Origin of the sequence: Flavobacterium sp. FlaQc-49, from assembly GCF_044005985.1 — a bacterium.
Taxonomy (GTDB): domain Bacteria; phylum Bacteroidota; class Bacteroidia; order Flavobacteriales; family Flavobacteriaceae; genus Flavobacterium; species Flavobacterium cupriresistens.
In genome coordinates this window covers 115343-173013 of record NZ_JBIPCS010000010.1, presented here as the reverse complement: position 1 = coordinate 173013, position 57671 = coordinate 115343, and the positions used below count along the sequence as shown (strand labels likewise).

Below are 57671 nucleotides of genomic sequence, written 5' to 3'. Positions count from 1 at the left end.
TATATATAAAATAGATGTCTTTTTCATTTCTTTGTACTTTAAAATTTAACATTTAAACTTAAACCAAAACTTCTTGTTCTTGGCACTCCAAATTGTTCTACACCTTGAGCATTTCCGGCACTAAATACCGATTCCGGATCTACGTTTGGTGTTTTCTTGTAAAGGATGAATAAGTTTCTCGCGATAAAGGAAACAGAAACACCTTGAAGTCTGGAAAGGCTTTTGATCTTTTCGATTGGTAACTGATATCCGATGATTACTTGTCTTAATTTTACAAAACTGGCATCGTAAACAAAATAAGAAGAGATGTTTCTTAATCCGTCATAGTAAGTTCTTAAGTTTTCCGGTGAAATAACCATGTTAACCGGATTTCCACTAGGATCTACGCCCGAAATTGGCAATCCATTTTCACGACCTTCTAAAGTCATTTTGGTTAATCCCATACGAGTTCCGTACAAATCTGTACCGGAATATAAGTCTCCTCCAAATTTACCATCAATTAAAAAGCTGAATGATACTGATTTGTATTTGAATTCATTACTAATACCTGCTGCCCAAGGGTGAACTCCCTGACCTAATTCTTCCAGAGGACCTTGTGCTACTGTTGCAGTACCGGCACTAACATTGTATACTGTATTGCCGTTGGCATCTTTTAAAGGTTTGTATCCTTTTATAATACTGTAAGGACGACCAACATCACTTGCTATGGTAACGTATCCGTTTACAGAAGTTGCCATTGTGATGGAATTTAAGTGATCTGCAAGTGCTTCAACAGTATTTTTGTTGTAAGATCCATTGATACTGGCATCCCACGAGAAGTTTTCTGAGTTAATGATTTTTCCGCTTAATAAAACTTCAACTCCCTCATTTCTCATTTTTCCAAGATTCAATAAGGCAGTTCTGGCTCCTGATGCATTAGAGATGGTAGTTTCAACGATATCATTAGTGGTTACACGGTTGTACCAGGCTAAATCAAGATTCAAACGATTGTTGAAAAAACCGATATCTGTTCCTACTTCAAACGTTGTGGAAGTCAATGGACTCAAAGTAGAATTTGGAACTCTTGAACCCGTTGTGCCTTGTAATTGTTGACCGTTATGTCCTCCCTGAATGATAGAATACGACTGATTTAAGGCGTAAGGATCCGGAGTAGCGCCACCAACTTGTGCCCAGGAAGCTCTTAGTTTAGAGAACGAAATCCATTCCGGCATTTTTACAAGATCAGATAGGATAACACTGGTTCCAATTGAAGGGTAAAAGATCGTGTTGTTTTCTGATGAAAGAGTCGAGAACCAATCCTGACGTCCTGTAAAGTTTAAGAAAACGACATTTTTATAATCTAAATCGGCAGCTGCATAAACCGAGTTTGTTTTGGTTTTTCCATAAGGATAGCTGTAAGTTATAGTAGCTAAGTTTGTTAGTGAGTAGAAATTATCCAATACAAAGTTGGATCCGTCTATTCTGATTTCGTCTCTCAAAGAAGTACGGGAATTGACACCAATTAAAGCGTTTAAAGAAAAATCATTGTAAATGTTTTTCTTGGTATAATTAAGGATTGCTTCAGAATTGACATTAGACAACTTTACTTTTGAACCTTGTCCGTATCCAACCGGGTTGTTTAAACTTGTTTTTGGAATATAACCATAGAAATCATAATTGGTAAAATCTTGCCCGATACGCCCTTGAAGGAATAAGTTAGGGGTAAAATTTACTTTTACATTTAACATTCCGATGAAACGGTTTTTGGTATCGCTGTTTTTAATTTGATTTACTGCGAAGTAAGGATTGGTGGCCACGGCAACAGGGTTCCAAGGTGTTTCAATGCCATTTGGGCCATATCCCGGAGAAAGATTTCTGATATCTACGGTGTTGGCAATCATATAAGTTCCCCAGTTTGGGTTTGCCTCGGCATCAGAAACGGTTGTTCTGTTGTCTGTTTTGTCAATATTGTATTGCGCTACAACATCAAATTTTAGCCAATCTGTTAAATTCACATTCGTCGAAATGTTAACGCTTTTACGATTAAAGCTCGAATTGGGAACAATACCTTCATTGTCCATATTCATTAGTGAAAGACGTCCCGTTGCTTTTTCACTTCCTCCCGATAAAGCGATAGAGTTGATGAAGGTCGTTCCGGTTTTGTAGAAGTTTTTAATGTTGTCTTTTTGAGGGGAGTAAGGTCTTTTTACACCATCAAACTGAATAACATCTGATCCGTCCATTTTTGCTCCCCAGGACCAACGTCCGAATTCTATAGCTTCGGCTTTTGTTGTGGGTTTTTTGCCCAAAGCACCGGATCCGTATTCGTATTGCCAGTCCGGTTTAATAGACGGAGTTTCAAAAGTAAAAGAGCTATTGTATTCTACACCGATTCCTTTTTGTGCTGTTCCTCTTTTGGTTTGGATTAAAATAACACCATTTGCGGCATTTGCACCGTACAAAGCAGCAGCTGTTCCTCCTTTTAACACGGTAATACTTTTGATGTCATCCGGATTTATAACAGATGTTCCGTCTCCTCGGTCTACGTTAATTCTTGGAGATCCCGCTCCGTTACCGATTCCGGGCAAGTTCAGTTGGGTGTTGTCTATAGGTAAATCATTGACAACATACATTGGTTGGTTGTTTCCGTTTAAGGAACCATTTCCACGAATTACAACTCTCGTTGATCCCGTCGGGCCCGTGGCAGTGGCACTAACGTTTACACCGGCAATTTTTCCGGCCAAAGCATTCGTGATATTAGTTTCTTTTGCTTTCGTAAATTCGGTTCCCTTAAGTTCGGTTACCGCATAAGATATGGCTTTGCTACTTTTTTTAACTCCTAATGCAGTTACTAAAACTTGTTCCAGAACGTTTTCAGCTGGTTTTAGGCTTATAGTAATATTTGTAGTACGTTCCAGATTGTATTCGGTCGTTTCATAGCCCATGTATGAGATGATAATTGCGGTCTCATTTTCCGGAACATTTAGTTTAAAATTCCCGGATTCATCCGTGATGGTTACTATTTTGTTATTGCTTTTTGCCACGATGGTGGCTCCTGCAATTGGCATTCCGTCATCTTGGCCTTTTATCTGACCCGTAATTTCAATCTGACTGCTTTTTTGTTCAATAAGGTGCTTTTTAATTGCAACCTCGTTTGCATTTGCTGAGAGGATCATTCCTCCAACAAACACTAATGAAATTAGCTTTGTTTTCATAATACTTTGGTTTTCATGTTTTTTTTTGGTTTAGTCGGCAATCAAATATAGAAATTAATTTTACAAATTTGCATTTTTTTTGCACAAAATGCATTTTTTTTGCAGATTTTTTTTCTGAAGTATTTTTTTATTCCAAAAGAAGTGTTGTTTTTAGTGGTATTTTGAGAAATTTTTGCACAGAATGGTTTTCTGCGAAAAAAGTAATTTTGGCTGAAAAATCGTATTTTTTGATCGAAAGGGGTTCGATAGACGTTGGTTGAAACCAATGGTAATTCAAAAAAAGTACCACCCATAATTCGGTGTGAATTTCGAGTGGTACTAATAAAAAAAAAGGAAGTATGTGATTTTTATAAAGGCTTGTAAATTAATCTACATCCCACCAAACTTTGGCTAACCAACTATTGTTGTTGTATTTTGCACTTGCAGCTAAATAGTTGTCTCTGTTGCTTGTGGATTCTTCTATTGGGTATGGCATTCTTGTTGGCATAATTCCGTTGGTTCCGGAGGCTGGACGCGTAATTTTAATCAAAACTGGAAAGTCAGTTCGTCTGTAATTGGTATAGGCTTCTATTCCGTTTAAAAAGAATGTTAACCATTGTTGCGTCGCAATTTCTTCCAGTTCTTTTCCGGGGGTAAGATTTTTGGTTGCCAGAAAAGTGTTAATTGCCGCATTATCAATTATACTTTCGTCTTTAAATATAGACCATTGTCTGATTCCTGCTTCAATTCCTTTTTTGTAATAGTCTTTGGCGTCTCCGGTATACAGTCCTTTAAAAGAAGCTTCGGCTAGAAGAAGCATTACTTCAGAATAAGTAAAATGAAGGTACGGAGCGCTATTTTCATATAAATAAGGTTGAAGTTCTGACAGGTTGTTGCTCGATGGTTCGTGATCCCATCTGTATTGGTTCGGATTGATTCCTTCGTAAATCCCGTTAGGATTTAGTCGAAACCATATTTTTTTTCGGGGATCATTACCTAATAGGTTCAGGATGGTAGTGGTTGGGTGATCGTATACAGGACCGCTGCCTTTTAGTCCCTGTGATACTCCGTTACCGTTGTTCAAAGCACCTGCCGTTTCCGGAAGTGTTGCGTCATGTTTCATGTAGCAATTGTCGGCGTTGCTTGTAAACAGGCCATTTGCAACGGCTTTTAAGATTTGTTCTTTTGCCAAAGCGGGGTCTACTTTTGAGATTCTCATAGCACAACGAAGCCTTAATGCACTAATCATTTTCTTCCATTTGGCTGCATCGCCGGCATAAAACAGATCTCCTTTAGTAGGTACAGCTTGGGGTTGCATTTGATTTTGGGCTTCATCCAAAACTTTAAAAAAATCAGTATAAATGTCTTTTTGACTGTCGTATTTTGGATAGAAAATTTTCTTGTAATAACCTAAACCTGCTTCAGAATACGGAATGTCTCCATACAAATCGGTTAAGCGCTGAAAGGTCATGACTTTTAATACTTTTGCCATTCCGTTTAGATTGTTGAACTCTGGTTTTTCATTGGTTTTTTCCAGAACATCAACAAGGTTACGTACAAGTCCACCTCCATAATTTGAAATCCAAAGCGCTTCTTGGTATTCTCTGGATGCAATAAAAAAAGAACCATAATTGGCAACAGGCCAAGATCCGCCAAGATGTTGGATAAATCCTTCTCCGTAGATAAGATTTGCTCTCCATTGTTCAAACCAGCCACCCGACATTGCGGCTTGAATTCCGGTTAATTGTGTTGAAGGATCTACCGATACGAAAGTTTCCGGATTGGTATTGGTTTCTCTGAAAAGATCGTCGTCAGCACAATTAGTTGTGGTAAGTACCAGAATCATTCCCAGTACATATTTTGTTAACTGTTGTATATATTTTTTCATTTGGATCAAATTAGTGGATTAGAATGATAATTGTAAGTTAAAGCCATAAGATCTTCTGTAAGGAAGAGAACCATATTCAAAACCTTGACCGTTTCCGTTTGTATAAGTAGATTCCGGATCGATGTTTGGAACTTTAGAATAAACGGTCCATAGGTTTCTTCCAATTACTGAAAATTTAAATCGGTCAAATCCGGTTCCTTTTAGCCATTTTTTAGGAAGGTCATAACTAATAGAAGCTTCTCTCAGTTTAACATAGGATGCGTCATAGATGAAGGGTTCCGGGGTGGTATCATCTCCGTACAGATTTCTCCAATACGTTTGAGGATTCACCGGTGTAGTATTGTTTTGGTATCCGGTTACATTGCCGTTGATGTCTTTAATTTCGGTTACCCCGTTTACAATAAGTCCTGCGCCGGGAGCTAGTTGCCCGATTTCTGTTGGCGTTTTTCCTGCTGCAATTTGTTGGGCAACCCATGCATTGAATTCTTCTCTTCCTTCGATAGTTACATCAGATAGTCCTGTAGAAGCAGCAAGAGCATTGGTCATGGAATACATTTTGCCTCCAAATTTCATGTCAAAATTGGCTCTAAGACTTATTCCTTTATAAGAGAATTCATTAATAACCCCTCCAATCCAGTCGGGTGCAGTTTTTCCTAAGTTTTCAAGGGTTTGCGTTAATATAGGATTACCCTTGTCGTCTATCAGGATTTGACCGTCAGGTGATCTTTGAAATTTTTTCCCATAAATCTGCGTAGAGCTTTCTCCTACTTTTGCAACAATTTGTGCGCCTGCCCATCTTGCATTAGAGATTACTTGCAGATCTGTTTTGTCTGTTAATTCCAGTAATTTGTTTTCGTTTTTCGCAAAGTTAAGCGTGATATCCCAGTTGAATCCGTTTGGATCTCTGAAAATACCGGCCGTTACCAAGGCTTCAAAACCTTTGTTTTCAACCGTACCCGCATTCGCATTTGCTCCTACGAAACCGGATGTTTGTGAAGTGTTTAATACAATTAATTGATTTTTTGTTTTGGTGTAATAGTAGGATAGATCTAGTTGCAAACGGTTTTTAAAGAATCCTAAATCGATTCCCGCTTCATAACTGGTGGTGAATTCCGGTTTTAGAGCATTGTTTGGGACAATGTTGTTTACTACTGAGCCGATTGGGTTTCCTAATAAAGGTTTTGCTTGTATGTTATAGTTGAGGGCAGTTGAATAAGGTGCTTCCAGTGCTTTTGCAGTTCCTGCCCAAGAGGCTCTTATTTTTCCAAAGGTCAATACTTCGCTGGTAATGTTTAAACCATCAGTAAAAATAAAACTGGAAGATACAGACGGATAAAAGTACGAATAGTTATTGTTGCCGGAGGAGCTTACTGCTGAGGCAAGCGTTGAATTCCAGTCATTACGGCCTGTGAAATCTAAGAATAAATAGTTTTTGTAATTGGTTCTTAAGTAGGTGTATACGGAGCGCACCAGTATTTCATCATTGATTTTTGAGCTGGGAATGCCGGAAAGAAAATTCGATTGTTTGTTTATACCATTAGTAATCATATTTGTGAATACATTTCCTGTAATGACTCTTTGGGTATTTCGTTGATTGGCACCGGCACCTAAATTGATATTAAAATCACCGAATGATTTCTGAGCATTTAATAAAACCTCTGTGTTGTATTCCTGAAAGGTAGTGTTACTATTGGCCAGGTATCCTGATTGCCTTTGGGACCAGGTGGTTCCGGCATTAACAAAATCGGAGCTTTCAAATGTAAAACGGTCAATTCCTGCTCTTCCTGTAGCGTTTAGCCAGCTGTTAAGAGCATAAGTAGCGCTGAAATTACCCAGTATTCTGTTTTTCTGTGTTTCGTTTTTATTTTCATTTAAAACAAAATATGGGTTTAGTCGGTTTGGATCTGCATTCCATGGATAATAGGTACCGTTTTCATCCTCATAGTTTTTTAGCCAGGACTGGTCAATGTTCGGTGCTATAGCGGCTACTGATAATCCAAGGTTACCGGCATCGTCTGATAGGGAAGGTCTGTTGTCTGTGTTTTCTGTAATGTAGGTAAATTTGGCGTCTAGTGTAAGTTTGTCGATCTGCGAATTAAAACCTAATGTAAAAGTGTTTCTTTTTAAAGCACTTTTAGGGATTACATCAGTAGCATCAAGATTAGAGTAGTTCAATCTAAAGGCGGTGTTGTCTCCTCCTCCTGATAGACTAAAGCTATTGATTGCAGTTACTCCTGTTCTGAAGAAGTCTTTGATATTGTTGTTTACGTTTTGATAAGGTTTGTAGGATCCGTCAAAGATTCTTACTGTATTGTTGCCGGCTGATCCGAATTTTGGTCCCCAGGCACTGGTGGTGGCATTTCGTCCGTTTGCAATATCGTTGGTATTTGGAAGCAGACCGTTTGATCCTGTACCGTAGTCTCTTTGAAAATCTTTGTAGTTGGTGCTGATTTTGTCAAAAGTAGTAGTGCTGTTCCATTCTGCTTTTAAAGAGTTTCTTTTTCCTTTTTTGGTAGTAATAACAATGACTCCATTGGCGCCACGTTCTCCATAAAGCGCACTGGCAGCTCCTCCTTTTAGCACAGAAATATTTTCAATGTCATCCACGTTTAAGCTCGATAATCCATCTCCGTTATCAGCTCCTTCGGCATATCTTGCGGATTTAGAATCTGTTATTGAGGCTAATCCGGTATTCCCTAAAGTAACACCATCGACAACATAAAGTGGCTGGTTGTCTCCGCTAATCGATCGGTTTCCTCTTATGACGATGCGGGAACTGGCTCCGATACCTCCTGTGGTTTGAGAGATGTTTACCCCTGCTACTTTTCCGTATAGAGATTGTGCGACACTTATTGTCGGGTTGTCAGCCAGATCTTTTCCTTTTACATCCTGAAAGGAATAACCCAGTTCTTTTCTTTCTCTTTTTATGCCAAGTGCAGTAACTACAACTCCTGAAAGAACTGTTGCAGGAGCTTCTTTTAGTTGTACGTTAATGATAGCAGCGTTATCGATAAGAATAGCTGCGGTTTCCAGTCCTAAGAACGAAACGATAAGGGTTTGCCCTTTTTCTGCCTCAATAGAGAATTTACCGTCGAAGTCGGTGGTAACACCTTTTTTCTCATTTTTCAGGAGCACAGTGGCTCCGGGTAGTGTTATGCCATTAGAATCGGTAACAGTTCCTTTGACAGTTTTTACCTGTCCTGTTGCGATTTGCATAGTAAAAAATAGTATAAATATTGAAATAGTTTGTTTCATTATCTTGGTTTTAGTTAGTGGTGGGTTGTTGATTGATGTGTTTTGGTGTTAAAGCGTTTTTAATTCGTTTGATTTCGAGATTTTCTTACAAACAAAATGTAGTGTTTTCTCTATTGGTTTAATGCGGCCTGTGCTTTAATAGTACAGCACTCAAGACAGCAGTTCTACCTGTTAAATTTTTGTTTTATGCTTTTTTATTGCATAATATTTTGCAATTTTTCGTAAATGATTTTACGGGTGTATTGCCTGATAAACGGGGTGTTTTTTCTCATAATTGAATGTTTTTTAAGGGGTTACTTTTTTTATTCGCGGTCAAATATATATAATTTATATCCATTATAAGCGATATTTTTGCAAAAATAATGCAATATTTTTGCAATATTATTTTTGTTAATGTTGTTTTTCTCTTAAAAATCCGATGTTTACTGGGTTTGTTTCCTTTTGGGTTGGGGTTTTGTAAAACGGGAAGCAGGATTGGTTTTTTTATGCTTTAAAAAAAGGTATTTTTGTAAGATGAAAATTGTACTTATTCAATCAGACCTATATTGGGAACAGCCTGATAAAAATCGAAATCATTTTGAGCAAAAAATCAATGGAATTGCGCAAGCAGTTGACCTGATTGTACTTCCCGAAATGTTTTCGACAGGATTTACTATGAATGCGAAAGCAATCGCCGAAACGATGCAAGGCGAAACGGTGCACTGGATGCAAGCCTTAGCAAAGCAAAATAAATGTGCTATTACAGGAAGTTTGATTATTGAAGAAAATGGGCAGTACTATAATAGAATGTTGTTTGTTTTTCCGGATGGAGAAATGCAGCAATATGATAAACGCCATTTGTTTTCGCTGGCCGGAGAAAACAAATTTTATACCGGCGGAACCCAGAAAGTAATCGTAGAATATTTAGACTGGAAAATCTGTCTTCAGATTTGTTATGATTTGAGGTTTCCGGTTTTTGCTAGAAATGTAGAGAATTACGACCTGCTTTTATATGTTGCCAATTGGCCGAAAGTTCGTATAAATGCATGGGATGCTTTGCTGAAAGCGCGTGCAATCGAAAACTTAAGTTATGTAGTAGCGGTAAACAGAGTAGGGCTGGATGCTAATAAGTACGAGCATGTCGGACACTCCCAAGTGATAGATTTTCTCGGGAATCCTGTTTTAGATCCTCAGGAAAACGAAGGTGTTTTTGTGGTTGAAATCGATAAAAATACAATGCTGGAAACCCGTAAAAAACTCGATTTTTTAAGTGACAGAGATAATTTTACAGTTACGATTTAATGAAATAAAAATTTTAAGAATTAGTCCAAAACTTTGATTTCTTTCTTTGAATTTTTAATGCGAACTACAATTTTTGTGTATGCCCATCCTGTTCCTTTTTTGAAGGCTGTGATATCCAGTTTTCCTTTGGTTTTGGTGCCCTGTATTCTAACAGAAGAATGAACAGCATTATAGCCTGTAGAATACGAGGTGTTTCCTTCTAAAATGGCCAATTGGTCAAGAGGTGTTATAGTGCCAATAATTTTTAAAACTTCCTGATTCGAGTTGGCTTTTTGTATGGCGCCTTCAAAGAGAGAATTATCGGAATAGGCCTGAATAATATCAGTTGTACTCCCTGCAACATTTGACGATAGAATAAATCCAAAGCTTAGGATCGATAGTAGGGTTAGTGGTAAAAACCATTTCCAGTTTCTACTCCACCAGCTTTTTCTTAGAACTAATTCATTCTCGGTTTTTTCCATTTTTTAGTTTGTTGTTGAATTTAGTTTAAAATTAGTGAAGTTTTAAGTTGAAGAAGGAATAAAAACACCTTCAATAGGAAATGATATTGAGAGATTCTCTTCGAAAGATCCGGTTGATTCTAACGCAATTGCGATTTCTCTATAAAATAAAATAAGCTCTCGAAATCTTTATTTTGAGAGCTTATTTTATTTTGATCGAATACTTTTATTGAACTAAAACTTAGAAGGCGGTCTTTTTCTTTTTTGCTTCTTCTTTTTTCTTTTTATCGTCGACTTTTTTCTCCAGTTCAGGATTGTACTGAATGCTTAAGTCAAAATCCTGTGACCAATCCCAGTTGCTTCTCACGTCAAAAGCTTCCTGTAGATAATTGATTTCTTCAGGGTATTGTTTTTCCAGATAGTTTCCGGTGTCGTATATTTTATTTTTATTGTCATCATATATTACACGAATAGTAAATGAATCGGGCTCTATGTGATTAAACTCAAAATTGGTTTTGCTTTCAGAATATTCCGTCGCGATGATCTTATCTCCTTTTTTGTTTATCAATTCTACAATAATCGGAAAACGCTTTACATTTTGTAAATTCAATTTAAGATTGGCGTAATCTTCGTATTCTTTTGTGGTTAATTTATACGATAAAGTATCGTTCGTTTTTTCGTAAAAATCGGTCAAAGCTCCCGGGAAAAAGGTAAAATTGTACTTTTCCAGGGGTTCTCTCTTGAAATCTACATAGAGTTTCTGATCGAATTCATCGTATTCCGTAGTAAAATCAACTGCGACAGAATCCTTGTTGATTAATTTGATTTTAGATTTGTCAAATTTTACCAAGGGAGTTTCTGTTTCTAAGATAAATCGCTCTATGAAGTTGATTGTTCCGCTTTGTACCGCCTTTATGTTTAAGGTGTCTTTTTTCTGGTCTTTGATTTTAAAAGTGAATTTCTTCTTGTAATTTTCTCTTTCAATCTCCATCGATAAGGAGTCGGTTTTTATGGGTTTGTACCACACCTGTAAAGAATCCTTTTTAGGAAACTGTGTTACAATCGTCTCCAGAATTTCGGACTTGTTTTTAAGTACAATTTTTGGCTTTTTGTTTTTGAAATTCTGTTTTCCGTCGTAAGGGAGGTACAGTCTGTTTCCGGAAGCCTGTATCGGTTTTAAGGCTTTTAACGGAACGGTTTCTTTGAATAATTCCAGTTCAAAAACAGTATCGTTTGGTATTGTAATGTAATTTTTCAGAAACCCGATTTTATCTTCTTTAGGGTTGAATTTGTTGTTGTTCCCCTTGTCTTTTAAGGCTACCAAAAGATATTTTCCGGCTTTTAGATTTTCTAATTTAAAAGTTCTTAAACTGTCCAGTGTGTTCGTGATGTATCTCGGATTTTGCTTGTAAATTACAGAGTCTTTAAAAGTATCGTTGACTTCGTAAAGCATGACAGAAACAAAATTGTCAACGTTTTTCTCGTAGGCATCTTTGATTGTTCCGTTAATAGAAAGCGAATCGATATAACTGCCCGTAGAAAAAACGTACTTCAGCTGGTTGTATGGATTTCCTTCGTTATTGTCTGTTATACTCTGTCCGAAATTTAAACTGTACGTGGTATTAGGTTGTAAAGTGTCTCTAAATTTTATGTTTATAAATTTACTGGCATTAGAGGGTGTGATTATCGGCTCTTGTTTCATTGGTGGCGAGATAATCAGCTGTTTGTTGACGTTTTTAAGTTTTATGTATTCGTCAAAAGTCAGGGTGATTTCCTTTCCTGTAAAATTAGTCGTGAAATTTTTCGGTGAGCTGTATTTTAAAACGGGAGCCAGGGTGTCTTTTAATCCGCCCGTTATACTGCCTCTTTTGGCGCAACTCAACATTAAAAAGACTAATAAAAGTGAAATATATCTGAAGTTGTTTTTCAACATAACGTTTTTAAATTTGATTGCACAAAATAACGATTATATTTGCTTTAATTGAAATTTTTTATCCATTTATTAGGATTTCAGGCTTTTGTTTCCGCTGCTTTTTTATGCTTTCAAATAATGGATTTGATATAATTTCTTATTTTTGACATTAAATGTAATTTTTCCAAGTTTTGATAAAAAAAGTTTTTTGGGGTATGTTGGTTTTTTTACTCTTCTCCTGCAGTAAAAATGATAAGCCGGCAATTGCCTTTTATTATTGGAAAACAATCTTCAAATTGTCTGAAACCGAAAAAGAGATTCTGGAAGAAAATAAGGTAACGAAGCTTTATATCCGCTATTTTGATATTGGTTTACAACCTCAGACAAAGGAGCCAATTCCGATTAGTCCGATACGGTTTCAGGAAAATGTTTCTAATTTTAATGTTGTTCCGGTGATTTTTATTCAAAATAAAGTCATGTTGCAATCTAATTTAGATGTTGAAAACCTGGCTAAAAAAGCAGTTCAATTAGTAGAGGAGATCAGTGCTGTAAATAAAATTGCCTTCCGGGAAGTCCAAATTGACTGTGATTGGTCCCTAAACAGCAAGGATAATTATTTGAAATTTGTGGAGCGTTTTAAAAAGCTTTCACAGAAAAAACTTTCGGCAACGATTCGCTTGCATCAGGTTAAGTACTTCAAAAAGACCAAAATTCCAAATGTCGATTCCGGTGTTTTGATGTATTACAATATGGGATCCATTGCGCCCGATTCGTTAAATTCTATTTACGATCAGAAAATTGCAGCGCGATATCTTAAGAGTTTGAAAAAATATCCGTTGCATCTCGATTTTGCTTTACCTATATATTCGTGGGGAGTTCATATTAGAAATCAAAAAGTGATTGGTTTGCGTTCTAAATTGAGTTTTAGTGAACTTCAAAAGGATGAGAATTTTGTGCAAACAAGCGCCTTTTTTTTCAAAGTAAAACAATCAAACTATAAAAATGGAGTTTTTTATGAAGAAAATGACCTGCTGAAAATCGAGGCCATTACTCCCGAAGATTTGAAACAAATGGCGAAGGAGTTGGGTGAAAGTACGGCACAAGCGCCAAAAGAAATTATATTTTACGATTTAGACGAATTCAATTTAAAAAACTATGAAAAGAATATTTTTGAGCAAGTTGTTTCTTGTTTCTAGTGCCTCTTTGCTTTTTGCATACGGAATAATTTATGCCTGTGGAGGCGGAGACGATTGGGATTATTTTGGTTATAATTCGAATTTTACACCGGAGACGTTTGCAGATAAGTCCTATGCGCCGCTTTTTTTGTCGGGAGATTTCTTTTATGGAATCGGTTCTGATACCGAGCACAATTCGAGGTTTAATGACAATATTAAACTCGATTGGGAGAATTTTTTAAAGGGAAAGGCGGATGCTGCGACAGTGCGTTATTTTCTGATAGGTCCTGATGAAGAAAGGGCATATGAAGATCGAAATAAACCGTTAAAGAATAAAGTTGAAATTGAGCAGCTTCATGTTTTTTATAAAACAAAAAAAGAGAATAAGACTTCGCTGAAATGGGGAAAAGTAGTAAGTCTGAAAGAGGTTAAAATCAAAAGTTTTATTGAATTTTTGTATTTGGCACAAAAGATCGAAACGGTTTCTATCGGCGAGGATTATTGGAGTTATGACCCTGTTGTGGCTAAAACATTCAATGACAAGAAGATGATTCAGTCAATTGAAAATGTTTACAATATGACTTCAGATCCGTTTCTGAAAAACAGGTATTGGTTTCTTACTGTGAAAGCACGATTTTATAGTAATGACAAGCAAAAAGCAATTCAGTTTTTTAATAAAACTGAAGCTTCAGTTTCTAAAAATACCTTGTATTATAGGGCTCTTTCGTATGTTGCGGGAATAAATTATCAGCAAAAAAAATATGCGGTTTCAAATTATCTGTATGCGCAGGTTTTTGATAAATGTCCGGAGTTGCGAGTGGTTACGGCTTATTGTTTTCATCCGCAGAATGTTGCTGATTGGAATAAATCTTTAGCGATGGCTAAAAATAACAAAGAAAAAGCGGCACTTTGGGCAATTCACGGCTATTATAAAGATGAAAAACAGGCTATTGAAAAGATTTACGCATTAGATTCAAAAAGCGAACATCTGAATTATTTACTGACACGATTGATTAATATAGAGGAGGGAAAAATAAATTATTCGTTTCAACAAAATATAGGGGATAATGTTCCGGCCAAATTGCAAACGGTTGCAGAGAACAGGGTAGAGAATTATGCTAAAATGGATCAAACTGCTTTTGATTTAACAGCAAAGATTGCAGCGGCAGGGAATACGGAGAAGCCTTATTTGTGGGATATTGCGCTGGGCTATTTGCAAACTTTAAAAGGAGATTTTGCCGGTGCGGATAAGAATTTTGACAAAGCGGCAAAAACACTTCCGAAGACAGAACTGGCAGGATATCAGTTGAGGTTGTTGCGTTTTGTGAATGCGCTGAGTAAAATTGATAAATTGACAGATCAAAATGAGAGAACGATTCTGGCTGATTTGAATTGGTTGTATCAGGAGCTTCCAAAAACATACAAGGGACAAGAGTTCCGTTATGAGAATGCAGTGTTATGGAGTAAAAATTATTTGGCAGCGCTTTACAAAGCAAAAGCAAATCCTGTAATGGCGGAACTTTTCGGTACTTCTTCTTACGGTTATTGGAATTCGGGTAATGCTTTTTATGATAACGAAAAAGAGATGTTGGATATGAAGGCATTTTTGTCTAAATCCAATAAAACGGAAATAGAGAAAATTGGGGCTGGGATTTATGGCTTTAAATTAAAAGATATTAATAATTTTCAGGCTGTTCAGGCCACTTTTAAGAATAAAATTCCGGAGGCAATTGCTTTTATGCAACAAACGGACTCGGTGCAGTATCGTACCTTTTCAGGAAATCCGTTTAATGGAAACATAAAAGATTGTCATGATTGTGATCATGTGGCTTATCAAAAGAAGAAATATTCTCAGCTTGAATTCCTGAATACCATAAAAACCATGCAGGATAAACTGGCTCAGAAAGAAGATGTTTATACCAATAGTTTGTTACTTGGGAATGCTTTTTACAATATCACTCATTTTGGGAACGGAAGGAGTTTTTACGAAATCAATATTGTAGGCTACGGCTCGAGTCCTTATTCTTTTAGAAGTGCAATGAAAGGAATGATCACGGATTGTACTGTTTCGAAAATGTATTACCAAAAAGCCTTTGAAGCCGCGACAACAAAAGAACAAAAAGCAAAATGTGTCTATTTAATCTCCAAGTGTGAACGAAACGAATATTACAACAACAAATACAATAAGGTAAACAGTTGGTGGGAAGTGGAGGACGATAAGATTAATTTTATTGCCTGGAATGGATTTAAAACACTGAAGAAAGAGTATTCGGATACGAAGTATTATCAGGATGTGATTGCAGAATGTGGTTATTTTAATACGTATGTGAATCAATAATAAGGAGCAGGTTTAAATAATAGTAAAAGAAATGGTAAATAAAATAGAACATATCGGAATTGCAGTAAAAAACATGGAGGATGCTAATGTATTGTTCGAGAAATTACTGGGCGTTCCGTCATACAAAATGGAATCGGTAGAGAGTGAAGGGGTTTTGACTTCTTTTTTTCAAACAGGAGTTAATAAAATTGAGCTTTTGACGGCCACAAATCCCGAAAGTCCAATTGCGAAGTTCTTAGAAAAAAAGGGAGAAGGGATTCATCACATCGCTTTTGATGTAGAAGACATTCACGCAGAAATAACACGACTGAAAGACGAAGGTTTTGTGTTGATTAATGAGGTACCGAAAAGAGGAGCGGATAATAAATTAGTAGTTTTTCTGCATCCAAAAAACACAAATGGGGTTTTGGTGGAGCTTTGTCAGGAAATAAGATAAAAAAATGTGTTTTTTTTATTCCTGAATAAGCCATTGAAAATCAATTGTGTTCCGTGAAATAAGGGTGGCAGTTGCAAATTAAATAGAAAACATCTCTTAAAATATTTGGAGTGAACGAAAAATAGTAGTAATATTGCAACCTCAAACCGGTCCTATAGCTCAGCTGGTTAGAGCACCTGACTCATAATCAGGTGGTCCCTGGTTCGAGCCCAGGTGGGACCACAGAAAAGCTTCATAAATTTTATGAAGCTTTTTTTATTTGTAAAACTTGCATTTAAATGAAATTCTTATACATTTGCCAATAATTTTGAGCGTAAACACTTGTTTTTGTGAGAATTATAATAAGAAAAATAATTTTAATAATGTACTCTGCTGTTTTTCAGCGTATTGAAAATTATGAAGATATCTAAGCCTGTTTTTTTTGTATTTGTTTTGACCTTGATTAGTATTTCGAGTGTTATGGCTGAGGATGGTCCTCCTGAACCAAGGGCCAGGACCAGTAAGGCAGCTGCAGGGCCTCCGCCTCCACCGGATGGGCCTATTGATCAGAATTTAATAATTTTAGTTGTAGGTGCTTTGTTTCTGGGAGCACATACTGTATATAAAAATAGTTATAAAAGAAAAGCTTCAATGTAAATTGAAGCTTTTCTTTTATATAGCATGTTTTAGAGGCTATTTGTTTATCGAATAAAGTCTTGAAATGTATTTTCCTACTACATCAAACTCCAAATTAATCTTTGTTCCGATTTTGAAGTTTTTAAAATTGGTGTTTTCATAAGTGTACGGGATTATTGAGACGCTAAATTCATTTGTTTTCGAATTTACAACAGTAAGACTTACTCCGTTTACGGTTATGGATCCCTTCTCGATAGTAATGTTGCTGAGGTTTTTATCATATTCGAAAGTGTAATTCCAGCTCCCGTTTGCCCCTTGTATGTTGGTGCAGGTTCCGGTCTGGTCTACGTGGCCTTGTACAATATGTCCGTCCAGACGATCTCCGAGTTTCATTCCTCTTTCCAGATTTACGATGTCGTTGGCTTTCCAGTCACCTATATTGGTTTTTAGAATGGTTTCTTCTATTGCGGTTACCGTGTAACAGTTGTCTTTTATGGCGACAACAGTTAGGCAAATGCCGTTATGAGAAACGCTTTGATCGATTTTTAATTCAGTGGTGATAGAAGACTCAACGGTTACATGAAGGTTGTTTTGGTCTTTTTGTATTTCGTGAATTCTTCCTAGGGTTTCTATAATTCCTGTGAACATTGTTGTTTTATTTTACTAAATTTGCACATCAAAATTAGTAATAAATAAACTGAGCACATGAATAAAAAAGCAGAAAATATAATTGTTGGAATTTCAATAGGAGATTTAAACGGTATTGGAAGCGAAGTTATATTAAAAACATTCGAAGATTCTCGTATGTTGGAACTCTGTACGCCGGTTATTTTTGCTAATGCCAAAATACTTTCTTTTGTTAAAAAAAGTGTGACTTCTACCATTCAGTTTCATGGGATAGATAAATTAGACCAGGTAGTGACGGGAAAAGTGAATGTCTTTAATCTTTGGAGAGAAGGTGTAGATGTCAATTTTGGAACAAATGATGTAAAAATAGGGGAGTATGCCGTAAAATCTTTTGTTGCGGCTACAAAGGCGCTAAAGGATGGATTAATTGATGTTTTGGTTACAGCTCCTATTAATAAATACAACATTCAGTCGGAAGAATTTAAATTTCCGGGACATACCGATTATTTAGAGCAAGAATTAGAAGGAAATGCCCTTATGATGATGGTTCAGGATAATCTGAGAGTTGGTTTGCTAACGGATCATGTACCGTTGAATGAGGTTTCGTCTCATTTGACAGAAGAATTGATCACTAGAAAAATAGAAACCATTAAAAAGTCCTTAATTCAGGATTTTAGTATTGTGAAGCCAAAAATTGCAGTTTTAGGGTTGAACCCTCATTGTGGTGATGGCGGAGTGATCGGAAAAGAAGATGATTTGATTTTAAAGCCGGTTTTGAAAAAAATATTCGATAAAGGAACTATGGTTTTTGGGCCATTTCCTGCAGATGGGTTTTTTGGAAGCAGTCAATATGAAAAATATGATGCTGTTGTAGCGACCTATCACGATCAGGGACTTATTCCTTTTAAAACGCTTTCGTTCGGTAAAGGGGTTAATTATACAGCAGGATTGAATAAGGTAAGAACCTCGCCGGACCACGGTACGGCTTATGATATTGCCGGAAAAGATGTTGCAGATTACAATTCATTTAAAGAGGCCGTTTACCTTGCGATTGATATTTTTCGCTCGCGTAATCAGCATGAGGAGATTACTCAAAAACCTCTTAAAATAAAAGAAAAACAGTTATAAGCAAAAAAAGGTGAATAAGATTATTAGTTTTATAATAATTTTATATCTTTGCACCCCAATTCAGGTATCTGAGTTTTAGATACCGGTTGGATAAATTGATGTTGAAATGAGCAAAACAAAAGAATTTTTAATTCCTTTCGTAGGATTAAAATTAGGAAAACACCATTTTGAGTATCAAATAAGTAACGCGTTCTTTGAGAACTTTGATTACGACGAATTTCAAAGTTCGGATATCAAAGTGGCTTTAGTTTTAGATAAGAAAAGCAACATGATGGAGTTGGATTTCAAACACAAAGGAACTATAAATGTACCTTGTGATCTGACAAGCGAAGAATTTGATTTGCCTATAAAAGGGAAAATGAAATTAATTGTTCGCTTCGGAGATGAATTCAATAACGATAATGAAGAGTTGTTGATCTTGCCGCATGGAGAGCATGAAATAGATGTAGCACAATACATTTATGAGATGATTGCACTTTCGGTACCGCTAAAACGAGTTCATCCAGGAGTAAAAGACGGAAGTTTGCAAACCGAAGCTTTAACAAAACTGAATGAATTAACCGTAAAAGAACAAAAAGAAGAGAGTAAACAAGAAGAAGATATTGACCCGCGTTGGGACAAATTAAAGAAACTATTAACGGATAAATAATATAGTAAAATGGCACATCCTAAGAGAAAAATCTCGAAAACAAGAAGAGATAAGAGAAGAACACATTATAAAGCTACTGTAGCTCAGATCGCTACATGTCCTATCACTGGAGAGGCACATTTATACCACAGAGCTTACTGGCATGAAGGTAAAATGTATTACAGAGGGCAAGTTGTTATCGATAAATCTGTAGCGGTTGCTTAATACGTTTTTGTAAAAAATACTGGAACTCTCACATCGTGGGAGTTTTTTTTGTTGGTTATAATTTTCTTTTTTTAAGAAAATAGATACAAATTCGCTTTGTTTTTTTTTGTAATTTTCAAGTCTTTTAAAAATTTTTCAAATAGGAGTATTTGGAAGGAAATAATAGAATATAATGAATACAATCACAGCCGCAATTACCGCTGTTGGAGCTTATGTTCCTGACTTTGTACTTTCGAACAAAGTTTTAGAAACAATGGTTGATACCAATGACGAATGGATTACCACTCGTACCGGGATAAAAGAAAGAAGGATTCTTAAAGATGCTGACAAAGGAACATCGTTTCTTGCTATAAAAGCAGCACAGGATTTAATAGCGAAAGCAAATATTGATCCGTTAGAGATTGATATGGTTATAATGGCAACGGCTACAGCAGATATGCCAGTAGCTTCTACAGGAGTTTTTGTTGCCACAGAAATTGGAGCTACAAATGCTTTTGCATACGATTTGCAAGCAGCATGTTCAAGTTTTTTATACGGAATGTCTACGGCTGCAGCTTATATTCAGTCAGGACGATATAAAAAAGTATTATTGATTGGTGCGGATAAAATGTCATCAATTGTAGATTATACAGATAGAGCGACTTGTATTATTTTTGGAGACGGCGCAGGAGCTGTTTTATTTGAGCCAAATTATGAAGGCTTAGGTTTACAAGACGAATATTTACGCAGTGATGGCGTAGGACGTGATTTTCTTAAGATCGCTGCCGGTGGTTCTCTGATTCCTACTACAGCAGAGACCGTACAAAACAAACTACACAATGTTTTTCAGGACGGGAAAACCGTTTTCAAATACGCAGTAACTAATATGGCTGATGCCAGCGAATTGATCTTAAAAAGAAACAATTTGACTAGAGAGGATGTAAGCTGGTTAGTAGCACATCAGGCAAACAAACGTATTATTGATGCGACAGCAAACAGAATGGAGCTTGAAGATTCTAAAGTATTAATGAATATCGAAAGATATGGTAATACAACTTCAGCAACTTTACCATTAGTGCTAAACGACTTTGAACACTTATTAAAAAAAGGAGATAATATTATTTTTGCCGCTTTTGGTGGTGGATTCACTTGGGGATCTATTTACCTAAAATGGGCTTACGATAAGAAATAAATTAAAACTAAAAACAAATCATTATGGATTTAAAAGAAATTCAAAACCTAATCAAATTTGTTGCAAATTCGGGAGTTGCAGAAGTTAAGTTGGAAATGGATGATGTGAAAATCACGATCAGAACAACTTTGGAAACAAATGTAACAGAAGCTACTTATGTGCAACAATTACCTGCTCAAACTGCATTGCCACAGGCAGTAGTTCCTCAGCAGACAGCTCCGGTTGTTGTAAATGTTAACACTGATACACCAGCTGCAACAGAAGATTCTAAGTATATCACTATAAAATCTCCAATTATTGGAACGTTTTATAGAAAACCATCTCCGGATAAAGCCGTTTTCACTGAAGTGGGAAGCACTATCGCTAAAGGTGATGTTCTTTGTGTAATTGAAGCAATGAAATTATTCAACGAAATCGAATCAGAAGTTTCAGGTAAAATTGTAAAAATTCTTGTTGACGATATGTCTCCTGTAGAATTTGACCAACCTTTATTTTTAGTTGATCCATCATAGTTTTTAAAAATTCCAATAGACAAATCACAAAATCCAATGAGTTGGAATTAGGAGATTGGAATTTGTAATTTTTAATATAAGTAAGATGTTTAAAAAAATATTAATTGCGAATAGAGGAGAAATTGCACTTCGTGTAATTCGTACATGTAAAGAGATGGGAATCAAAACTGTAGCGGTTTACTCTACAGCTGATGCAGAAAGTCTACATGTTAAGTTCGCTGACGAAGCGGTTTGTATAGGACCTCCTCCAAGTAACTTATCGTATTTGAAAATGTCAAATATTATTGCTGCTGCTGAGATTACCAATGCAGACGCAATACACCCGGGATACGGTTTTCTTTCTGAGAATGCTAAATTCTCTAAGATTTGCCAGGAACACGGAATCAAATTTATTGGTGCCGCTCCTGAAATGATTGACAGAATGGGAGACAAAGCTTCTGCAAAAGCTACTATGAAAGAAGCAGGAGTACCTTGTGTTCCAGGTTCAGACGGATTGTTAGAATCTTTTGAACAAACACAAGAACTGGCTAAAGAATTTGGTTACCCGGTAATGCTTAAAGCTACTGCCGGTGGTGGTGGAAAAGGAATGCGTGCTGTTTGGAAAGAAGAAGACTTATTGAAAGCCTGGGAAAGCGCACGTCAGGAAGCTGCTGCTGCTTTTGGGAATGACGGAATGTACATGGAGAAACTTATTGAAGAACCACGTCATATCGAAATTCAGGTTGTAGGAGATTCTTATGGAAAAGCATGTCACCTTTCTGAAAGAGATTGCTCGGTACAACGTCGTCACCAAAAACTTACTGAAGAAACACCTTCCCCTTTCATGACAGACGAATTGCGTGCTGCTATGGGAGAAGCTGCTGTAAAAGCTGCTGAGTTTATTAAATACGAAGGAGCAGGAACAGTAGAATTTTTGGTTGACAAACACAGAAATTTCTATTTTATGGAAATGAATACCCGTATTCAGGTAGAGCACCCGATCACAGAACAAGTTATAGATTATGATTTGATTCGTGAGCAAATTATGGTGGCTGCAGGAATTCCAATTTCCGGAAAAAACTATTTACCACAATTACACGCTATAGAATGTCGTATTAATGCTGAAGATCCGTATAACGATTTTCGCCCTTCACCGGGAAAAATTACTACGCTTCATATGCCAGGTGGTCACGGTGTACGTTTAGATACACACGTTTATTCTGGTTATAGTATTCCACCTAATTACGATTCGATGATTGCCAAGTTAATTACAACAGCGCAATCTCGTGAAGAAGCAATAAGCAAGATGCGAAGAGCTTTGGATGAGTTCGTTATTGAAGGTGTGAAAACTACAATACCTTTCCACAGACAATTAATGGATGATCCAAGATATATTGCAGGAGATTATACCACTGCATTTATGGATACTTTCAAAATGAATCCAATCGAATAATTTTAAAGGCTATCAATTTTGATAGCCTTTTTTTGTTTCTATAGTTAGTTTATCACTACCGTTTAAAAAAAACGATCCGGTTTACCGGTTTGGTTTTTCGCTAAGTAAACACTATTTGTGTATACTTTTTACACACTATTTCGTAATAGTATACAGTTTTGTTTGTTTTTGAGTTTTGTTGTATTTTGTTTAAAGCCTTTTAAAATAAGAGCTTAGGGCGTTTGATAGTTGGTTTTGTACTTACGGCATAATAATTTCATTATCCTAAAGCGTATAACAACTATTAAATAACTAAACATATACATTATGAAAAATTTATTTTTATCAGCCGCAATCGTTTTGGGAAGTTTAACTTCATTTGCCTCAACTACTCCAATTAGTAACACAACAGTAAAAACGATCTCAGTTCAGGATGACTATACAGAGATTAAATTGGAAGAACTTCCTGCTGCTGTTACAGACGCTCTTAAAAAAGCATATCCAACTGCTGTACTTGCTAAAGCATTCAAAAATACAAACTCAGAGTACAAATTAGAAGTAACAGTTGGAGATAAAACGGGAAATCTTTTTGCTAACGCAGATGGAACCTGGATCAAAAAATAAGTATCTTGGTTTCTCTTAAAAGCATTCAATAAACACTATTAAATATATACACACTATGAAAAATTTATTTCTATCAGCCGCAATCGTTTTGGGAACTTTGACTTCATTTGCTTCAACTTCTCCCATTTCTACTACAATCCTAAAAACAATCTCAGTTCAGGACGAATATACTGAAGTGAAGCTGGAGGAAGTACCAGTCGCGATTACAGATGCTCTTAAAAAAGCTTATCCGACTGCTGTACTTGCCAAGGCATTCAAAAATGCAAATTCAGAATATAAATTAGAAGTTACCGTTGGGGACAAAACAGGGAATCTTTTTGCTAATGCAGATGGAACCTGGATTAAAAAATAACCAAAGTAAACTTAAAAACTATATCTTATGAAAAAATTAATGATCACTGCGACAATCGTTTTAGGAACTTTGTCAATGCAGGCTGGAACCACTTTTATCAAAACCACAAAAGTCCAGTTAGAAACCAATCAGGAGGAGTATAAAGAAATAGATGCTGTTCCGGCAGCCATCAAAACCGCTTTAGATAATGCTTATCCGGGGGTGAAGCTTGAAAAAGCATACGTTAACGAAAAGAAAGAATATAAAATTGAGATCGTTGTAAGAGACGTAAAGTCAGTAGTATACACCGATGCTCAAGGAAATATTCTAAAAAAATAATAACTAATTATTAAACAACCCAATAAAAAAATCATTATGAAAAATTTAGTAGTAGCAACAGCAATCGTTTTAGGAAGTTTAACTGTTAATGCAGCCACAACTCCATCATTAGAAAATGCAGTAAACCAATCCGTACTTATTCAAGATGAGTTTAAGGAAGTTAGTGCAGATGCAGTTCCGGCGGCAGTAAAATCAACAGTTGAAAAATCTTTTCCAGGTACAAAACTTGAAAAAGCGTATGTAAATGAGAAGAAAGAGTATAAGCTTGAAATCTCTAAAGGAGACAAAAAGTATATTATATTCTCTGATGCTGCGGGAAACATAGTTAAATAAGAAAAAATATGAAAAAGATCGTTTTAATAGCCGCAATCGTTTTAGGAAGCCTATCCATTTATGCCACTACAATTGTACATTCTGAAGAAGTGAAAACGGAAACAAGTTTCCAAACCGAATATACCGAAGTTGGTACAGATGCTGTTCCGGCAGCAGTAAAAACGGCATTGGAAACAGCGTACCCTGGGGCAAAATTGGTTAAAGCTTATGTAAACGAGAAAAAAGAGTACAAATTAGATATATCAGTTGGTGACCAAAAGGCTACTGTCTACTCAGATGTCAATGGCAACTGGTTGAAAATATAATTAGGTGAATTAGATTTATGTTTTTGGTAAAAAAGAGATTGTTGGATAACAATCTCTTTTTTTTTGCAAAATTTTATGAAAAGACAAGTTTAATAGTATTATTTTAGCAAAAAAGTCACTAAAAAACAATGCCAAAGATATTACTAATAGAAGATGATATTTCATTCTGCAAATTATTGGAGAAGTTCCTGATAAAAAAAGAATATGAAGTAATCATTGCCTTTTCAGCTGCAGAAGCCCGAGTAGCAGTTAACAATCAATTATTCGATTTGATTTTAACGGATCTACGATTACCGGACTCTGATGGTATTGTACTTATGACTGAATTTAAGGCTTCAAATCCCGAAATACCTGTGATTTTAATGACAGGGTACTCCGATGTGAATACGGCTGTAAAAGCGATCAAAAATGGCGCTGCAGACTATATTTCGAAACCGTTTAATCCCGACGAAGTTTTGTTGGTTATTACAAACGCTTTGCAAACTCCGCAAGTTCAAGTTCCAACAAAAGAAAAGAAAGTTGTCAAAAAACAAACTGCCGCTACGGAGAATGAATTTGTACGAGGAATTTCTGTAGCTTCAAAAAAATTACTGGATCATATTCAATTGGTTAGTCCAACAGATATGTCTGTTTTAATTATTGGAGAAAGTGGTACAGGAAAAGAAATCATCGCCAAAAGCATTCACGAACAAAGCACCCGAAAAAGCAATAATTTCATTGCCGTTGATTGTGGTGCGATCCCAAAAGAATTGGCAGCAAGTGAGTTTTTCGGACATTTAAAAGGATCTTTTACGGGAGCAATCAGCGACAAAATGGGTTATTTTGAAGCGGCTAACGGTGGAACTCTTTTTTTAGATGAAATAGGAAATCTTTCGTACGAAAATCAAATTCAGTTGCTAAGAGCACTTCAAGAACGAAAAATTAAACCCGTAGGAAGCAACAAAGAGATTAACGTTGATATCAGAATTATTACGGCCACCAATGAAGATTTGCGGGAAGCCGTTAAAAATGGTGATTTCCGTGAAGATTTATACCATAGAATTAATGAATTTTCTATTCAGTCTCCTTCCTTGACCGACCGCGAAGAAGATTTAATGGTTTTTGCCGATTATTTTCTCGAGAAAGCCAATCAGCAATTAAACAAAGAGATTATTGGTTTTTCACCGGATGTAATTCGAATTTTTCAAAACTACAGTTGGCCCGGAAATTTACGTGAACTTCAAAATTGCGTAAAACGTGCCACATTATTGTCACGCGGAGATTATATTGAAAGTGAAGTTTTACCAACAGAATTTTTTCAAATCGAAAAACAACAAAATTCTAAAGGAAATTTTTCATTGTCAGAAAACGAGAAAGAGGCCATTATTCATGCATTATCCAAAGCACAGAATAACAAATCAGAAGCGGCTAAACTGCTTAAGATTACCAGAAAAACACTTTACAATAAGCTAAAGCAATACAATATAGATTAAGCTATTTCTTGTTCCAGCGCAATAAAAAGAGTTTCGATTTGGGTTTTTAAACTGTTGAATATACTTTCTAAATCAGAATTTTTAAATTCATTCTTTTCTAAAGTTTTTAAGATACCGGCAATTTCATCAGATTCAATTTGTTTGAACATCGGTGCAATTCGGTGTGCAATAAGGTTAACTTCAGAAGTGTCATTTTCTGTTATTGCTTTGTTTAAGTAAGTCAAATTTTCTTTAGTACTTTCAATAAACGAGGTGATAACATCTTTCAAAGCATCAGCATCATTGCCTAAAAATTCTTTCAGGGTATCTAATGAGTACAGAGATTCGTTGGCTGATAAAGCTTCAGTAGTTCCTATTTCATTATTGGGTAGCGGAATATCTTCCGCAATATGATGTAGGGTTTCAAGCAGCATTTTTGGGGAATACGGTTTTTTGATAACAGTGGTGAATCCGGCCTCTGTGTAAACGGAGAAATCGAGATCTGTTCTTCCCGTCAGTGCAATTATAGGTTGGCTTTTGAATGTCGAAAGCGCACTGTTTTTTAATTTTTCAATAAACATAAAACCATCCATTTCCGGCATTTGAATATCGGTGATGATAAAGTCAAAATCAGTAGTAGCAATGGTTTCTAACGCTTTTACGGCTTCGTTAAAAGACAAAACATGATGATTTTCCTGCTTTAAGACGCCACTGGTTAAATTCAATAAATTAATATCGTCGTCAATAACAATAAAAGTCAGCTTTTTTGTATTGAGGTTAGCGGGCTGTTTCGGGGTTGTAGCCGTTGTGTTTTTAGTACTGTCAAATAATAAAGGGAGTTTGATTTCAAAAGTACTTCCTTCTCCAAAAGTACTTCTAAGGGTTAAGCTTCCTTGAAGAATGGTGATTATTTTTTGGCAGATAGACAGACCTAAGCCGGTTCCGCCATATTGCTTTTCAATATTTTCATTGGCCTGTGCAAATTCTTCAAAAACCAATTGTTGGTTTCCTTTCTCAATTCCAATTCCGGTATCTTCAATGGTAATAACAAAAAAGTCGCTGTTGTCTGCAACATAAGCACTGATTTTGATAAAGCCTTTTTCTGTAAATTTATAAGCGTTCCCGATTATATTGGTCAGGATTTGCTTTAAACGAAACGGATCGCCGACTATTTTGCTGCTCAGCTGATCGTCAACATTGATAATAAGATCGATGTTTTTGTTTTTATAAACGGTCTGAATGTTTTTGGCAGCCTCTTCAATAAGCTCAGGTAAAAGGAAAGGTACTTTCTCGATGCTGATTTTCCCCGCTTCGATTTGAGAAAAATCCAATAAATCCTGAACGAGTTGCGAAATATATTCGGAGGAATTTTTAATGTTTTTAACGAAATAGGATTGTTTGGTTGTCACATCAGAATTGCCCAAAAGTTCCGTGTAGCCCACTATGGTACTCAAAGGTGTTTTGAGATCATGACTTACCGTTGAGATAAGTTGCTCGCGGCTTTTTAGCAGATTTTTGGTTTTGAAATTAGCAATCTCGAGCTGTTTTTTATACAATTGAGATTTGGAGTAATCGCTAACAATTAAAATAGAGAAAAACACCGTCAGCAATAAACCAATAATGGCAGACGCTGTTACGATATCATTGACTTTTTTAAGTGATTTTTCTTTTAAAGAATTGTTTTTTATAGAGTTGATAATGATTTCACGCTCTATAATACGAAGTACTTTTCTAAGTTGTTCCGAGATGGCAATTTCATTTTTCAGCAATTTGTTTTCCTCAAAATTCAGCGATTCTTTCTTTTTTTCTGCTTTTATTTTGACATTGCTTAATAGCTTTTTTGAATTGGCCAAGATAGAATCAGAGGCCTGTTTACTCAACGTATTGGTGCTGTCGTCGGGAATATTCTGATTGAGATAATCAACATATTTCTGAAGCACATTTCGCTGGTAATTCCCCAATTGATTGGGACTTTTCGTAAAATCCTGAAGTTCCAGCTTACGGAGTTTGAATTCCATTTTGGTAATTTCGTCAATAGCAGTATTGACCGAAACTTCATCGTCGGCCTTGTTTTTTATGGTTTTTAGCTGTCGGATATTCTCTGTTTTTTCGGACAAAAAATAGGTAACACTGTCTAGTAAAATTTTCTGATAGTCGGTAGTAACGATTTGTTTTAAGGTGTCGATTCTTGCACGCAGGGAATCTGTTTCAATAATATAACTTTTAAAGTCATTTTCAGAATTCGTCTGGATCGTTTTTCGGGCCAAACTTTCTGTTTTGTATACATTAGAGAAGAGTTTACTGACTCTTAAAATCTTGGTTTTTTCAAAGCCTATTTTTTCTTCGAGTTTGTTATAAACTTTATTCTCCGAATATAGGAACCAACCAACCGTAACAACTAATCCCAGTAATGCAATATAACTGAAGAGTACTTTAATCGGCATGTAACTTTTTTTACTCTCCATAAATTAGGGTAACAGGAATTGCAAGGGTTTTTGTAAATGAAACAACTGCAATTTATTTAAAATTTTCTGATTTAGGATTATAAACCGCGAGGAAAATCTTGTATAATTTTAATATGAGGCTTAAAAAAACCGCAGATTTTAAAGATGAAACAGGTTCGATCTAGAAAATCTACGGTTATTTTTTTTAAACACGAATTTCACGAATTGGCACGAATTGTTTTTTTTTTGCCACGAATTAATTAGTGTAATTAGTGCAATTCGTGTTTGATTTTTTTGCCACAGATTAAAAAGATTCGCACAGATTATCTGATCGTTTTGGTTTTTTTGCCAAGAATATCTCCAATTGGCACGAATTAATTAGTGTAATTAGTGCAATTCGTGTTTAATTTTTTTGCCACAGATTAAAAAGATTCGCACAGATTATCTGATCGTCTTGATTTTTTTGCCACGAATTTCACCAATCGGCACGAATTAATTAGTGTAATTAGTGCAATTCGTGTTTGATTTTTTTGCGTCGCAGATTATCCAATCATTTTAATCCTTTAATCTGTGCCAGTTTTTTCACCCAGCTTTAACAGATTTTTTCAAAAGCAATGATGAAAAAAATCTGCCAAATCTGCGTGCTATTTTATTTCGAAACAGACGCTTACAACGTTTCGTTTAACCATTTGAAAAACTCACCTTGCCACACCTGAGCATTCTGAGGTTTTAAAACCCAGTGGTTTTCTTCCGGGAAATAGACTAAACGGCTTTTAAGACCTCTTAATTGTGCCGCTTGAAAAGCTTCTTGTGATTGTCCGATTGGCACACGGAAATCTTTTCCTCCCTGAACAATCAAAATCGGTTTGTTCCAGTTTTGAACTAAGCTTGCAGGATTAAAAGTAGTATACGTTTTTTGTGCTACTGCATTGTCTTTTTCCCAATAAGCACCACCAAAATCCCAGTTGTTAAAGAAAACTTCTTCCGTTGTTCCAAACATGCTTTGAGTATTGAAAACACCATCGTGAGCGATAAAAGTTTTGAAACGGTTTTTGTGAATTCCAGCTAAATAGAATACAGAATAACCACCGTAACTAGCGCCAACGCAACCTAAACGAGATTTATCTACATAGCTTTCTTTAGAGACATCATCAATTGCAGATAAATAATCATCCATAACCTGTCCACCCCAATCTTTACTGATTTGTTCGTTCCATTCTACTCCGTGTCCCGGCATTCCGCGACGGTTTGGAGCGACTACTACATAACCTTTAGCAGCCATTAAAGAGAAATTCCAACGGAAAGAGTATGATTGTGTTAAGGCAGATTGTGGCCCTCCCTGACAGAATAATAGTGTTGGATATTTTTTTGTAGCATCAAAATTAGGAGGTAAAATTACCCATACCAACATTTTTTTACCGTCGGTAGTCGTAACATAACGTTTTTCTGTTTTGCTTAATGTTAGGGTGTTGTATGTTTCGGTATTTACATTTGATAATTGTTTCCAGGTTTTTTTCTTCAAATTATAAGAAAAAATTTCAGCCGCATGATTCATGTCTGTTCTCGTTACGATAATTTCATCACCTGAAAATCCAACTAGATCACTTACATCAAAATCCCCGTTTGTCAATTGACGAACCTGAATGGCTATTTTGGTTAAACCCGGAAAGTTTACTTCAAAAAGTTGTTTTGTTCCGTCTACCGGTGCTACAAAAAATACTTTTTTACCGTCTTTACTCCACATGAAATTATCTACAGTACCGTCCCAATTAGCAGTTAAGTTCGTTTTGATTCCTTTAAATTCAACAATAATGTCGTTTTTGTCCGCTTCATAACCATCACGTTTCATTTGCAACCAGGTTAGATTTCCTGTTGGAGAAAATTGCGGAGCAGTGTCATAACCTAAGTTACCTTCGGTTCTGTTGCTTGTTTTTTGAGTTTCTAAATTGTACTCATAAATATCGGTATTCGTAGAAATGGCATAAGCAGTTCCGGCTTTTTTCTTGCATACATACAAGATACTTTTTCCGTCAGGAGACCAGATATAATCTTCGTCACCACCAAAAGGTTTTTGTGGACTGTCGAAAGCTTCTCCTTTAAGGATATCAATTCCTACAGCTTCTTTGTTGTTATTTTTGTAGAAAACATGATTGAATTTCCCTTCGTTCCAAGTGTCCCAGTGACGGTAATCTAAACCATCGTAAATCTGAACATCAGACTTATCTAAGTTCGGATAGAAGTCTTTTCCTAAAACTTTATCGATTTTTACTTCTTCATTATAGACTAATAACGTTCCGTCAGGCGAAATGTTTTTGTCTGTCAACACCTCTTTGGTGTCTTTGATTTCAGTTGCATTCCCTCCATTTACCGGTAAAATGTAAAATTTAGAATGCGATTTGTTTTCCTCTACAGAAGGAGTTGTTACTTTAAAAACAACATTTTTTTCGTCTTTCGAAAGGCCTAGTGGAGTCACTCGTCCTAATTTCCATAACAATTCCGGTGACATTACATTCTGTCCGATAGCGTTTAAACTCATCATTATTAAGGTTGTTACTAGTACTTTTTTCATAATTGAAATTCTAATTTTTGTGGTGCCTAAAGTACGAATTTTAAATTCCAATCTTTTAAATTCCAAATTCCAATTTTTGTTAATGTTTTTGGGGAAAAATGGGTTTAAATTCCAGTCTTCTGAAATTCCAGTCTTCTGAAATTCCAAATTCCAACTTTTTGTTGGTGACTTGGATAGATGAGGGGCGTCACTCTTCGACTTCGCTCAGAGTGACACTCCTGGTTGGAATTTGGAATTTCAGAAGATTGAAATTTACGTCTAGTATATTTTGTTGACGATTAAAAAAAGGAAGTAAGCTCACTCTTCGACTTCGCTCAGAATGACACCCCTCGTTGGAATTTGGAATTTCAGAAGATTGGAATTTACGTCTAGTATATTTCGTTGGTGATTTAAAAGAAGAAAGCCCGCTCTTCGACTTCGCTCAGAGTGACACTCCTAGTTGGAATTTGGAATTTAAAAAATTGGAATTTACTTATGGTATATTTCGTTGGTGATTTAAAAGAAGAAAGTCCGCTCTTCGACTTCACTCAGAGTGACACCCCTCGTTGGAATTTGGAATTTAAAAGATTGGAATTTACGTCTAGTATATTTCGTTGGTGATTTAAAAGAAGAAAGTCCACTCTTCGACTTCATTCAGAGTGACACCCCTCGTTGGAATTTGGAATTTCAGAAGATTGGAATTTACGTCTAGTGTATTTCGTTGGTGATTTAAAAGAAGAAAGTCCACTCTTCGACTTCACTCAGAGCGACACCCCTCGTTGGAATTTGGAATTTAAAAAATTTGGAATTTATTTTTTAGCATAAAAAATTTCTATTTTTATACCTAAAAAATATTCACTCATGGAATTAAGTTATTGGGAGCTTAAAAATTGGTTTACTAATGTAGATTATACGATCGTTGGCAGCGGTATTGTAGGTTTGCATGCAGGGTTGCGTTTGCGCGAAAGATTTCCAACTGCAAAAATTCTGATTTTAGAAAAAGGAATGTTACCCCTGGGAGCAAGTACCAAGAATGCCGGTTTTGCTTGTTTCGGAAGTCTTTCTGAAATTATTGAGGATTTAAAAACACATTCAGAAGACGAGGTAGTGCAACTTGTTGAAAAACGTTGGCAAGGTTTGCAATTACTTCGAAAAAGATTGGGTGATACTGCTATCGATTTTAGACCGCATGGTGGTTATGAACTTTTTTTGAAAGAGGAAAACAATGGTTTTGAAGATTGTGTAAGTAAGTTGCCTTTTATAAATAGTATTTTAAGACCACTTTTTAAAGCAGATGTTTTTGGCAAAGAAGTGGACAGATTTGGATTCAAAGACATTGAAGACTATTTGATTTTTAATCCATTTGAAGCTCAGATTGATACCGGAAATATGATGCAGGAGTTATTGAAACAAGCGATTGCAGCAGATATTCTGATTTTGAACCAGCAAACCGTAACATCTTATCAGGATAATGGAACACTGGTTGAAGTAGCCTTGAATGATTTTAGTTTTAATTCAAAAAAAATACTTTTTGCGACCAATGGTTTTGCAAATGTCTTGACAAAAGGAGCTGTACAGCCGGCAAGAGCGCAGGTTTTAATTACAGAACCCATTCCGAATTTAGATATTAAAGGTACTTTTCATCTCGATAGGGGGTATTATTACTTCAGGAATATCGGTGATCGGATTTTATTGGGCGGAGGCAGAAACCTGGATTTTGAAACAGAAAACACTACAGAATTTGGGCAAACCAAAATTGTTCAAAATAAATTGGAGGATTTACTTAAAAATGTAATTTTACCGAATCAGGAATTTCAGATTGCCCATCGTTGGAGTGGCATTATGGGAGTAGGGAACAGTAAAAATCCTGTGGTTACACAATTGTCTGAAAACGTGTTCTGTGGAGTGCGTTTAGGCGGAATGGGTGTAGCGATAGGTAGTTTAATAGGAACAGAATTAGCAGATTTAATATAATGGCAGTCAAAAAACCAGCACCAAAAACAACCACCGCAAGTAAACCTAAACCCAAAGCGCCTCCTAAAAAGGCGAAACGTTCTTTTGGTGAAAAAGTAAAATGGTTTTTCATTAAATTATTGCTTTGGTTCTTCGGGGTTTCAATTGCATCGGTGGTTTTATTCAAATACATACCGGTTCCTTTTACTCCGTTAATGGTGATTCGTGCCATTGAAAATAAAACAGGGGGCAAAGAAGTCTATTTTGACCATGATTGGGAGCCTATTGACAAGATTTCGATGAATTTGCAAAAAGCAGTTATTGCCAGTGAAGATGGAACTTTTCTATCACATAATGGTTTTGATTTTAAAGCACTTCAAAAAGCCTATAAAAGCAACGAACGTGGACGTAGAATTCGGGGCGGAAGTACAATTTCGCAGCAAACCGCCAAAAATGTTTTTTTATGGCAGGGGAAAAGTTATTTCAGAAAAGGATTAGAAGCCTATTTCACCGTTTTAATTGAAGTAATATGGGGAAAGAAACGCATTATGGAGGTCTACCTGAATAGTATCGAAATGGGTGACGGTGTTTATGGCGCATACGCTGCAACAGAACATTGGTACCGACGTGATGCTTCGAGTTTAACACCAATGCAGGCTGCCGGAATTGCGGCCATATTGCCAAACCCCAGAAAATTTAAAGCAACAGGATCCTCGAGTTATATCAACAGACGTAAAGAAAGAATTGTTCGCGAAATGCGTGCAGTTGGAAAAATAAATTACGATGGGAAGTAAACGAGCCTTCGCAGGGCTTCTCGTATTGACATCGCTTTTTGTTTTTGGACAAGGAAAGACGAAAGAAATAGGACTTATTTCAGATAATGATTTATACACATCGTCTAAGAACGATATGTATTATACCAATGGGCTAGAGTTTTTCTATCGGTTTCTGTCGAAAAACGACAATGAAAAAATCAATAAAAAAATAACCGAATTTCGCGTCGGACAATACATTTACAATCCACGGTTTATAAATATAGAAGTGCGTAATAACAATAATCGTCCTTTTGCAGGGTATCTTTTTGCAGAAGCGGGTCGCAGCTTTTTTTACAATAGCGAATCCGTTTTGAAAACCGATTTTCAGTTGGGATTTGTGGGGCAGAATTCTCTTGGAAGAGAAATGCAGGAAGCCTTTCATCATGTGATCGGATACAAAAAAGTATACGGTTGGGAGAATCAGATTCACAATGCGTTGGCACTTCAGGCGCATGTAATGTATTCGAAGAAATTATTTCCAAGTCAACATAACGATTTTGCCGATCTTCATTTTCAGTCCGAAGCCGATTTAGGGACTATTTTTACGGGAGTTTCTACTGGTTTTTTGACCCGAATTGGTTTTAAAAAATTGCTTCCGGTTTATGATTCAAATTTGCATGACGCTTCTGTGAGTACTAACCCGCAATATACGGTGCGGGAGTTTTACTTTTATGCCATGCCAAGTGTCAGGTATCAGTTTTATGATGCTACAATCGAAGGAAGTTTGTTTAATAATGAAAGTCCTGTGACTTTTGACTTGGTTTCGCTTCGTTTCAATGCTGAGTTTGGATTAAAATACCGTCATGACAATTTCAACTTGTCGTATTCTTTTATTTATCACGGAAGAGAATTAAACAGTCATGAGATTACCGGATCTTTTTATGGTTCGATTCGGTTTGCGTATTTATTAAAATAAAAAAGCCATAATCTGAGACTATGGCTTTTGGTATTTGCTTTATATATGAATGTCGTATTTTATAATTTCAGGGTACTAATTCAGAAATATTTAAAAATGATACTAGTTCAAAAAACAGATACTTTTCTTTTGATGAAGATGGAATACGATCCCCGTACTTCTATTATATTTTAATGTTATTTACAATTTTTATTCATTAGCCGATTCCTAGTAAAGAGTGCCGAATCATCAGGGATTAAACAAGAATTGACTCATTAAAATGCACACTATATTTTCTATGCCTCGCTAATTTTTTGCAAATGTACGAAGAGAAACTTTATTAAATTGTCAATATTGGATTAAAATTTTCTAATATTAGATAAATTTTTGCCAAAAAATAGTCGGCTCTTTATTGAATAGGTAATTTGGGAAGAAATGATCCCGTCTATTGTAATGAATTCACTGTAAAAATCAAATTGCAAGAAGGCGTTAAGTGTTTAAAAATAAGGTTAATTAGGTTTTTTATTGTTAAACTAACGCTTGCGAATTTGGACTCAAGGCAACTATATCGATTTCAAATAAGAATAGTAGTATTGAAATGCAGCTCAAATTTTAAAACGTAAGAATGCACTTCTTTTTTTATGATTTGTATAAATTTTCAGCCCCATTCGCTCCGTAGAAATGATGCTGAGGTTTGACTGTTTTTAGAAAAGAACATCCAAAATAGAAGAAAAGAACAGCTGCCGTCGCAATAGACGGCAGCTGTTTTTGTTTGGAAACGGAGCAAACTACTAACTCTTCTCTTAATTGGAACGAGTATAGATGAGGGGCTAAACCAAAATGTAAACTGGAGTTGCTAGGGTAACAAATTAATTAAAGGATTGATATAGTGATATAATACTAAAAAAAGAAATCATGAAAACCAATTTAATTAAAACCGGATATTTATTTTTATCAGTATGGTTACTTGGTAGCTGTACAAATAATGATCAACCCAACCCAACTGTAGCTTGTCCAAGTATCGACGTACTCGGTTTGGCTTTTACGGGAAATATAAATAATGCAAGCGCAATGCCTTTCTTTGGCTATTTTGATAATTCGACAGCAGTCTCCAATTGGGTACCTATTGCCAACATAAGTATTACCAATCCGGCTACGCCAGCTTTTATACAATTGTCGTCTGCAAATAATGCGGTGTACAATGCTGCAACAGGAGATTATAAGTTGGTTATTGCAGAAGAAAAAAGATTAATAACGATTAACGCTGCGGGAGCAATTTCTTTTACTCCAATTACAACGGGAATTGCAGGTGTTAACATTACCAATGCTCCGGTGTATTCAGGAGGTAATTTGTATTTTGGAAACATGACTTATACTGGCGTAAATATGGTTTTTAGTGTTTTGGATAGTTCCTATGCATTGGTCAATTCTATTACGATCCCAAGCGGTAATATTAGCGGTAATTATTCCTGGAATTTTACATCAGCAACCGATGGTGGTAGTTTGATCTATTTTGCAATTGGAAACAATATTATAACGTATAACAGATCTACAAATACAATCGTTGCCTCAGTAATACCCGGAGTTTCATCAGGAACCATTATAGGTTTAGAGTTTAAAGGGACAAATAAGTTGTATGCTTTACATGAAGATTGGTCTGCTGCGAGTACAGATCTGGTGGAAATTGATGTAACGAACCCGCTGACTGTAACAAAAGCAAGCGTAATATCGTTAGGTTTTCAAGTGAATTATGAGTTTTTTAGTACAACTTATAACGAGTGTAATCAAAAATTTTATTTGTCTACACCGGACACTAGCGGAAGTAATTTGCCAGCGCGAAATATTCGAATTGATCTGGCTGGAACGCCAACTATCGTACCGCTGACGCCGGTTAACGTCTGGATTACCGGATTAGCCTTAAAACGTTAAGGAGATTAGATTTATTGGAGGTGAAGTTTTTCACGCAGATTTAGCAGATTTTTTTATTGCTGTTTTTGCAAAAATCTGTCGAAAAAAAATAAGTATTCTGGTTCGAAGTAACTAGCAAGACAAGAAAAAGGTAGCCACGAATTACACTAATTTTATCGAATTAATTGTAGAGATTCTTGATGAGAAATTTTTGCCACTGATTAAAGGATTAAAATGATTCAATCTTTTCTACTGCTCACAAAGTAATTAGTGTAATTCGTGGCAAAAAAAAACTATCTAACTCTTTTCATACTAAGTTAGTAGCTCTTTGTCAAAATTCTGTGGTGAAAACAAAAAAAAGCCCTTGTAAAAAAATACAAGGGCTTTTAGTTTTCGTGGAGAATACCGGATTCGAACCGGTCACCTCTTGCCTGCCAGGCAAGCACTCTAGCCAAATGAGCTAATCCCCCAATTCGTTAGCAAATAAAGGCAATTAATTTTCAAAAAACAAATTTCAAATCACATCAGATGAAAATATTTTTCAAAACCGTAACTTTACGATCAAATTTATTTTTATGAGCTCAGATAACCAAAGCGGATCTTTACAAACCACTATTAAAAATGCAATTGCAACTGTACAATTTGGTCATCCGGCCAGTAATTCTTTTCCAAAAACATTGTTAAAACGACTTACGGCTGAGATTCATTCGTTAAGTAGTAATGAAACTATTTCAATAATTGTTTTACAAAGCGAAGGAAGCAAGGTTTTTTGCTCCGGCGCTTCATTTGACGAACTTCTGGCGGTTGAAAATGAAGAACAGGGCAGGGAGTTTTTTTCCGGTTTTGCTCATTTATTGAATGCCATGCGCAGCTGTTCGAAAATTATTATAGGACGTGTACAGGGAAAGGCTGTTGGTGGTGGTGTTGGTATTATTGCCGCTTGCGACTATGCTTTTGGAACTCCTGAAAGTGCTGTGAAATTGTCAGAACTCGCTATTGGAATCGGCCCATTTGTAATTGAACCTGCCGTATCGCGTAAAATCGGTAAAATGGCTATGGCAGAAATGACACTTGCGGCGCATGAGTGGAAAACAGCGGACTGGGCGCTTCAGAATGGATTGTTTTCTAAAGTTTGTCATGCAGATGAACTTGATGCTGTTGTTGCAAGTTTTGCTCAAAAATTAAGTGCTTATAATCCGGAAGCTTTGTCTGAAATGAAAAAAATTATTTGGGAAGGAACAGAAAATTGGGAATCATTACTTTTTGAACGGGCTGCCATTACCGGAAAGTTAGTTTTGTCGGACTTTACTAAAAATGCTTTGATGCAGTTTAAAAAACAATAGCGATGAATGTCCTTTTATTCTTTCAGAAAATGGATGTTGCTGAGAAAATGAAAACCGCTCCGGATAGCAATTATCAAATTGGAGTTGTGATCGGATCGTTTATTCCTTTCGTGATTTTAATCGGAATTGCCTATTTTATGTATAACAGAGCCAAAAAAAGAGATGAAAACGGTTATTAATTTGTAAATTTGCAACCTAAAATTCAAATCGATGAGTAATATCAGAATTACAAAACAATTTAGTTTCGAAACCGGTCACGCTTTATACGGTTACGACGGAAAATGTAAAAACGTTCACGGACACAGTTATAAATTATCGGTAACGGTTATTGGCTCGCCAATTACAGATCGATCCAATGTGAAATACGGAATGGTTATCGATTTTTCGGATCTGAAGAAAATTGTAAAAGAAGAAATCGTCGATCAGTTTGATCATGCGACTGTTTTTAACGAAACGACACCACATGTTGAACTGGCAAATGAATTAAAAAACCGTGGACATCACGTTATTTTAGTTGATTATCAGCCAACAAGCGAGAATATGGTAGTTGATTTTGCTGAGCGAATCATTGCACGTTTGCCTGCCGAAATTTCACTTTTCTCACTAAAATTGCAGGAAACGGAATCTTCGTTTGCGGAGTGGTATGCTAGTGACAACTTAAAGTAAATTCCAAACTCCAAATTCCAAATTCCAAAAATGTTGGGGTTTTAAAATTCAATTTCAAACGTATTTCAATTAAATGATTTCAAATAAAAAAGTATATTTTGCTTCTGATCAGCATTTTGGAGCTCCGACTGCGGAGTTGAGCTTTCCTCGTGAACAAAAATTTGTGGCCTGGTTAGAGCAGGTGAAGCACGATGCCGAAGCTATTTTTTTGTTGGGAGATCTGTTTGATTTTTGGTTTGAATACAAAACGGTTGTCCCAAAAGGATTTGTACGCGTTTTGGGAAAACTGGCTGAAATTCGCGATAGCGGAATCCCAATCTATTTTTTTGTCGGAAATCACGATTTGTGGATGGAAGATTATTTTCAAACTGAATTGAATATACCGGTTTATCACGATAATAAAGAGTTTACTTTTAACGGTAAAACCTTTTTAATAGGTCATGGTGATGGTAAAGGACCCGGTGATATGGGGTACAAACGAATGAAAAAAGTATTTACGAATCCTTTTTCTAAGTGGCTTTTCCGCTGGTTGCATCCAGATATTGGTGTTCGATTGGCACAATACCTGTCAGTCAAAAATAAATTGATTTCGGGTGCTGAGGATGTGAAATTTCTGGGCGAAGAAAACGAATGGCTTGTATTATATGCTAAGCGTAAACTCGAAACCAAACACTACAACTACTTTGTTTTTGGTCATCGTCATTTGCCAATGATTATGCCGGTCGGTGAAAATTCCGATTATGTAAATCTGGGCGATTGGATTGGCTATTTTACCTATGGTGTTTTTGATGGAAATAATTTCGAACTGCTGAAATTCGAGAAGTAAACACGGAGATTTTTAGACTATTTCTTAGTTTAAACCTACGCCATATACATACTCTTCCAATTCAATTTTGAATAAGGAGCCTTCAACCAAATCTTTAATCGATTTCAATTCTGTCATAGAAACAGCCAGATCTATTTGAGAACAAGGTGTTTTTAGTAGAAATTTATGACAGGAATATTTTAATTCACAAGCTTCGCAACAAGCATTTTCGGTCATGCTATCTTCAATCAAATCACAAAATTGATTCAATTCTTCGACTGTAAAATAAAAACCGGTTTCTTTAAAAACAAGTTGAACTTTCTCTGATATAACTTGTTTTCCATTCTTCCAGTAAAAGGATATTCCAAAATTGTTATGGTATATTTGCGCAATTTCTCTCATCGTAAATCTTTTATTTCAACAAATATAAATATTATTTATATTAATTCTAAATAAAAAAATCATAAAATAAGATAAATTTTAATTGTGCTAAGGTGTGTCAATTTTAGTATAAGGTCCAATAGTTGTAAGGAAGTAAAAAACTTTTAATTTTTTGGGTGCAAAGGGGCATAGGAGCAAAGCGATAAAGGTTTAAAAAAAACTTTGCGACTCTGCGACTTCGCGAGATTTTTTGGAGATTTCTACCTTTTAACCTTGCTACTATTCTTGTTTGTTGCTTGCCAGGAATGTAGTGACTTTACTTAATCCATTTTTGGATACTGGATAAAAAGGCCTCTTGCTGATCTGTAAATAAATAATGGGAGCAGTTTCCAATCAGAGTAAAATGATCTTTTCCTACTAAATTCTCAATCCAATTGATCTGATCTGAAGAAAAAATACCATCATCCTGACCATAAACAGCGTAGATTGGGATACCCTGAGCTTTTATTTTTTCTAGTACAGGTTTGTTGTTGATGTTGTTGCGCTTTTCATTAGTATAAAAAAGAATTGGGGCGTTTTTATTTCTAATATTAGTTTTATAAAAAGGACCAGTTTCATAATCGCTGTACAGCTTTTTTGATGCCTCGGTCGGATTGGGCATTTTAAAGTAGTCGTTCTCACTGGCCAGATCAAAACAAGCTTTTCGATATGCGGCGGAGTTTTTATTTAGGTTTTCTGTGAGAGTGATCTTTTGTAATTGTGTAGTATTGCCTTTTCCTAAGGCAGTCTTTTTTACAGATTTCAGAATATGGTCGTAGGTTTCCTGTTGTGAGATCAGAGCTCCTGCAAGTACAAGTGAATTTACTTTTTTTGGAAATTTCTCGTTATAAAGTGTGGCAACCAACCCTCCAAAACTATGCGCGATAAGTGTAGCTTTCTTCAGATGGTATTTTTTGTAAATTTCATTTAAGTCCTGAAAAGCTTCATCATAAGTAAAATTAGCGGTCGAATCTACAGATCTTCCTTCGCCTCTGCGATCGTAAACAATAACATAAAACCCATTGTCAGCCAGTTTTTCTGCTGTTGTACTTTCAAATAAAGTTGAATTCCCGCTCGGGCCTCCATGAATGAAAATTAAAGCTTTCTTCGTTTTATCACCGTATGTTTTGATGTAAAGATTTTGCCCTTCTACAAAACAGCAGGATAATAAAAAGAAGAAAGTCAGTAACAATTGTTTCATTTATTCCATATTTTGATGATCTTCCATGTCTTTCTGAAGATCTAAATTTCTAAAAGAAGGAGATTTGATTCCGGTTGCTAGAACGGTTATAAGGGTCATGCTTCCACCAAAAACGACTGAAGTTACCGTTCCCATTAATTTTGCTGTTAAACCGCTTTCAAAAGCGCCTAATTCATTCGATGAACCAACGAACATCGAGTTTACTGCAGCAACTCGTCCGCGCATATGATCGGGAGTTTTAAGTTGCAAAATCGTTTGGCGAATTACGACCGAAATTCCGTCTGCAACCCCACTTAAGAACAAGGCAACCACAGACAACCAGAAAATGGTTGAAACACCAAATAAAATAATACACAAACCGAAAGCAAAAATGGCAACCAAAAGTTTCATTCCTGCTCTTTTATACAAAGGCACATAGGCGGAGACTAACATCGTAATAAAAGCACCAATAGCCGGTGCCGCTCTTAGAACGCCAAATCCTTCCGGACCGACTTTCAGAATGTCTTGTGCAAAAACGGGTAATAAAGCAACGGCTCCTCCAAAAAGAACAGCGACCATATCCAACGTAAGCACGCCCAGTATTGTTTTGTTATTGAATACAAATTTGAGACCTTCCTTTAAACTTTCCATAACCGGTTCACCAATTTTTGGATTCAAAATGGGCTTTTTACTGATTTGCGACAAGGCTATTAATGCAAAGAGCGAAAAGGCAAAAACAGAACACATAGACCAATGAACTCCGATGAAATTAATAGAAAATCCTGCAACGGCAGGCCCCATAACGGCGCCAATTTGCCAAACCGAACTACTCCAGGTTGCAGCATTTGGATATACTTTTTTAGGTACGATCAGCGACAACAGAGAAAAAATAGTGGGCCCAAGGAAAGCGCGAACTAATCCGCCTAAAAAGACCAAAAAGTAAATCGAGTATAAAATAACTGTAGAAGACCATCCGTCAACTATTTTTGGCCAGGTCAATAAAAACAAGCCAAAGCTAATCACCGAAAAGCCTAGAATACATTTTACCAATAATCCTTTTTTCTCTCTTTGGTCGACAATGTGCCCCGCAAACAAAGCCATCGAAACGGCTGGGATAACTTCCATTAAGCCAATAATACCTAGAGAAAGCGGGTTTTTGGTTAAGCTGTATACTTCCCATTCGATTACAATAAACTGCATCGACCAGGCAAAAACCATGGCGAAACGCAAGAGTAAAAACACATTAAATTCTCTATATCGAAGTGCCTGATAGGGGTCGGCTTTTTTGGGTTTATCTTTCATTTGTTCTAATGTCTTTTAACATAAGTTGAGTAGAAATAGTGTTGTTCCATTCGTTTTCGGCTATGCAGTACGCAAGCTGAAACGTATTTTGATTTTTTGTAATGTCTATTTTTTTTCCAAGACCAAATCCAATTGCGGCAATTCCGTCTGAACCATTTTGTTTGACAAAAAGCCTTAAATGCTCTTCATCTGCACCTAATGTTTTCGCATAACCGGTATCTTTTATATCAGTGGTCATAAAAACGGGCGTCATGTTTTGTGGTCCAAAAGGCTCAAACTGTTTTAAAATTCGGATCAGTTTTGGAGTTAAATCTGTAAAATTGATTTGAGCATCAATTTCGATTTCCGGAGTTCGCATTTCCGGTAAAATGGTTTTTTCGATCTGTTTTTCAAAAGCCGCTTTAAAGGGTTTGTAGTTTTCTGCTTTCAATGTCATTCCGGCAGCGTACATATGACCTCCAAATTGCTCGAGATGTTCTGAGCAGGCATCCAGTGCATTATACACATCAAAACCTTTTACCGATCGGGCTGAAGCAGCATATTTATCGCCACTTTTCGTGAAAACCAAGGTCGGACGGTAATACGTTTCAATTAATCTTGAAGCTACAATTCCGATTACACCTTTGTGCCAGTCTTCCTGAAATACAACGGTAGAAAAGCGGTCTTGTTCGTTATTTTCTACAATCTGTTGAAAAGCTTCTTTGGTGATTTTTTTGTCCAGATCCTTGCGATCTGCATTGTATTGCTCAATTTCTGAGGCAAATTGTTGTGCTTGTTCAAAATTAAATTCGGTCAATAGCTCTACAGCGTGATTTCCGTGTTTGATTCTTCCCGCAGCATTTATTCGGGGTGAAATGATAAAAACAACATCGGAGATATCTAAAACTTGCTTTTTTATCTGATGAACCAAAGCTTTAATTCCTGGTCTTGGCGCACTATTGATTACTTGCAATCCGAAATAAGCGAGAACTCTGTTTTCTCCTGTAATCGGAACAATATCTGCGGCGATGGCGGTAGCAACCAAGTCAAGATAGGGCACCAGATCAGCGATAGTTTCATTTCTGTTTTTTCCTAAAGCCTGAATCAGCTTAAAGCCTACTCCGCAGCCACATAATTCGTCATACGGATAGAAACAATCTTCTCTTTTTGGGTCTAAGATGGCTACAGCGTCCGGCAGAAATTCTCCGGGTCTGTGGTGATCACAAATAATAAAATCAATGTTTCGTTCTTTTGCGTAGGCAATGTGATCAATTGATTTTATTCCGCAGTCAAGAGCGATAATTAACGAAAATCCGTTATCATCGGCAAAGTCAATTCCTTTAAAAGAAATACCGTAACCTTCGTCGTAACGATCTGGAATGTAAGTGGCTACATTGGGATAATGAGATTTTAAATACGAAGAAACCAATGAAACGGCCGTTGTTCCGTCAACATCATAATCCCCAAAAACCAGTATGTTTTCCTGGTTGTTGATTGCCGCTTCTATTCGGACAACCGCTTTGTCCATATCCTTCATGAGGAATGGATCGTGCAGATGCTCTAACGAAGGACGAAAGAAATTTTTAGCCTCTTCAAAAGTTTCAATACCACGCTGAATCAAAAGTGTTGCCACAAAATCTTCTACATTTAAGGCTTGCGCCAAATGGTTGATTTTATCTTGAGAAGGTTTAGGTTTTAAAGTCCAACGCATTTTTAATTGTAGATTTTAGATTTCAGATTTTAGATTGTGGACTTTAGAGATCGTTTAATCAAAATCTTTAAAAAGAGTGCTTTTGTTTTGTCAGATCGAGGGGTTTCAACTTCGCTCAACCTGACAGCGTAAAATTTACATTATTTTGTTTCTAAAGCCGTTCCTTCAAATTGAATTCCGTTCCAACCATTAGTAATAAAGTTTCTTATGTTTTGATGATTTGTTCCGTTTGGATCGCCCAACACTTCATCAAAATAATATGCTCCAAAACAGGCTAAAGTTTGCTCTTGTGTTAAGTTCTGCAATTTAGCAAAAGCAAAAATTTTACAGGAACCCGAATTTTCTCCGGCAGCATTGTGTTGATTTCCGTTTTGAAAAGCAGTTGGGGTGAAGTTGTAATTTTCTTCTACAGTTGCAATGGTTTCAGTAAAAGCGATTGCAGTTGGAGTCTGGTTTAATTTTTCTAAAAAGGCTTGTACGCTCATGTTGTGTGTGTTATTTTTTTACCACGAATTTTACTAATTTCTCGAATTAAAATTGGAGTATAAACACAAAGTTTCGTGTTAATCTGTGAAATTCGTGTTGAACTAGTATTTCGTACTCTTGTTTTTATTTTTTTGCCACAGATTTAAAAGATTTACAAAGGATTATAATCTGTGTTAATTGGTGAAATTCGTGTTGAATTTGTATTGTGTAATCTTGTTTTTTATTTTTTTGCCACAGATTTAAAAGATTTACAAAGGATTTTTAATCTGTGTTAATCTGTGAAATTCGTGTTGAACTAATATTATGTACTCTTATTCTTCTTCGTCCTTAGAATATTTACTCTTCTTAGCTTCTTTCTCAATTGTTTTTCCAGCCACAACAACGACAATTTCGCCGCGTGGTGCTGTTTTTTCAAAATGAGTTAGTACTTCTTTTGCTGTACCGCGGACATTTTCTTCGTGCATTTTTGATAATTCTCTGCAAACGCAAACTTGTCGGTCTTCGCCAAAATAAGTCACAAATTCTGCTAATGTTTTCAGTAGTTTGTGTGGAGAAACATACAAAATCATCGTTCGGGTTTCTTCGGCTAAAGCCAAAAATCGGGTTTGGCGTCCTTTTTTCTCCGGAAGGAAACCTTCAAAAATAAAACGATCATTCGGTAATCCGCTGTTTACTAATGCGGGAACAAAAGCAGTTGCGCCGGGTAGACATTCGACTTCAATTTTATTCTCAACACAAGCGCGTGTCAACAAAAATCCCGGATCTGAAATAGCAGGAGTTCCTGCGTCCGAAATTAGCGCAATTGTTTCACCCGCTTTCAAACGAGCGATTAAGTTTTCTGTTGTTTTGTGCTCATTGTGCATATGATGGCTGTGCATGTGCGTGCCGATTTCAAAATGCTTTAGGAGTTTACCACTCGTTCGGGTGTCTTCGGCCAAAATCAAATCGACTTCTTTCAGAATCCGAATGGCGCGGAAGGTCATGTCTTCGAGATTGCCGATTGGCGTTGGAACGATATATAATTTAGACATAATTAAGCTTGTTATTTAAAACACGAATTTCACAGATTGATGCAAATCATTGTCTTTCGAAATGGCATCAAGTATTGAAATTCGTGAAAATGGGTGAGATTTGTGTTTAAGAGAATTTCTTCTCTACAATTTCAAGAAAACGTTGTGCGTAATCGTCTTTTCCTTCCCAATTGTTGTAATCCGGTTTTACCATATTTTCAATAAATTCGGCTGCTTCGCCATAAGAATCGAAAGTTAATAACTGATTTAAAACACGGCTATAATCTTCGGTGCTGTTTCCGAAAAGGTTTTTAGTGAACGCAATTCGATCGTTCAAATCAACATGAAAACCTTTTGCCAGTTTTTCGTTTAAGGAAGTTGCTTTTGTTTCTGTTTTCTCTATAACGACAGTCTCTACGGTTTTATTTTCTTTAAGTTCCGGAATTGATGAGGTAGGCGTTACGGCTTCAAAACTATCTACTTTTACAAATTCTGCATCCGCGTAATTAACGCCAAAATCTTCAAACAAAAATTGAATTGGATTTTGCTTTGTTTCTATTTCTTCCTTTGGCTTCTCTTCCGGTTCTTCTGTGAGTTCAAAAGCAGGTTTGAAATCCGGAATCGGGTTTAAATCACTTTTGGTTGTAAAAGAAAGTGTTTCTTTTGGCTCTGTTTCTGCTGTTTCTTCGGAAATGGATGTATCAAAGGCAAGCGTTTCAATCTTTTCTTCTGAAATTATTTCTGTTGAAGGTTCTTCTTCTTCGATAGTTGCGGTTATCGGTTCAACAATTGTTTCAATTATCGGTTCTTCGATTTCTTCTGCTACAATTTCTTCTGTAGCGGTTTCTTCAATAATTTCCGCAATTGGTTCTTTGATTTCCTCTTCCGGGATTTCAATTACAGGCACTTCCTCTGTTTCTTCATTAACTTCCGGATCAGGAACTACTTCTGCTGCTGTTTTTGAAGTGTCTTCAGCGGCAACCGGAGTTATTTCTTCTGTTTGAATCGTTACAGGAGCTAAATCTTCTTTTTCGAAAATGGTTTCTACATGAGATTCTACTTCACTGCGTCCGATTGTTGGTTTCAAAGTGTCGAAGTTTTCGTCTACAAACTTCAGAACCGCTAGTTTTTCATATAATTTCTGTGTTTCAAGATATAACTGATTGATATCGGATTTGCTTTTAAGCTTTAGAATTCGATGTGCAATGCTGATTAAATCGGCTTCCAATTTTTTTTTCATAACGGTTGAAATTATAGTGAATACGGTACTTTAGTGTGTTTTTAATTGGCCTGAATGGCTTTGATTGCCGAAGGAAAATCGCTTAATCTTACTTTTATTTCTGTTAATAAGCGTTTGCGAATCTTCGATTTGATAAAAATTATCTATTTTTGAAAAATGTAAAAAAGCATTTTTTTACGTCAAATTATTACCAGTACAAAGTAATAAAAACTATTCATTTTAAAAGGTAGAAAAATACAAAATGTTTCTCGAAAATACAGTAAATCACAAAGAACAATTTGGTTGGATTGAAGTTATTTGTGGATCAATGTTTTCGGGTAAAACCGAGGAGTTAATTCGCAGATTAAAACGCGCCCAATTTGCCAAACAAAGAGTCGAAATTTTTAAACCCGCTATAGATACCCGTTATCATGACGAAATGGTGGTGTCACACGATGCCAATCAAATTCGTTCAACACCGGTACCGGCAGCAGCTAATATTTCAATTTTAGCACAAGGCTGCGATGTCATTGGTATCGATGAAGCCCAATTTTTTGATGACGAAATTGTTACGGTTTGTAATGATTTGGCTAATCAGGGAATTCGCGTAATTGTTGCCGGATTGGATATGGATTTTAAAGGGAACCCTTTCGGACCCATGCCGGCACTTATGGCAACCGCTGAATATGTTACTAAAGTGCACGCCGTTTGTACCAGAACGGGAAACTTAGCCAACTATAGTTTCAGAAAAACAGATAATGACAAGCTGGTTATGCTTGGTGAAACAGAAGAATATGAGCCGCTTAGTCGTGCTGCCTATTACAATGCCATGAAAAAGAATCAGGAGAAATAGCTTTATTTTTGATTTTCTAAATAACATTAAAACCAAAATAAACAATGCAAAAAAAGGAAAGTAAAGAAAGACAGAATATTCGGTTGATGATTACGGTTGGAATTGCATTGGTTTTGGTGTTTGTGATTCAGTTTTATTTTTATAAAAGTACGGATGAAGTAGATACTGAAATAAAGGAATTGGTAGAGAAGTACAATACAAATTGCCCCTTAACCATACAAGAGGGAATTCGTTTAGATAGTGTAAGTCTGCCGGAAGGAAATGAGAAAATCGCGCAGTATAACTTGACTTTGGTAAACATAGAAAAAGAAAAGACCGATCTCGATGTAGTTCATAAAGAGATTGAAAAAAGTCTGTTGAGCACGGCTAAAGCAAATCCGGGACTTAGAGTTTTTGCCAATAATGACTTTACATTAGTGTACAGTTACAAGGACAAAAAGAAGGTGTTTTTGTTTAAAGTCAATATACTACCGGATCAGTATAAATAATTTCGAAGTTTAAAATAAAAAACAAACCCGACAGGTTTTTGAAACCTGTCGGGTTTTACATATATTATTATTTGTCGAAAAAAATTATATTTTCTTCCTCATCCTGGCCACCGGAATATCAAGTTGTTCGCGGTATTTGGCAATTGTTCTTCTTGCGATAGGGTATCCTTTTTCTTTTAGAATATCGGCAAGTTGATCATCCGGAAGTGGTTTTTTCTTGTCTTCTTCTTCAATGGTGTTCTGAAGAATTTTTTTAATCTCCAGTGTTGAAACATCTTCACCCTGATCATTTTTCATGGCTTCAGAGAAAAACTCTTTAATCAGTTTCGTTCCGTAAGGGGTTTCCACATATTTGCTGTTGGCAACACGTGAAATCGTCGAAATATCCAAACCAACCATATCTGCAATGTCTTTTAAGATCATTGGTTTTAACTTAGTTTCGTCTCCGTCTAAGAAATATTCTTCCTGATAATGCATAATGGCATTCATCGTCACAAAAAGCGTTTCCTGACGCTGTCTGATCGCGTCAATAAACCATTTGGCCGAATCCAGTTTCTGCTTGATAAACTGAACCGCATCTTTCTGTGCAGTCGATTTATCACGAGAATCTTTATACGTTTGCATCATTTCCTGATAATCTTTAGAAACGTGCAGGGAAGGGGCATTTCTGCCATTTAAAGTCAATTCAAGCTCACCGTCAACAATTCTGATGGCGAAATCAGGAACTACATTTTCGGTTACTTTATTGTTTCCGGTGTAAGATCCTCCGGGTTTCGGATTTAGTCTTTCGATTTCGTGAATGGCTTTTTTAAGCTGTTCGTTCGAAACACCGTATTTTTGAATTAATTTATCGTAATGTTTTTTGGTAAAAGCATCAAACTGATTTTCGATAATATCAATCGCTAAGTCAACATATTCAGTAGGTGTTTTATGCTTTAACTGCAACAATAAACATTCCTGCAAATCGCGCGCACCAACTCCTGATGGCTCTAGTTCGTGAATGATATGGAGCATTTTTTCAACCATAGCTTCATCCGTATAAATCGCCTGAGTAAAAGCCATGTCGTCAACAATATCCGGCACACTTCTGCGGATGTAACCCATATCGTCAATACTTCCCACTAAGAATTCAGCGATTTCGCGCTCTTCATCATTTAAAATAAAAGTATTCAGCTGATTGATTAAATCCTGATGAAAACTAATCGGAGAGGCAAAAGGCGTTTCGCGTTCTTCTTCGTCTCCGTAATTATTAACCTGCGTTTTGTAATCCGGGGTATCGTCGTCGCTTAAATATTCGTCTATATTAATGTCGTCTGCTTCAATTCGGTCTGATTCTGCATCATCGTAATCGTCGTATTCTTCATTAGAGAATTCATCAGCTTCGTATTCGTCTTCTTTTCCAGCTTCTAAAGCCGGGTTTTCGTTCATTTCTTCTAATAAACGTTGCTCAAATGCTTGCGTAGGCAATTGAATTAACTTCATCAGCTGGATTTGCTGTGGAGATAATTTTTGGGATAATTTTAAATTTAAAAATTGCTTTAGCATAACAAGGCACTAATTTTTTTAGCCACTAAGACGCAAAGGCGCAAAGTTTTTTTGTTTTTTATATTTGCCTTAAAGGCTTTAATACTCTTTTTTTGTATGTATAAATCGTCTTATGCCACTTTTAATTAAAGGAACATTGAAGTTGATTAAAAAGCCTAAATCTTTATCAAGTAATTTTAAGTGACTTATAATTTGTGCTTCCCAAACCGGATTTACTTGCTCAACTGCTTTTATTTCTATGATTATAGAATCTTCGATTAACAAATCAAGACGTAATCCTTCATCGAATACGATTCCGTCATAAATAATCGGAATATGAATCTGGCGCTTAACAGTAAGACCGGTCTTGCTGATTTCGTGAGCCAAACAAACTTCGTAAACTCTTTCTAATAATCCGGGTCCAAGCTGTTTGTGGACTTTAAATGCAGCATTTACAATAACTCTTCCTATTTCTTCTGTTCTTTCTGTGAGCATTTTTTTTGTTTTTGTCACGAAAGCACGAAGACACAAGGCTAATTTGTTCTGATGAGGTTTAAGTCGTCAGTGAAAAAAGAATAAAAGATACCTTGTGAATTTATGTCTTCGTGGTATTTTTATTTTTTGTGTTCAAGCAAAATTTAAAAGAAAAAAACTTTGCGTCTTCGCGCCTTAGCGGCAATAACTTATTTATTAAAACTCAGCACTTCCAGGAGTTCTAGGAAAAGGAATTACGTCGCGGATGTTTGACATACCTGTAACAAACAATACCAAACGCTCAAATCCTAAACCGAATCCTGAGTGTGTTGCCGAACCAAATCTTCTGGTGTCTAAATACCATGATAATTCTTCTTCGTCGATTTCTAAGGCTTTCATTTTTTCAATCAAAACGTCGTAACGTTCTTCTCTTTCAGAACCACCAACGATTTCTCCAATTCCTGGGAAAAGGATATCCATGGCACGAACTGTTTTTCCGTCCTCATTCAAACGCATGTAAAATGCCTTAATGTTTGCCGGGTAATCAAATAAAATTACCGGACATTTAAAGTGTTTTTCAACCAAATAACGCTCGTGCTCTGACTGTAAATCAGCTCCCCATTCGTTAATGATATAGTTGAATTTTTTCTTTTTATTTGGAGTTGAATCTCTTAAAATATCAATTGCTTCTGTATAGGAAACACGTTTGAAGTTGTTTTCTAGTACAAAGTTCAATTTATCCAACAAAGCCATTTCGCTTCTGTCAGCCTGTGGTTTTGATTTTTCTTCTTCTAATAATCTTCCTTCCAGGAATTTTAAATCATCACCACAATTGTCCAAAGCATATTTTATTACATATTGAATAAAATCTTCAGCCAAGTCCATGTTGTCATCCAGATTGTTGAAAGCCACTTCTGGCTCAATCATCCAAAATTCTGCCAGGTGGCGGGAAGTATTTGAATTTTCAGCTCTGAAAGTTGGTCCAAAAGTATAGATCTGACCCAATGCCATAGCGAAAGTTTCTCCTTCTAATTGTCCTGAAACTGTTAAGTTGGTTTCTTTTCCGAAGAAATCTTCTTTATAATTTACTTTTCCGTCTTCTGTTCTTGGTGTGTTGTCAAATGGTAAAGCCGTAACTTTAAACATTTCTCCTGCACCTTCAGCATCAGAACCGGTGATAATTGGCGTGTTTACATATACAAAACCTTTTTCCTGAAAATATTTGTGAACCGCAAACGACAATACCGAACGCACACGCATAATCGCGCCAAAAGCATTCGTACGTACACGTAAATGCGCATTTTCACGTAAAAATTCAAGGGAGTGTTTTTTAGGCTGCATTGGGAATTTCTCCGCATCAGAATCTCCTAAAATTTCAATTTTAGAAACCTGAATTTCGTATTTCTGACCAGCACCTTTGCTTTCAACCAAAGTTCCAGTTACAGAAACGGCAGCTCCCGTGGTGATTCTTTTCAGAGTCTCTTCCGGTGTATTTTCAAAATCAACAACACATTGTATATTATTAATGGTAGAACCGTCATTAAGAGCGATGAACTGATTATTTCTAAAAGTTCTCACCCATCCTTTTGCATTAACCTCCTGAAGCGTCGTAGTACTGTTTAATAAGTCTTTAACTTTTGTGTGTTTCATTTTTAATAAAATTGATATTAAATAATATTGTTGTTCAATAACTGCAAATATAATTGATTTGTTTGTAATTGTCCTAGCGAGAAGTAATTCAATAGCGTTAGAAAAAGTAGATCAGATTATTTTTAAATGGATTTGCTATTATTCGTCTTGAAAATAAAGAGTTAGTAGTTGTGATTACTGCTTTAAAAACAAAACAGTATCGATCGAAAAGATTCTATCCATAACGATTAATACTGTTCCGGGTTAATGTTGTTTAAGGAGTTTGGAAGAGAGCAAAAAGAGACGCGATCATTAATAATAGGATTAAAGCCGCGAAAATTATAGTGATTACTAGTATTGTTTTGAGGAATACGGCAACTATTGGGTTTCTGGGTCTTTCTGAAGCTAGTTTTCCATCATAGCCATTAATATACAACTGATTTTTCTTGCCTTTGTAATCATAAGAAATGATATAAACAGGGAATATAATAAGCTTGAATTTTATGTTAAGATATTGCGTCTGAATAATATCTGCATGGAACATCTTATTGACGGCATCTGAAGTAATTTTTGTTTTAACGGCTTGATCAACCATTTTTTTTGCCTCATGGAATCCTTTTTTTAGATCTATACTGTATTTTTCAACAGTATAATCATTTAAGTATTCATCATTTGTATCGGTTAGTTTTTGTATGTCCCAAGGTTTTATTTGGTTTAATAGATACTGACTGATATTTGCTGAAGCGGAGACTAACACATCATCATAGAAAAGGGTAGTTACACTTGAAAATGAACGATTAAAGGCATTTTTTAGAATAGAGTCGGTATGAGTATTCATATCAAAAGTCCAATAGGGTGTATATACGGCCTCTATTGTTAGTGAAGATGATTGTGTGTTTTTTGTGTACCAAACGTCTTTTATCCAGTTGAGACCAATTTGAATTGCTTTTTCTTTGTCGACTTTAAAAGGCAGCAAATAAGAAGGTTTTATTACAAGATCCATTTTTGCGTCTCCATCCGTAAAAGGGTTGCTGCAGTACGGACAGCTGGATGATCTTGAGTTTACATTTACTGTAGAAACTGCACCACAGCTTTTACAGTGCATTGTTTTTTCATTGACTAAGTTTTCTGCTTCCAGTTTCTCCAGATATTCCTCGAAATTGGTTTCTTCGATAATAATTTCTTGCTGCGGAATGCTATTTACAGTTTTGCAATATTCGCAGGTTAAATTTTCTTCTCCGGGTTTGTATTTTAATCCAGCTCCACAGTTAGAGCAGTTGAAAGCTTTTAGTGTTTCGTCTTTTATTTCAGCGTTTCTCATTTTAAAAGATTAGTTTTTAGGCAATGGAGGAGGAATTTTTGAAAATAAGTTTTGCAGTTCAGGCACAGTTGAGGCTTTTTGCCATCCTTCCATTCCTTGATTCCATACCAAGGTATCTTCTAAAAGCTGTTTGTTTTCGATTAAAGATGAAATCTGACTTTCGTTAAATGGACCAGATTGAACATTGTTAATTGCAGCAAAATAAGTCTTCCCTTCAACAGGTAATGGTGGAGGCGTTTGATTCGGTGTAAAGGAAGTTTGGTTTGATGTCGCTGTTTGAGCCGATTCGTCGAAAGACTGCATCATTTGTTTTGCCATATGCAATCCAGTTCCGATGCTAAAAGCGGTTCCTGCAATTCCGGAAGGGTTTTCTACGGCTTTTTCAATAGATTGAGCTGTTTTGTATTGTGTGAATTTCTGCATGTCTATCTTATTGAGACGGCTTAATTCAAAAATCTCTTTTTTAATATCCTCAGGCATTGAGGTGTTTTCGAGTAAAAATCTACTGAGTTCTATCCCATAATCCGCAAAATCATCTTTCATGAAGTTAAAAATCGTAGTCGAAAGTTCAGTAGTGTTGCCTACATACGATTCTATCGGTAATTTTGCTTCACCAATTGCATCGGTAAAACGCGAAACAATTATACTTTTTAATTGCTCTGCAATTTCTTGGGTGGTAAATTGTCCGTCGGTACCCACAATTTCCTGAATGAATTTTTGAGAATCAACAACTTTAAAAGCATAGGTTCCAAATGCTCTGACTTCCAGCATTCCAAAACGATCGTCATTTAAAATTAACGCATTTTTTGTTCCCCATTTCTGATCGATAAAGTTGCGAGTGTTAATAAAATAAACTTCTGCTTTAAAGGGACTGTTAAAATCGTATTTCCAGCCTTTTAAAGTAGATAAAATAGGTAAATTTTGAGTATTTAGATTATAAGTTCCTGCGCTAAAAATGTCTGCAATTTTGCCTTCATTCATGAAAACAGCCTGCTGACCTTCTCTAACAATAAGTTTACTGTTGTTTTTTATTTCATTCTGAAATCTTTCAAATCTATAAACAATAGTATTGTTGGTATTGTCTACGAATTCAATGATGTCAAGGAATTCATTCCTTAATCTATCAAATATCCCCATTTTTAATTTAGTTAAATTTTAAATTCAAATGTAAGAATAATTTGTTTTGTTGCTCTAAGAAAAAGACTTTTATTGTTTTTACTATTTGTTTTAGGACGGGTTTTTCTGCTGTACTTATAACTCAAAGGTATTTAAAATTCTTAAAAAAATAGATTTTGATAAAAAACAGTTTTGTCTTCCTCTTAGGAAAAAAAATATGCTAATTATCTTGTATTTAAAAGTTGAAAATTAAAAGAAACGAACAGGATTATGAAAAAGGATGTTTTGTTTTTTTTAAACTAAGAGTAAAACTAAAGTTGATGATGTTTTACTTTTGTAATTTTATTTTATAGTCTTTTTGTTATTTCGACGAAGGAGAAATCGCATTCAATATTCAAATTTGAAATTACCTTATTCGATTGTTTTCTTTCTCTTTTTTCAAAAATTTCCTAATGAAATATAGAAAAAGTACGCCACCTAAAATCCTTATTATTACATTAAAATAATTATAAGGTTCCTCGATTTGTTTTAAATTTTCAGAATGGTTAATTTTTATTGACTTGAAAAATTGATCTTTTTTTACTTTATCATAAGATGCAACTTGCGAATAAATAAATATATAAGTTATACCATTCAAAATTAAAATTCGACTTTCTGCATTTTCTTCTTCTGAGTTTTTTCCCTTAAAACTTAGTTTGTAAGCTAAGTAATTGTCGATTTTTATTTGTGATGAATCTTTTAAAAACATGCCTTTTTTTGCCATGCTTTTAAGTTGTTCAGTCAAGATATGTTTATAGACTGCTTTTAAAGCAATTATGCTTTGAGAAAGTTCATTATATGGTTTGCCATCAATTATTGCATTTATTCGCATTGCAATATAAGAATCGTCTTTAGAATTGAGATAAAATGCTGTTGCTTTCGCTTTTACATTTTCAGGATTTGTATTTTCAATGTTGAATTCAGTTGTTTCAGGTTTTCCAAGGAATTTAACTGAAATATTCTCATCAATTTTAGTTTGACCTAAAAGAAAAACAGGAAAAAGTAAAATCAGAATAAATAATCTTTTTTTCATAAAATACAAATGACAATGAAGTTAGTCGATTTTAATTCGCACTAATTTGTAAAATTCTTAGCTATTTTTTATTTGTAGAATTACGATTCTTATTTTCTTGTCTATTAAGAGGTAAGGAGAAATCGCATTCAATAATCCATGTATTGCGTGCTCAGCGTGCGTGATTTCTCGACTTCGCTCGAAATGACAAGATTAGGAGCGAGTAAGCTACAAGCATAAGAACAATTCGCACTAATTCGTGAAATTCGTGGCAAAAAACTATTCCAATCCTTCCAAATCCTCTTTCTTCGCCTTCTTCTTCTCAAATGTCAAAACCAAAGCCGGTAAAACCAATAAGTTCGCAAACATCGCAAATGCAAGCGTACAAGAAATTAATCCCCCAAGCGCAATTGTTCCGCTAAAGCTGGAAAGCGTAAAAGTGGCAAAACCTAAAATCAAAACTACCGAAGTATAAAAAGTACTGATTCCGGTTTCTCTTAAAGCACTGAAAACAGATTTTTTGACCTTTCCGTTACTTTGCAATAAATCATGTTTGTATTTCGCCATAAACTGAATCGCATTATCTACCGAAATTCCGAATGCAATACTGAATACTAAAATAGTAGACGGTTTTAGAGGGATTCCAAAATACCCCATTAATCCCGAAGTAATGCAAAGCGGTAAAACATTCGTAATAACCGAAGCGAAAACCATTTTGAAAGAGCGGAATAAATACAACATCAGTATCGCAATCACCAATATAGCAAAAATCAACGATTCGATTAAGTTGTCTACTAAATACGAAGTTCCTTTCTGGAAAACCAAAGCTTTTCCGGTAACCGTAACTTCATAACGGTCTTTTGGGAAAATTTCTTCAATTTTTTTATGTAGTTTTTTCTCGACTCTCGCCATTTCATCTGTACCGATATCCTTCATGAAAGTAGTGATACGGGCATATTGACCAGTCGAATCTACATAAGCTTTCATTAGATTGTCTTTACTGTTTTTCGTCGCATTTTTAGCATAGCCCAAAATAAATGTCTGCTCTTGCGAAGTTGGCAGTTGATAATATTCAGGATTTCCGTTGTAAAAAGCCTGTTTTGAATATTTAACCAAATTTACAATCGAAACCGGTTTTGCCAATTCAGGCATTTCGATAATTGTATTTTGCAATTCATCCATTTTACGGATGGTAGACGCTTTCATAACACCTTTTTTCTTCTTAGTGTCAATCATTATTTCCAAAGGCATTACACCATTGAATTCTTTTTCGTAGAATAAAATGTCTTTAAAGAACGAAGCGCTTTTTGGCATTTCTCCGATCAAACTTCCCGAAACTTTCATTTGTGAAACTCCGATAACACTAAAAACTAAAAGCAAACCGTAAAGGATGTAAATTACTTTGCGCTTGTTTTTCACCACATTTTCAACAAAGTCAAGCAGGGTTGAAATATAGGTTTTGGTTAAGTGATACAAATGTTTTTCATTTGGCATCGACATAAAGCTGTATATAATTGGCACAATTAAAAGAGTCAATAAATAAACTGAGATCACATTGATAGAAGTCACTAAACCAAATTCAAAAAGCAAATCGTTACCCGTAATCATAAAGGTAGCAAAACCAATTGCAGTCGTCAGATTCGTCATTAGAGTTGAAACTCCGATTCTCGAAATAATACGTTGCAAAGCTCTTGCCTGATTATTGTGAAGTTTGATTTCCTGCTGGTATTTATTAATCAAAAAAATACAATTCGTGATTCCGATTACGATAATTAATGGCGGAATAATAGCCGTTAGAATCGTGATTTTGTAATGAAATAATCCAAGTGTTCCGAAGGACCAGATTACCCCGACAATCAAAATACAGATGGAAATAAAAGTAGCTCTAAACGAACGGAAAAAGAAAAAGAAGATCAAAGAAACAGTCAGTAAAGCCGCACCGATAAAGAGTCCGATTTCGCCTTTCATATTGGCAGCATTGATGGTTCTGATATAAGGCATCCCCGAAACACGCAGGTCAATTCCCGTAGTTTTTTCGAATTTATCGATTTTAGGGACTAAATTTTCAAGGATAAAAGTTTTTCTTTCGGCTGTATTTACAATCTTTTTATTGATGTAAATAGCAGATCGAACACTACCGCTTTCTTTATTAAACAATAGTCCCTCGTAAAAAGGCAGATTGTGAAACAGATCGTATTGCACACTTTTCAGATAAGCCGGATCATGCGTTTTGCTTTGGTTGATAAACGGTGACAAAACAAATTTCTCGTTAACGGTGTCTTTTTCCAGTTTCTTCAAATCGTTTAAGGAAACCACTAAATCTACTTCTTTGGATTCTTTTAAACCTGTCATTAATTCATTCCAGGCAGCATAATTTTTCGGAGTAAAAAAGTTAGGATCTTTAAAACCAATTACAACAAGATTTCCTTCTTCACCAAACTTGTCTAAGAATTTTTGATAGTCTTTATTGGCAATATGATTTTTAGGAAGCAGATTGGCTTCGGTATAGGTCATAGAAAGGTTTTTCCATTGATAAGCAAGGAAAATGGTTAAGGCAGATAGGAGAACTAATATTGCAACTCTGTTTTTAAGTATGATTCGGGCTATTTTTTCCCAAAATCCGACTTGAATAGTGTTTTTCATAAAATCTTTAAAAATGGATGCAAATGTAGTGAAAAGTGCTCAAAATCATAAACAATTGCTTCAGTTTTTACGGTATGTTAACACAAAATTACCATTGGATTTCTAAGATTTATAGCTGATTTTAGAATTACTAGCTTAGCTTTTCGGATATTTGCGCTTAATTTAAAATGAAACAAAAATGAATTGGATTTTGTTAATTATTGCGGGACTTTTTGAAGTTGGTTTTGCTTCGTGCTTAGGAAAAGCGAAAGAAACAACCGGAATTATTTCAACCTATTGGATGGCAGGCT

General features: G+C 35.8%; 51 protein-coding genes and 2 tRNA genes (2 of these 53 running past the window's edge). 29 read left to right on the top strand and 24 right to left on the bottom strand.

The features are described 5' to 3' along the window. From ACHRV3_RS18595 to ACHRV3_RS18580, 4 genes are all read right to left on the bottom strand, one after another. A protein-coding gene (locus ACHRV3_RS18595; protein WP_395435726.1) for a SusD/RagB family nutrient-binding outer membrane lipoprotein crosses the window boundary here: on the bottom strand, positions 1 to 27 show its 5' end (the start). It extends 1503 nt beyond the left edge of the window; 27 of the gene's 1530 nt are visible here — the first part of the coding sequence; it begins with the start codon at positions 25 to 27; the stop codon falls past the left edge of the window. A gap of 11 nt (positions 28 to 38) precedes the next feature. Next, positions 39 to 3194 carry a SusC/RagA family TonB-linked outer membrane protein gene (locus tag ACHRV3_RS18590; RefSeq protein ID WP_395435727.1) on the bottom strand — a complete coding sequence of 1052 codons (3156 nt, stop codon included), beginning with the start codon at positions 3192 to 3194 and terminating at the stop codon, positions 39 to 41. Positions 3195 to 3558: 364 nt separating this feature from the next. Further along, on the bottom strand, positions 3559 to 5061 hold the full coding sequence (locus tag ACHRV3_RS18585) for a SusD/RagB family nutrient-binding outer membrane lipoprotein (RefSeq protein WP_395435728.1): 1503 nt from the start codon (positions 5059 to 5061) through the stop codon (positions 3559 to 3561). Positions 5062 to 5079: 18 nt separating this feature from the next. Beyond that, on the bottom strand, positions 5080 to 8316 hold the full coding sequence (locus ACHRV3_RS18580) for a SusC/RagA family TonB-linked outer membrane protein (protein WP_395435729.1): 3237 nt from the start codon (positions 8314 to 8316) through the stop codon (positions 5080 to 5082). 513 nt (positions 8317 to 8829) lie between these two features. Between ACHRV3_RS18580 and ACHRV3_RS18575 the strand changes: the two genes are divergently transcribed. After that, entirely contained in the window at positions 8830 to 9597 is a 768-nt protein-coding gene (locus ACHRV3_RS18575; RefSeq protein WP_395426446.1) for a nitrilase family protein, read from the top strand. Between the two features lie 20 nt (positions 9598 to 9617). Here the strand turns inward: ACHRV3_RS18575 and ACHRV3_RS18570 are convergent, their stop codons facing one another. Together ACHRV3_RS18570 and ACHRV3_RS18565 are read right to left on the bottom strand one after the other, a co-directional pair. Beyond that, on the bottom strand, positions 9618 to 10058 hold the full coding sequence (locus ACHRV3_RS18570) for a cytochrome c oxidase assembly factor Coa1 family protein (RefSeq protein ID WP_395426447.1): 441 nt from the start codon (positions 10056 to 10058) through the stop codon (positions 9618 to 9620). 220 nt (positions 10059 to 10278) lie between these two features. Then, positions 10279 to 11970: an Ig-like domain-containing protein gene (locus ACHRV3_RS18565; RefSeq protein ID WP_395435730.1), complete on the bottom strand. Its 1692-nt coding sequence runs from the start codon at positions 11968 to 11970 to the stop codon at positions 10279 to 10281. 194 nt (positions 11971 to 12164) lie between these two features. Between ACHRV3_RS18565 and ACHRV3_RS18560 the strand changes: the two genes are divergently transcribed. The 5 genes from ACHRV3_RS18560 (at position 12165) to ACHRV3_RS18540 (ending at position 16534) form a co-directional block, all read left to right on the top strand. Further along, complete coding sequence (locus tag ACHRV3_RS18560) at positions 12165 to 13145, top strand: hypothetical protein (protein WP_395426450.1); 981 nt, start codon at positions 12165 to 12167, stop codon at positions 13143 to 13145. Beyond that, a complete protein-coding gene (locus ACHRV3_RS18555) occupies positions 13105 to 15462 on the top strand; it encodes a hypothetical protein (protein WP_395435731.1) in 2358 nt (785 codons plus the stop codon). Before ACHRV3_RS18560 ends, ACHRV3_RS18555 begins: the two co-directional genes overlap by 41 nt. Before the next feature lie 31 nt (positions 15463 to 15493). After that, positions 15494 to 15898, top strand: coding sequence for a methylmalonyl-CoA epimerase (mce, locus tag ACHRV3_RS18550; protein ID WP_047776788.1), 405 nt, complete (start codon positions 15494 to 15496; stop codon positions 15896 to 15898). Between the two features lie 148 nt (positions 15899 to 16046). Then, positions 16047 to 16120 (top strand) — tRNA-Ile (locus ACHRV3_RS18545). 174 nt (positions 16121 to 16294) lie between these two features. Next, a complete protein-coding gene (locus tag ACHRV3_RS18540; protein ID WP_395435732.1) occupies positions 16295 to 16534 on the top strand; it encodes a hypothetical protein in 240 nt (79 codons plus the stop codon). Positions 16535 to 16570: 36 nt separating this feature from the next. Here ACHRV3_RS18540 and ACHRV3_RS18535 read toward each other — a convergent pair whose 3' ends face one another. Further along, a complete protein-coding gene (locus ACHRV3_RS18535) occupies positions 16571 to 17161 on the bottom strand; it encodes a riboflavin synthase (protein WP_395435733.1) in 591 nt (196 codons plus the stop codon). A gap of 57 nt (positions 17162 to 17218) precedes the next feature. Between ACHRV3_RS18535 and pdxA the strand changes: the two genes are divergently transcribed. The 12 genes from pdxA to ACHRV3_RS18475 all read left to right on the top strand — a co-directional run bounded on the left by pdxA (position 17219) and on the right by ACHRV3_RS18475 (position 25619). Then, positions 17219 to 18268, top strand: coding sequence for a 4-hydroxythreonine-4-phosphate dehydrogenase PdxA (gene pdxA, locus ACHRV3_RS18530; protein WP_047776819.1), 1050 nt, complete (start codon positions 17219 to 17221; stop codon positions 18266 to 18268). Between the two features lie 106 nt (positions 18269 to 18374). Next, positions 18375 to 18917 carry a DUF177 domain-containing protein gene (locus ACHRV3_RS18525; protein WP_047776821.1) on the top strand — a complete coding sequence of 181 codons (543 nt, stop codon included), beginning with the start codon at positions 18375 to 18377 and terminating at the stop codon, positions 18915 to 18917. Between the two features lie 9 nt (positions 18918 to 18926). Then, positions 18927 to 19121 (top strand): 50S ribosomal protein L32, encoded by a 195-nt coding sequence (gene rpmF, locus ACHRV3_RS18520; RefSeq protein ID WP_007137315.1) that lies wholly within the window; start codon positions 18927 to 18929, stop codon positions 19119 to 19121. A 172-nt stretch (positions 19122 to 19293) separates the two neighbouring features. Then, positions 19294 to 20292 (top strand): beta-ketoacyl-ACP synthase III, encoded by a 999-nt coding sequence (locus ACHRV3_RS18515; protein ID WP_047776822.1) that lies wholly within the window; start codon positions 19294 to 19296, stop codon positions 20290 to 20292. A gap of 23 nt (positions 20293 to 20315) precedes the next feature. Beyond that, the gene (accB, locus tag ACHRV3_RS18510; RefSeq protein ID WP_047776824.1) at positions 20316 to 20804 is read left to right on the top strand and encodes an acetyl-CoA carboxylase biotin carboxyl carrier protein; all 489 of its coding nucleotides are present in this window, start codon (positions 20316 to 20318) and stop codon (positions 20802 to 20804) included. Positions 20805 to 20889: 85 nt separating this feature from the next. Beyond that, on the top strand, positions 20890 to 22236 hold the full coding sequence (accC, locus tag ACHRV3_RS18505) for an acetyl-CoA carboxylase biotin carboxylase subunit (RefSeq protein ID WP_047776826.1): 1347 nt from the start codon (positions 20890 to 20892) through the stop codon (positions 22234 to 22236). Between the two features lie 306 nt (positions 22237 to 22542). Then, a complete protein-coding gene (locus tag ACHRV3_RS18500; protein ID WP_395435734.1) occupies positions 22543 to 22839 on the top strand; it encodes a hypothetical protein in 297 nt (98 codons plus the stop codon). A gap of 55 nt (positions 22840 to 22894) precedes the next feature. Next, on the top strand, positions 22895 to 23191 hold the full coding sequence (locus tag ACHRV3_RS18495; protein WP_395426454.1) for a hypothetical protein: 297 nt from the start codon (positions 22895 to 22897) through the stop codon (positions 23189 to 23191). 27 nt (positions 23192 to 23218) lie between these two features. Continuing rightward, positions 23219 to 23509 (top strand): hypothetical protein, encoded by a 291-nt coding sequence (locus tag ACHRV3_RS18490; protein WP_395435735.1) that lies wholly within the window; start codon positions 23219 to 23221, stop codon positions 23507 to 23509. 36 nt (positions 23510 to 23545) lie between these two features. Further along, positions 23546 to 23842 carry a PepSY-like domain-containing protein gene (locus ACHRV3_RS18485; RefSeq protein WP_047776832.1) on the top strand — a complete coding sequence of 99 codons (297 nt, stop codon included), beginning with the start codon at positions 23546 to 23548 and terminating at the stop codon, positions 23840 to 23842. 8 nt (positions 23843 to 23850) lie between these two features. After that, on the top strand, positions 23851 to 24147 hold the full coding sequence (locus ACHRV3_RS18480) for a hypothetical protein (RefSeq protein WP_047776834.1): 297 nt from the start codon (positions 23851 to 23853) through the stop codon (positions 24145 to 24147). Positions 24148 to 24275: 128 nt separating this feature from the next. Then, on the top strand, positions 24276 to 25619 hold the full coding sequence (locus tag ACHRV3_RS18475) for a sigma-54 dependent transcriptional regulator (RefSeq protein WP_230003689.1): 1344 nt from the start codon (positions 24276 to 24278) through the stop codon (positions 25617 to 25619). Here ACHRV3_RS18475 and ACHRV3_RS18470 read toward each other — a convergent pair. Together ACHRV3_RS18470 and ACHRV3_RS18465 are read right to left on the bottom strand one after the other, a co-directional pair. Next, positions 25616 to 28063 carry a hybrid sensor histidine kinase/response regulator gene (locus ACHRV3_RS18470; RefSeq protein WP_395435736.1) on the bottom strand — a complete coding sequence of 816 codons (2448 nt, stop codon included), beginning with the start codon at positions 28061 to 28063 and terminating at the stop codon, positions 25616 to 25618. The genes ACHRV3_RS18475 and ACHRV3_RS18470 overlap by 4 nt on opposite strands. Before the next feature lie 646 nt (positions 28064 to 28709). After that, the gene (locus ACHRV3_RS18465; RefSeq protein ID WP_395435737.1) at positions 28710 to 30611 is read right to left on the bottom strand and encodes a S9 family peptidase; all 1902 of its coding nucleotides are present in this window, start codon (positions 30609 to 30611) and stop codon (positions 28710 to 28712) included. Between the two features lie 840 nt (positions 30612 to 31451). On the opposite strand from ACHRV3_RS18465, the gene ACHRV3_RS18460 reads away from it, so the two are divergent. The 4 genes from ACHRV3_RS18460 (at position 31452) to ACHRV3_RS18445 (ending at position 36182) form a co-directional block, all read left to right on the top strand. Beyond that, positions 31452 to 32564, top strand: coding sequence for an NAD(P)/FAD-dependent oxidoreductase (locus ACHRV3_RS18460; protein ID WP_395435738.1), 1113 nt, complete (start codon positions 31452 to 31454; stop codon positions 32562 to 32564). After that, positions 32564 to 33337 (top strand): monofunctional biosynthetic peptidoglycan transglycosylase, encoded by a 774-nt coding sequence (gene mtgA, locus ACHRV3_RS18455; protein WP_395435739.1) that lies wholly within the window; start codon positions 32564 to 32566, stop codon positions 33335 to 33337. Before ACHRV3_RS18460 ends, mtgA begins: the two co-directional genes overlap by 1 nt. After that, positions 33327 to 34274: a lipid A deacylase LpxR family protein gene (locus ACHRV3_RS18450; RefSeq protein ID WP_395435740.1), complete on the top strand. Its 948-nt coding sequence runs from the start codon at positions 33327 to 33329 to the stop codon at positions 34272 to 34274. Before mtgA ends, ACHRV3_RS18450 begins: the two co-directional genes overlap by 11 nt. Positions 34275 to 35168: 894 nt before the next feature. Beyond that, the gene (locus ACHRV3_RS18445; RefSeq protein ID WP_395435741.1) at positions 35169 to 36182 is read left to right on the top strand and encodes a hypothetical protein; all 1014 of its coding nucleotides are present in this window, start codon (positions 35169 to 35171) and stop codon (positions 36180 to 36182) included. 375 nt (positions 36183 to 36557) lie between these two features. Here ACHRV3_RS18445 and ACHRV3_RS18440 read toward each other — a convergent pair. After that, positions 36558 to 36631, bottom strand: a tRNA-Ala gene (locus ACHRV3_RS18440). A gap of 105 nt (positions 36632 to 36736) precedes the next feature. Here ACHRV3_RS18440 and ACHRV3_RS18435 point away from each other — a divergent pair. The 4 genes from ACHRV3_RS18435 to ACHRV3_RS18420 all read left to right on the top strand — a co-directional run bounded on the left by ACHRV3_RS18435 (position 36737) and on the right by ACHRV3_RS18420 (position 38996). Then, entirely contained in the window at positions 36737 to 37504 is a 768-nt protein-coding gene (locus ACHRV3_RS18435; RefSeq protein ID WP_395435742.1) for an enoyl-CoA hydratase/isomerase family protein, read from the top strand. 2 nt (positions 37505 to 37506) lie between these two features. After that, positions 37507 to 37683 carry a hypothetical protein gene (locus tag ACHRV3_RS18430; protein ID WP_395426466.1) on the top strand — a complete coding sequence of 59 codons (177 nt, stop codon included), beginning with the start codon at positions 37507 to 37509 and terminating at the stop codon, positions 37681 to 37683. 31 nt (positions 37684 to 37714) lie between these two features. Further along, a complete protein-coding gene (locus tag ACHRV3_RS18425) occupies positions 37715 to 38170 on the top strand; it encodes a 6-carboxytetrahydropterin synthase (protein ID WP_047778933.1) in 456 nt (151 codons plus the stop codon). A 73-nt stretch (positions 38171 to 38243) separates the two neighbouring features. After that, positions 38244 to 38996, top strand: coding sequence for a UDP-2,3-diacylglucosamine diphosphatase (locus tag ACHRV3_RS18420; RefSeq protein WP_230003676.1), 753 nt, complete (start codon positions 38244 to 38246; stop codon positions 38994 to 38996). A 24-nt stretch (positions 38997 to 39020) separates the two neighbouring features. Here ACHRV3_RS18420 and ACHRV3_RS18415 read toward each other — a convergent pair whose 3' ends face one another. From ACHRV3_RS18415 to ACHRV3_RS18385, 7 genes are all read right to left on the bottom strand, one after another. After that, on the bottom strand, positions 39021 to 39377 hold the full coding sequence (locus ACHRV3_RS18415; protein WP_047778931.1) for a hypothetical protein: 357 nt from the start codon (positions 39375 to 39377) through the stop codon (positions 39021 to 39023). A 295-nt stretch (positions 39378 to 39672) separates the two neighbouring features. Then, positions 39673 to 40596 (bottom strand): alpha/beta fold hydrolase, encoded by a 924-nt coding sequence (locus ACHRV3_RS18410; RefSeq protein ID WP_395435743.1) that lies wholly within the window; start codon positions 40594 to 40596, stop codon positions 39673 to 39675. Further along, the gene (locus ACHRV3_RS18405) at positions 40597 to 41877 is read right to left on the bottom strand and encodes an MFS transporter (RefSeq protein WP_230003672.1); all 1281 of its coding nucleotides are present in this window, start codon (positions 41875 to 41877) and stop codon (positions 40597 to 40599) included. Further along, positions 41867 to 43567 carry a single-stranded-DNA-specific exonuclease RecJ gene (gene recJ / locus ACHRV3_RS18400; protein WP_395435744.1) on the bottom strand — a complete coding sequence of 567 codons (1701 nt, stop codon included), beginning with the start codon at positions 43565 to 43567 and terminating at the stop codon, positions 41867 to 41869. The genes ACHRV3_RS18405 and recJ overlap by 11 nt, the downstream gene beginning before the upstream one ends. 140 nt (positions 43568 to 43707) lie before the next feature. Continuing rightward, positions 43708 to 44052 (bottom strand): HopJ type III effector protein, encoded by a 345-nt coding sequence (locus tag ACHRV3_RS18395; RefSeq protein ID WP_395435745.1) that lies wholly within the window; start codon positions 44050 to 44052, stop codon positions 43708 to 43710. A gap of 312 nt (positions 44053 to 44364) precedes the next feature. Beyond that, the gene (rsmI, locus tag ACHRV3_RS18390) at positions 44365 to 45084 is read right to left on the bottom strand and encodes a 16S rRNA (cytidine(1402)-2'-O)-methyltransferase (RefSeq protein ID WP_047778927.1); all 720 of its coding nucleotides are present in this window, start codon (positions 45082 to 45084) and stop codon (positions 44365 to 44367) included. 106 nt (positions 45085 to 45190) lie between these two features. Continuing rightward, a complete protein-coding gene (locus ACHRV3_RS18385; RefSeq protein ID WP_395435746.1) occupies positions 45191 to 46303 on the bottom strand; it encodes a hypothetical protein in 1113 nt (370 codons plus the stop codon). A 241-nt stretch (positions 46304 to 46544) separates the two neighbouring features. Here ACHRV3_RS18385 and ACHRV3_RS18380 point away from each other — a divergent pair, with 241 nt between their 5' ends. Continuing rightward, a complete protein-coding gene (locus ACHRV3_RS18380; protein ID WP_047778925.1) occupies positions 46545 to 47135 on the top strand; it encodes a thymidine kinase in 591 nt (196 codons plus the stop codon). A gap of 44 nt (positions 47136 to 47179) precedes the next feature. After that, complete coding sequence (locus ACHRV3_RS18375) at positions 47180 to 47623, top strand: hypothetical protein (protein ID WP_395435747.1); 444 nt, start codon at positions 47180 to 47182, stop codon at positions 47621 to 47623. A gap of 84 nt (positions 47624 to 47707) precedes the next feature. On the opposite strand, the gene rpoN is transcribed toward ACHRV3_RS18375, so the two are convergent. The 7 genes from rpoN to ACHRV3_RS18340 all read right to left on the bottom strand — a co-directional run bounded on the left by rpoN (position 47708) and on the right by ACHRV3_RS18340 (position 57381). Then, positions 47708 to 49168, bottom strand: a complete 1461-nt coding sequence (rpoN, locus tag ACHRV3_RS18370) for an RNA polymerase factor sigma-54 (RefSeq protein ID WP_047778923.1) — start codon at positions 49166 to 49168, stop codon at positions 47708 to 47710. A gap of 78 nt (positions 49169 to 49246) precedes the next feature. Continuing rightward, complete coding sequence (locus ACHRV3_RS18365) at positions 49247 to 49642, bottom strand: GxxExxY protein (RefSeq protein ID WP_395435748.1); 396 nt, start codon at positions 49640 to 49642, stop codon at positions 49247 to 49249. A 195-nt stretch (positions 49643 to 49837) separates the two neighbouring features. Beyond that, positions 49838 to 51271 (bottom strand): asparagine--tRNA ligase, encoded by a 1434-nt coding sequence (asnS, locus tag ACHRV3_RS18360; protein WP_395435749.1) that lies wholly within the window; start codon positions 51269 to 51271, stop codon positions 49838 to 49840. 253 nt (positions 51272 to 51524) lie between these two features. Beyond that, complete coding sequence (locus tag ACHRV3_RS18355; protein WP_395435750.1) at positions 51525 to 52571, bottom strand: hypothetical protein; 1047 nt, start codon at positions 52569 to 52571, stop codon at positions 51525 to 51527. Between the two features lie 9 nt (positions 52572 to 52580). Next, positions 52581 to 53708: an SPFH domain-containing protein gene (locus ACHRV3_RS18350; RefSeq protein ID WP_395435751.1), complete on the bottom strand. Its 1128-nt coding sequence runs from the start codon at positions 53706 to 53708 to the stop codon at positions 52581 to 52583. Positions 53709 to 54093: 385 nt separating this feature from the next. Further along, positions 54094 to 54759, bottom strand: coding sequence for a hypothetical protein (locus ACHRV3_RS18345; protein WP_395435752.1), 666 nt, complete (start codon positions 54757 to 54759; stop codon positions 54094 to 54096). A gap of 258 nt (positions 54760 to 55017) precedes the next feature. Next, the gene (locus ACHRV3_RS18340) at positions 55018 to 57381 is read right to left on the bottom strand and encodes an RND family transporter (protein WP_395435753.1); all 2364 of its coding nucleotides are present in this window, start codon (positions 57379 to 57381) and stop codon (positions 55018 to 55020) included. A gap of 178 nt (positions 57382 to 57559) precedes the next feature. Between ACHRV3_RS18340 and ACHRV3_RS18335 the strand changes: the two genes are divergently transcribed. Further along, positions 57560 to 57671, top strand: the beginning of a protein-coding gene (locus ACHRV3_RS18335) for a multidrug efflux SMR transporter (RefSeq protein WP_047778919.1). 218 nt of this gene lie beyond the right edge of the window; 112 of the gene's 330 nt are visible here — the first part of the coding sequence; the start codon lies at positions 57560 to 57562; its stop codon lies beyond the right edge, outside the window.

Bases quoted from the DNA above. Each gene is read 5' to 3' on its own strand.
- ACHRV3_RS18460 (WP_395435738.1), top strand. From the start codon at position 31,452: ATGGAATTAAGTTATTGGGAGCTTAAAAATTGGTTTACTAATGTAGAT.
- ACHRV3_RS18340 (WP_395435753.1), bottom strand. From the start codon at position 57,381: ATGAAAAACACTATTCAAGTCGGATTTTGGGAAAAAATAGCCCGAATC.
- mtgA (WP_395435739.1), top strand. From the start codon at position 32,564: ATGGCAGTCAAAAAACCAGCACCAAAAACAACCACCGCAAGTAAACCT.
- ACHRV3_RS18350 (WP_395435751.1), bottom strand. From the start codon at position 53,708: ATGGGGATATTTGATAGATTAAGGAATGAATTCCTTGACATCATTGAA.
- rsmI (WP_047778927.1), bottom strand. From the start codon at position 45,084: ATGTCTAAATTATATATCGTTCCAACGCCAATCGGCAATCTCGAAGAC.
- ACHRV3_RS18535 (WP_395435733.1), bottom strand. From the start codon at position 17,161: ATGTTCACAGGAATTATAGAAACCCTAGGAAGAATTCACGAAATACAA.
- ACHRV3_RS18355 (WP_395435750.1), bottom strand. From the start codon at position 52,571: ATGAGAAACGCTGAAATAAAAGACGAAACACTAAAAGCTTTCAACTGC.
- ACHRV3_RS18575 (WP_395426446.1), top strand. From the start codon at position 8,830: ATGAAAATTGTACTTATTCAATCAGACCTATATTGGGAACAGCCTGAT.
- ACHRV3_RS18365 (WP_395435748.1), bottom strand. From the start codon at position 49,642: ATGCTCACAGAAAGAACAGAAGAAATAGGAAGAGTTATTGTAAATGCT.
- rpoN (WP_047778923.1), bottom strand. From the start codon at position 49,168: ATGCTAAAGCAATTTTTAAATTTAAAATTATCCCAAAAATTATCTCCA.
- ACHRV3_RS18580 (WP_395435729.1), bottom strand. From the start codon at position 8,316: ATGAAACAAACTATTTCAATATTTATACTATTTTTTACTATGCAAATC.
- ACHRV3_RS18500 (WP_395435734.1), top strand. From the start codon at position 22,543: ATGAAAAATTTATTTTTATCAGCCGCAATCGTTTTGGGAAGTTTAACT.
- ACHRV3_RS18485 (WP_047776832.1), top strand. From the start codon at position 23,546: ATGAAAAATTTAGTAGTAGCAACAGCAATCGTTTTAGGAAGTTTAACT.
- ACHRV3_RS18555 (WP_395435731.1), top strand. From the start codon at position 13,105: ATGAAAAGAATATTTTTGAGCAAGTTGTTTCTTGTTTCTAGTGCCTCT.
- ACHRV3_RS18410 (WP_395435743.1), bottom strand. From the start codon at position 40,596: ATGAAACAATTGTTACTGACTTTCTTCTTTTTATTATCCTGCTGTTTT.
- mce (WP_047776788.1), top strand. From the start codon at position 15,494: ATGGTAAATAAAATAGAACATATCGGAATTGCAGTAAAAAACATGGAG.
- accC (WP_047776826.1), top strand. From the start codon at position 20,890: ATGTTTAAAAAAATATTAATTGCGAATAGAGGAGAAATTGCACTTCGT.
- ACHRV3_RS18515 (WP_047776822.1), top strand. From the start codon at position 19,294: ATGAATACAATCACAGCCGCAATTACCGCTGTTGGAGCTTATGTTCCT.
- ACHRV3_RS18565 (WP_395435730.1), bottom strand. From the start codon at position 11,970: ATGTTGAAAAACAACTTCAGATATATTTCACTTTTATTAGTCTTTTTA.
- rpmF (WP_007137315.1), top strand. From the start codon at position 18,927: ATGGCACATCCTAAGAGAAAAATCTCGAAAACAAGAAGAGATAAGAGA.
- recJ (WP_395435744.1), bottom strand. From the start codon at position 43,567: ATGCGTTGGACTTTAAAACCTAAACCTTCTCAAGATAAAATCAACCAT.
- ACHRV3_RS18450 (WP_395435740.1), top strand. From the start codon at position 33,327: ATGGGAAGTAAACGAGCCTTCGCAGGGCTTCTCGTATTGACATCGCTT.
- ACHRV3_RS18560 (WP_395426450.1), top strand. From the start codon at position 12,165: ATGTTGGTTTTTTTACTCTTCTCCTGCAGTAAAAATGATAAGCCGGCA.
- ACHRV3_RS18490 (WP_395435735.1), top strand. From the start codon at position 23,219: ATGAAAAAATTAATGATCACTGCGACAATCGTTTTAGGAACTTTGTCA.
- ACHRV3_RS18380 (WP_047778925.1), top strand. From the start codon at position 46,545: ATGTTTCTCGAAAATACAGTAAATCACAAAGAACAATTTGGTTGGATT.
- ACHRV3_RS18375 (WP_395435747.1), top strand. From the start codon at position 47,180: ATGCAAAAAAAGGAAAGTAAAGAAAGACAGAATATTCGGTTGATGATT.
- ACHRV3_RS18425 (WP_047778933.1), top strand. From the start codon at position 37,715: ATGAGTAATATCAGAATTACAAAACAATTTAGTTTCGAAACCGGTCAC.
- ACHRV3_RS18445 (WP_395435741.1), top strand. From the start codon at position 35,169: ATGAAAACCAATTTAATTAAAACCGGATATTTATTTTTATCAGTATGG.
- ACHRV3_RS18570 (WP_395426447.1), bottom strand. From the start codon at position 10,058: ATGGAAAAAACCGAGAATGAATTAGTTCTAAGAAAAAGCTGGTGGAGT.
- ACHRV3_RS18395 (WP_395435745.1), bottom strand. From the start codon at position 44,052: ATGAGCGTACAAGCCTTTTTAGAAAAATTAAACCAGACTCCAACTGCA.
- ACHRV3_RS18430 (WP_395426466.1), top strand. From the start codon at position 37,507: ATGAATGTCCTTTTATTCTTTCAGAAAATGGATGTTGCTGAGAAAATG.
- accB (WP_047776824.1), top strand. From the start codon at position 20,316: ATGGATTTAAAAGAAATTCAAAACCTAATCAAATTTGTTGCAAATTCG.
- ACHRV3_RS18345 (WP_395435752.1), bottom strand. From the start codon at position 54,759: ATGAAAAAAAGATTATTTATTCTGATTTTACTTTTTCCTGTTTTTCTT.
- ACHRV3_RS18480 (WP_047776834.1), top strand. From the start codon at position 23,851: ATGAAAAAGATCGTTTTAATAGCCGCAATCGTTTTAGGAAGCCTATCC.
- ACHRV3_RS18405 (WP_230003672.1), bottom strand. From the start codon at position 41,877: ATGAAAGATAAACCCAAAAAAGCCGACCCCTATCAGGCACTTCGATAT.
- ACHRV3_RS18470 (WP_395435736.1), bottom strand. From the start codon at position 28,063: ATGGAGAGTAAAAAAAGTTACATGCCGATTAAAGTACTCTTCAGTTAT.
- ACHRV3_RS18540 (WP_395435732.1), top strand. From the start codon at position 16,295: ATGAAGATATCTAAGCCTGTTTTTTTTGTATTTGTTTTGACCTTGATT.
- ACHRV3_RS18420 (WP_230003676.1), top strand. From the start codon at position 38,244: ATGATTTCAAATAAAAAAGTATATTTTGCTTCTGATCAGCATTTTGGA.
- ACHRV3_RS18585 (WP_395435728.1), bottom strand. From the start codon at position 5,061: ATGAAAAAATATATACAACAGTTAACAAAATATGTACTGGGAATGATT.
- ACHRV3_RS18525 (WP_047776821.1), top strand. From the start codon at position 18,375: ATGAGCAAAACAAAAGAATTTTTAATTCCTTTCGTAGGATTAAAATTA.
- pdxA (WP_047776819.1), top strand. From the start codon at position 17,219: ATGAATAAAAAAGCAGAAAATATAATTGTTGGAATTTCAATAGGAGAT.
- ACHRV3_RS18475 (WP_230003689.1), top strand. From the start codon at position 24,276: ATGCCAAAGATATTACTAATAGAAGATGATATTTCATTCTGCAAATTA.
- ACHRV3_RS18415 (WP_047778931.1), bottom strand. From the start codon at position 39,377: ATGAGAGAAATTGCGCAAATATACCATAACAATTTTGGAATATCCTTT.
- ACHRV3_RS18385 (WP_395435746.1), bottom strand. From the start codon at position 46,303: ATGAAAAAAAAATTGGAAGCCGATTTAATCAGCATTGCACATCGAATT.
- ACHRV3_RS18435 (WP_395435742.1), top strand. From the start codon at position 36,737: ATGAGCTCAGATAACCAAAGCGGATCTTTACAAACCACTATTAAAAAT.
- ACHRV3_RS18495 (WP_395426454.1), top strand. From the start codon at position 22,895: ATGAAAAATTTATTTCTATCAGCCGCAATCGTTTTGGGAACTTTGACT.
- ACHRV3_RS18465 (WP_395435737.1), bottom strand. From the start codon at position 30,611: ATGAAAAAAGTACTAGTAACAACCTTAATAATGATGAGTTTAAACGCT.
- asnS (WP_395435749.1), bottom strand. From the start codon at position 51,271: ATGAAACACACAAAAGTTAAAGACTTATTAAACAGTACTACGACGCTT.
- ACHRV3_RS18590 (WP_395435727.1), bottom strand. From the start codon at position 3,194: ATGAAAACAAAGCTAATTTCATTAGTGTTTGTTGGAGGAATGATCCTC.